Source organism: Actinomadura roseirufa (assembly GCF_900659635.1).
Classification (GTDB): domain Bacteria; phylum Actinomycetota; class Actinomycetes; order Streptosporangiales; family Streptosporangiaceae; genus Spirillospora; species Spirillospora roseirufa.
On the sequence record NZ_CAACVB010000041.1, the window covers coordinates 1 to 43203 of the forward strand.

The window sequence follows — 43203 nt, forward strand, 5'->3', positions numbered from 1 at the left end:
GGGTCGCCCAGCACGGCGCCGAGCGCGCCGAGCTCGCGCCGCGCCGCGTCCGGGCGCTTGACGACCAGCAGGAACAGCGCGTGCGCCAGCGACGCCCAGACGACCCGGGCGAGCGCGCGCGCCGCGGCGCCGAACGGCCGGTTGACCAGCAGGGTGTGGACGGCGTTGCGGCGGTCGAGGCGGTCGCGGTGCTCGGCGGTCAGGCCGAGCTCGCGCAGGCCGCGGCGGGACGCCTCGGCGTGGTAGACCACGGCGTCGGTCGCCACGACGACGCGGTGCCCGGCGGCGTGCGCCCGCCAGCAGAAGTCGACGTCGTCGCGGAACAGCCCGTACTCGACGTCGAAGCCGCCGAGCCGCCGCCACACGTCGCGGCGGACCAGCATCCCGGCGCTGCCGACCGCGAGCACGTCCCGGACGCCGTCGTGCTGGCCCTGGTCGAACTCGCGCCGCTCGACGCCGGTGACGCGGCGGCCCGCGCCGTCGATGGCGAGGCCCACCTCGCGCAGGACGCGCCGGTCGCCGAGGTCGCGGACCTTGGGCCCGACGACGGCGACGTTCGGGTCGGCGTCGGCGGTCCGGAGCAGGTGGGCGAGGGCGTCGTGGGCCGGGACGGAGTCGTCGTGCAGCAGCCACACCCACTCGGTGCGCGGACGGCCGAGGTCGTCGTCGGGGACGGGCGCGTCCGCGGCGTCCTGCCGGAGGGCCTCGGCGACGGCCTCGCCGTATCCGGTGGTCCGGGGCAGGGTGAGGACCCCGCCCGCGCCGATCACCTCGGCGAGCACGGCGGGCCCGCGGTCGCGGCTCCCGGTGTCGACGGCGAGGACGCGCTGCGCCGGCCGCGCCTGGGTCAGCAGCGCCTTGAGCGTCTCCGGCAGCCAGCGCACGCCGTCGTGGGCGACGAGGACGGCCGTGACGACGTGGCGATCGAGAGTGGGCGACACGGGTCCGCTCGATCTGTGCGACGACGGTTGTCAGCCGTGCCGGCCGGGCCGGCACGGCTGACAACTGTACGCGTGGCCGCGCGGGCACGCTCCGAATCCCCCCAGATCCGTCGCGCGTCCCTCGCCCGCGGCCGGCGGCCCGCCGGTGGACGCCGCCGTGCCGCTCCCCTACGGCGTCGGCGGTGCTCCCGGGCCGTCCTAGACGGCCTGGCGCTTCAGCTTGCGGCGTTCCCGTTCGGAGAGTCCTCCCCAAATACCGAAACGCTCATCGTGTTGCAGCGCGTACTCCAAGCACTCCGTTCGCACCTCGCATGCCCGGCACACCTTCTTGGCCTCGCGAGTGGAGCCGCCCTTCTCCGGAAAAAACGCCTCCGGGTCCGTCTGCGCGCACAGTGCGCGCTCCTGCCAGCCCAACTCTTCACCCTCTGTGCCGTGCGCCAGCGGGATGACTACCTCGCTCACAGCGCACCTCCCTGCCCGTGGAGCCCCCTGGTCAATGCCTTCCCTCGAGCTCCTTCCCCCGAGAAGGCATAGAAATCACACCGATGAAATTACACGCGTGTAGCGCCCGCTCCGTCAAGCGGAACGAGTTTGCGGGGCGACATAGCGGGTTATGTCAGGACGGATCCGATCGCCTTTGACTGAAGATCAGTTAATCCGGGGCCCGTCCGGGGCATCACGGCGGCATCACCGGCCGGTGGCCGGTCGATCGCCACGTGATCGACGCGCGCGGACGAGCCCGGCGATCAGCGAGCCGGCGGGCACGGCCGGGCCCGGCGCGAGGCCCATGAAGCCCGTGCCGGGTCACCGAAGGGTCCTGAAGGCGCGCCGAACCGGGGTCACCGAACCATGCTCACCCGATCGAATCCGGGTGGCGTCGGCCCCGCCTCAGTGCCGCCTCAGTGTCGCGTCACTGCGAGGGACGGTTGTCGCGGTACCAGTCCCCGCCGTCCTCGGGGCGCTGCTCGCCGCCCGGCTGAGTGCCCTGCGGGCCGCCCTGCTCGCCGCCGGTGCCGCCGTAGGCGCGCGTCCACTCGCCCTCCTCCTCGGCGGGCTGCTGTCCGGGCTGCTGCTGACCGGGCTGCTGCTGTCCCGGCTGGGCCGGCTGCTGGGCGGCCGGCTGGTAGCCGTACTGCTGGTAGTCCTGCTGCCCCGGCTGGGCCTGCTGCTGGTACTCCGGCTGCTGGCCGAACTGCTGCTGCCCGCCGTACTGCTGGTACTGCTGGTCGCCGTAGCCCGGCTGCTGCGCCTGCTGTCCGTCGGCGCCCGGCTGGCCGTACTGCTGGTACTGCTGGTACTGCTGCTGTCCGTAGCCCTGCGCGCCGTACTGCTGCTGGCCCTCCTGGTAGCCGAAGCCGGCGGCGTAGCCCTGCACCTGCTGCTGGCCCTGCGGACGCGGCGGCTGCATGCCCTGGAACACCGTGAACACGAACCAGGCGCCGACGCCGATCACGGCGAGCTTGCCGGCGCCGATGAGGAAGACGGCGAGCTTGGTGAGCGCGCCGCCGTAGTCGGAGGAGCCCAGCATCCCGCCGAGCCAGGCGATGACGCCGAACAGCGCCATCCCGCCGAAGACCCCGAGCGCCCCGGTCGTGATCGTGCGGGCCTGCGGGGTCGGCGGCCCCGCCGCGGTCACCAGGAGCACCGCCAGGACCAGCAGGGCGACGATGGCGAGCTGGGTGAACACCCCGTCCTGGGTCTCGCTCAGCAGGCGGTAGCCGTATCCGCCGCCGCCTCCGAAGAGCAGTAGGATGCCCGCCAGCAGATGGACGCCCGCCGCGGCGAGCAGTACCCAGGCGGCCGGTTCGCGCAGGCGCTGGACGGCTTCCTTGTTCACTGGGGCATCTCCAGACCGAGGCAATCGGATGTCTTTCAAAGCTTTGCACATCCGGCCCTCCGCCGTCTCCGTCGGCCGCCGCCCGCGAACGCCCTAGGCTGATCACATGAGGATCGTGGCGCTGGCGGGCGGCATCGGCGGAGCCCGCTTCCTGCGCGGGCTGCAGGCGGCGGCCCCCGCGGCGGACATCACCGTCATCGGCAACACCGGGGACGACATCTCGCTGTTCGGGCTGCGGGTCTGTCCCGACCTGGACACCGTGATGTACACGCTCGGCGGCGGGATCAACGAGGAGCAGGGCTGGGGACGCGCCGCCGAGACGTTCACGCTCAAGGAGGAGCTCGGCGCCTACGGCGTCGGGCCCGGCTGGTTCGGGCTCGGCGACCGGGACTTCGCCACCCACATCGTGCGGACGCAGATGCTCGCGGCGGGCTACCCGCTGTCGGCGGTGACCGAGGCGCTGTGCGACCGGTGGAAGCCGGGCGTGCGGCTGATCCCGATGAGCGACGACCAGGTCGAGACGCACGTGGTCGTCGACGACCCCGAGCAGGGACGGCGCGCGGTCCACTTCCAGGAGTGGTGGGTGCGCCTGCGCGCCTCGCTCCCGGCGCGGTCGATCGCGGCGGTCGGCGCCGACGACGCCGCGCCGGCGCCGGGGGTGCTCGCGGCGATCGCGGACGCCGACGTGGTGCTGTTCCCCCCGTCCAACCCCGTGGTGAGCGTCGGGACGATCCTGTCGGTGCCGGGCATCAGGGACGCCGTCGCGGCCAAGACCGTCGTCGGCGTCTCCCCGATCATCGGCGGCGCGCCGGTGCGCGGCATGGCCGACGCCTGCCTCACCGCGATCGGCGTGGAGACCTCGGCGCGGGCGGTGGCCGAGCATTACGGCAGCGACCTCCTGGACGGCTGGCTCGTCGACGAGGCGGATGAGGGCGTGCGGGCCGAGGGCGTCGAGGTGCGGTCCCGGCCGTTGCTGATGAGCGACCCGGAGGCCACGGCGGCGATCGCGCGCGCGGCGCTCGACCTGGCCCTGGAGCTGAGGGAACGACACGGCGCGGGAGCGGGCGTGGACGACACGGCGGGAGACGGGGCATGAACCTCCAGGTGTTCGGTGTCCCGGGCCTGCCGGAGATCACCGAGGGCGACGACATCGCCGCGCTCGTCCCGGCGGAGCTGATCCGGGACGGCGACGTGCTGGTCATCACGTCCAAGATCGTGAGCAAGGCGGAGGGGCGGGTCCTGGTCGCCGCGGACCGGGAGAAGGCGATCGACGCCGAGACCGTCCGGGTCGTGGCGCGCCGGACCTTCCCGGGCGGCGAGACCCGGATCGTCGAGACGCGGCACGGGCTGGTCATGGCCGCCGCGGGGGTGGACGCGTCCAACACCGCTCCCGGGACGGTGCTGCTGCTGCCGGAGGACTCCGACGCGTCCGCGCGGCGGATCAGGGCGGCGCTGCGCGAGCGCACCGGCGTGGACGTGGCGGTCATCGTGTCCGACACCCTCGGCCGGCCGTGGCGCAACGGGCTGACCGACGCGGCGATCGGCGTCGCGGGGCTCGTCCCGCTGAGCGACCTGCGCGGCCGGGAGGATGAGCACGGCAACCGGCTGGAGGCCACCATCACGGCGGTCGCCGACCAGGTCGCGGCGGCGGCCGAGCTGGTCAAGGGCAAGCTGGACGGGATACCGATCGCGGTGGTCCGCGGCATGTCCGCGCTGGTCACGCCGGAGGACGGGCCGGGCGCGCGGGCGCTGGTCCGCCCGCCCGCCGAGGACATGTTCCGGTTCGGCTCGGCGGAGGTGCTGTACGCGCGGCGCACGATCCGCGAGTTCGCCGCCGAGGAGGTCGACCCGGCGGCGGTGCGCCGCGCGGTCGCCGCCGCGATCACCGCTCCGGCGCCGCACCACACCACGCCGTGGCGGTTCGTGCTGCTGGAGTCGGCGGAGTCGCGGACGCGGCTGCTGGACGCGATGCGCGACGCGTGGGCGGCCGACCTGCGCCGCGACGGCTTCACCGAGGAGTCGGTGGCCCGGCGGCTGCGCCGCGGCGACGTGCTGCGCCGCGCCCCGTACCTGGTCGTGCCGTGCCTGGTCATGGACGGCTCGCACGACTACCCCGACGAGCGGCGGGCCCGCGCCGAGCGCGAGATGTTCGTCGTCGCGGCGGGCGCGGGGGTGGAGAACCTGCTGGTCGCGCTGGCGGTGGAGGGGCTCGGCTCGTGCTGGGTGTCGAGCACGATGTTCTGCCGCGACGTCGTCCGCGAGGCGCTGGACCTGCCGGACGCGTGGGACCCGATGGGCGCCGTGGGCGTCGGCCATGCCGCCGCGCCGCCGCGCGAGCGCCCGCCCCGCTCCCCGGACGCCTTCATCGAGGTGCGGTGACGGGAGGACCGTCCCGGCCGGGGTCATGAACTGTCATGACCCCGGCCTAGCGCTTGACGGTCCCTAGATAGAGGTCAGGGCACGAGAGGCAGGGCGAGCCTCTGACCCGGGACGACCTGGGCCTTGCGGTCGCCGAACGTACCGATGCCGTCCGTCCGGCGGGCGGCCTCGATGCGCTCCGCGGGCACTTCCCCATAGAGCGTGGTGCGCTGCTTGGCGGGACGGCCCGCGCGCGCTGCGATCGCCTCCAGTTCGCTGATGGGCTTGAAGGAACCGTTCTCCGAGCCCGCCATACGGCTGATGGTCTCTTCCATCAGGGTCCCGCCCAGGTCGTTGACGCCGCCCTGAAGGACGCGGGTGCACAGCTCGTCGCCCAGCTTCACCCAGGACGTCTGGATGTTCGCGATGGCGCCGTGCAGCAGGATCCTCGCGAGGGCGTGGACGGCGATGTTCTCCCGGACGGTGGGACCCGGACGGGCCAGGCCCGCCAGGTAGATGGGCGAGTTGTGGTGGACGAAGGGCAGCAGCACGAACTCGCTGAAGCCGCCCGTCCGCTCCTGGATCGAGCGGAGCAGCCGCAGGTGCCCCACCCAGTGCGACGGTGTGTCGACGTGCCCGTACATCATCGTCGAGGTCGTCGGCATGCCGAGGTCATGGGCTGTGGTGACGACCTCCACCCACTGGTCGGTGGGCAGCTTGCCCTTGGTCAGCACCCAGCGGACGTCGTCGTCGAGGATCTCGGCGGCGGTCCCCGGCAGCGAGTCGACCCCCGCTTCCTTCGCGGCCTGGAGCCACTCCCGGATCGACAGGTCGGTGCGGGACGCGCCGTTCACGACCTCCATCGGGCTGTAGGAGTGCAAGTGGATGCCGGGGGCGCGCCGCTTCACCTCGCGGGCGAGGTCGAAGTAGGCGGTGCCGGGCAGGTCGGGGTGGATGCCGCCCTGCATGCAGACCTCGGTGGCTCCGGCCGCCCACGCCTCGTCCACCCGGTCGCCGACCTGCTCCAGGGAGAGGGTGTAGGCGTCGGCGTCGGTGCGCCGCTGCGCGAACGCGCAGAACCGGCAGCCGGTGTAGCAGACGTTCGTGAAGTTGATGTTGCGGGTGACGACGTAGGTGACCTCGTCGCCGACGGTGTCGCGGCGCAGGCCGTCGGCCAGCGCGGCGAGCGCGTCCAGCTCCGGCCCGTCGGCGTGCAGCAGCGCGAGGGCCTCGTCGTCGGAGATCCCGGCGGGGTCGCGCTCGGCGCGGGCGAGGGCGGCCTTCACGTCGCTGTCGAAGCGCTGCGGCGCCGTCATGCGCTCCTTGAGCGCGTCCCAGTCGCCGTAGACCTCGTCGAAGTCCTCGCGCCGGTCGCCCGTGCGGCCGGTCGTGTCGATCTCGGTGTGCAGGTCGATGCGCCCGGACGACCGGAACCCGCCGTCCGGCTCCTGCCAGGGCCGCCCCTCGGGCACGGCGCCCTCGCGCGCCAGGCCGGTGGCCGGGTCGGCGAGCGCCGCGACGTGGCCGGTCAGCCGCGGGTCGAGCCACGGCTCGCCGCGGCGGACGTACTCGGGGTAGATCGTGAGCCGCTCGCGCAGCGCGAACCCGGACTCGGCGGTCCGCGCGGCCAGCTCGTCGATCTGGGGCCAGGGCCGCTCGGGGTTGACGTGGTCCGGAGTCAGCGGCGACACCCCGCCCCAGTCGTCGATCCCCGCGCGCAGCATCAGCGCGTACTGGTCGGCGACGAGGTTCGGCGGGGCCTGGATCCGCGCCTTCGGACCGAGGACGATCCGCGCCACCGCGATCGTCGCGGCGAGCTCGGCCAGCTCCGCGTCGGGGGTGTCGCGCATCTTGGTGTCCGGCTTGGCGCGGAAGTTCTGCACGATCACCTCCTGGATCGCGCCGTACTCGCGCATCGTCCGGCGGATCTCGAAGATCGCGTCGGCGCGCTCCTCGACGGTCTCGCCGATGCCGATGAGGATGCCGGTGGTGAACGGGACGTTGGTGCGCCCGGCGTCCTCCAGCACCCGCAGCCGGACGGCGGGGTCCTTGTCGGGGGAGCCGAAGTGGGGGCCGCCGCGCTCGCTGAACAGCCGCGTCGCCGTCGTCTCCAGCATCATGCCCATGGACGGCGCGACCGGCTTGAGCCGCTGGAAGTCGCGCCAGGTCAGCACGCCGGGGTTGAGGTGCGGCAGGAGGCCCGTCTCCTCCAGCACGCGGATCGCCATGGCGCGCACGTAGGAGAGCGTGTCGTCGTACCCGTGCGCGTCGAGCCACTCGCGAGCCGGCTTCCAGCGGTCCTCGGGACGATCCCCCAGCGTGAACAGCGCTTCCTTGCAGCCCATCGCGGCGCCCTGGCGGGCGATCTCCAGCACCTCGTCGGGGCTCAGGTAGGGGGAGTCGAGCCGGTGCGGGACGGTGGCGAAGGTGCAGTAGCCGCAGCGGTCCCGGCACAGGCGGGTGAGCGGGATGAAGACCTTGCGGCTGTAGGTGATGACGCCCGGGCGGCCCGCCGCCTCCAGCCCGGCGTCCCGCGTGCGGGCGGCGTAGGTGAGCAGGTCGTCGAGCCCGGGTCCGCGGGCCCGCAGCAGGGTCGCGGCCTCGGAGAGGTCGAGCGTCTTGCCGTCGCGCGCCCGGGCCAGGGCCCGGCGCAGGGAGTTGTCAGTGGCCTCCATACCGGGCACTCTATGCCAAGCGTCATATTTTTCGGTGGGTCGGGGGCCGTGAATCTCCGCTTGTTGGAGGAGCCCCCGGCGGGACCGATCTATTCCCGCCCGCCGGCCGCGCCGACCGGGACGCCGACCGGGACGCCGCGGGTCAGCGCTCTCCGCGCGTCAAACTGGGACGCTGCGCGACCAGCGCGTCGGCGGAGCGGCGCAGCTCGGCCAGGACCGCGCGGACCGACGGGCGCACGCCGGCGCCGCCGCGGGTCCACAGCACCATCCGGCGGTCCACCCTCGTCCCCGCGATGTCGCGCACGGCGATGCCCTCCTCCCGCTCCGCCAGCGCGAGGTCGGGCACCAGGCACGCGGCGCCGCCCCGCGCGACCATCGCGAACATGACCAGCAGGTCGTTGGAGCGGTAGCGGACGTCGGGACGGAAGCCGCCGAGCTCCACGCACGTCCGCTCCAGCAGGTCGGCGTGGTTGGTGCCGACGTGCCCGATCGCCCACGCCTGCCCGGCGAGGTCGGCCAGGGTGACCGGGCCCCCGGCGCGGACGAGCGGATGCTCCTGCGGAAGCGCGATCCGCATCCGCTCGGTCACCAGGACCTCCGACACCAGCTCGGCCTGGCGCGGGCGGGGCAGGTGCGAGTACTCGTCGGTGAGCACCACGTCGATCTCCTGGAGCACCAGGGCCCGCAGGACGCGGACGAACTCCTCGTCGACCACGTCCAGCACCAGATCGGGGTACATCTCGGCGAGCCGCGGCAGGGCCGGGGCGAGGATGTGCAGCAGCGCCGTCTGGAAGCCGACGAGCCGCACGACTCCCGCGACGCGCCCGCTCGCGGCGACCGCCGCCTCCTCGGCCCGCCGCGCGCCGGCCAGCAGCAGCTCGGCGTGCTCGGCGAGCACCTCGCCCGCCGGTGTCAGCCGCAGCCGCCGCCCGGCCCGCTCGACGACGGCGACGCCGACCTCCCGCTGCAGCTGGGCGAGCTGCTGGGACACCGCGGACGGGCTGTAGCCGAGCGCGTCGGCGACGGCGGCGACCGTGCCGCGCAGCTTCAGCTCGCGGAGCACGCGGAGCCGCCCGAGATCCATCATGGTGAAGAAATCCTTACACATTCCCTGCAGGAACAGTCGCTGGACCTGAACGATGGACCGGGTCAAACTAGTGATGCGACCGAGAAAGGCGGACATCCCGCCGATCCGCTCGCCCCGCGCGGGAACGTCCCGAGCCCCGGCCAGGGCTCATCGTGATCTCCCGGCCCCCGGGTCGGCCACGCAAAGGACAGTCCCATGGTGTTCGTGCTCGCCCTCATCGTCGTCCTCGCCGTCCTCGGTCCCCTCGCCGGCTCCGACAGCCGGGACGGGCTCGACTGGGCCCCGGGCCATTTCTGGTCCCGCCGCCGGACCGAGGCCCGGCGGCTCAGAAGGACCGGTAGTCCCGCACCGGCAGCCGCGGGCCGCGCCGCGGCGGACCGCTCCCGGACGATTCCAGCAGCCGGGTGACCCGGTGGCGGTGCCCCGCGTACGGGGCCAGCAGTTCCAGCATCCCGTCGTCGTCGACCTTCCGGCCGGCCAGCGCCCAGCCCACGATCCCGGGCAGGTGGTAGTCGCCGACGGAGACGGCGTCGGGATCGCCGGCCGCCCGCTGCCGGATCTCGGCGGCCGTCCAGACTCCGATGCCCGGCAGGGAGCGCAGCCGCGCCTCCGCCGGGTCCTCCTCCAGCCGCCCGGCCGCCCGCGCGGCGGTGATGATCGTGCGGGCCCGGACGGCCTCCAGCCCGGACCGGTGCCACTCCCACGACGGGATCCGGGCCCAGACCCCGGGCGGCGGCGGCACCCGCAGCCCCGGCGCGCCCGGCGCCGGCTCGCCGAACCGGCGCAGCAGGTACCCCCACGCCCGCCACGCCTCCTGCGACAGGACCTTCTGCTCCATCACGGCCGGGACCAGCGCCTCGAAGACGCGGCCGGTCCGGCCGATCCGCAGCCCGGGACGCCGTAGCGCCTGCTCGCCGACGATCGGGTGCCGCGGCGTGAACGTCTCCGGCTCGTCGTCGGCGCCGAGCAGGCCGGGGACCCCGTCCAGCAGCCATTCCGCGCCGGGCCCCCACGCCTCGGCCTCGATGACGTCGCCCGCCCGGCGGAGCCGGATCGTCCCCGCGCCGCAGGGGGTATGGGACGCGCGCCAGATCGTCCCGCCCGGATCGGCCTGGAAGGCGGGGTCGCGCGGACCTCGCTGATGCGGCGCGAGGACCGCGTGCAGGTCGAGCGGCCAGGGCGGACGCCAGTCCCGCCGTAGTCCGGGGGTCCGCTTCCCGGCGGCACCGGCCGGCGGCGCCGCGCGCCGCGCGGACGCCGCGACCACCTTCACTCCGCGCACCCCCTCAGGCGTCCGTGGAGAAACGGACGGCCGTCGGCGGCAGCTCGACGCCGGGCCAGACCCGCAGGCCGCCGCGCAGCTCGTTGCCGGGGCCGACCACGGCGCCGTCACCGAGGATCACGCGCTCCAGCACGGCGCCGGGACCGACCCGGGCGCCCCGGCTCAGCACCGAGTCGCGGACCGTGGCGCCCTCGGCGACGAACGCGTCGTCCAGCAGCACGCTGCCGAGGACGGTGGCGCCCGCCTCGACGACCGCGCCGCGGCCGACCGTGGTGCCGCCGCGCACCACCGCGCCGGGCGAGACGCTGGCGCCGGGGAGGGTGAGCCGGTCGCCGGGCTCGCCCGGCATGGCGGGCGAGGCCAGCTTCCCGAGCACGAGGTCGCAGGAGCCGCGGACGAACGCCTCCGGGGTGCCGACGTCCAGCCAGTACGCCGACTCCACGTGGCCCATGACGACGGCCCCCGACGAGATCAGCGCCGGGAACGTCTCCCGCTCGACCGAGACGACCTCGTCCTCGGGGATGGTGTCGATCGCCGAGCGGCGGAAGACGTAGCAGCCCGCGTTGATCTGGTTCGTGACGGGGCGCGCGGTCTTCTCCAGGAACGCGGTGACCCGGCCGTCGCCGTCGGTGGGGACGCAGCCGAACCGGGACGGGTCGTCCACCTCGGTGAGGTGCAGGGTGACGGCGGCGCCCGCCTTCTCGTGCAGCGCGACCTGCGCGCGCACGTCGTGCCCGGACAGGATGTCGCCGTTGAGGATCAGCACCGGGTCGTCCGGGCCGCAGGTCAGCGCGCGGGCCGCGTTGCGGATCGCGCCGCCGGTGCCGAGCGGCTCGCGCTCGCTGACGTAGCCGAGGTCGACGCCGTGCGCGCGGTCGCCGAAGGCCGCCTCGAACATCTCGGCGCGGTAGGAGGTGGCGAACACGATGCGCTCGACGCCCGCGGCGTGCGCGCGGGCCAGCTGGTGGGCGAGGAACGCGACGCCCGCGGTGGGCAGCAGCGGTTTCGGCGTGGAGATCGTCAACGGCCGCAGCCGCGTGCCCTGCCCGCCGACCAGCAGAATCGCTTCCACATCGCTCCCTGCAACCCATGGGACGCGCCGCTCCACGCGCCCGCGCAACAGCCAGAGCCTAGGCCCTGCCGACGAGTGTTGCCGGGCCGTCCCACGACCCCACGACCGACCGGCCCCCAGGTCCTGGCCCCCAGGGCCCAGCACCACTCCCCCACCACACGAGGGCAACGCCGAAGGCGAGCCCCAGAAACCCGACACGCAGCAACAAAGCGAGCCGTCGGCCAACCCGCGCACCGCCCCTGCGCAACGAGCCCAGCCGTCACGCGAGCGCGCTACCTGACCGGCGGGGCGATGCCGAAGGCGAGCCCCGCCGGGAAGATCGCGAAGCGATTCGCGCTCGCACAAGAACGGTCAGGTGCGAGCCGCCAGGCGAGCACCTGGGCCGGGCTTGCAATGAACACAGCCGCTAGGCGAGGTCTTTGGGCCGTGCTTGCAATGAAACGCTACGTCGTTCTGCCGCCTTGCGGTAGGAGGCCAGGTGTGCGTGGGCCGACGCGGTCCAGCTGAATCCCCCGGCCCGTTCCCACGCGGCCTCGCCGAGCCGGGCGCGGCGGGGCTCGTCGCCGAGCAGGTCGCCGAGGGCCGCGGCGATGCCGGACGAGTCGGGCTCGCTGTAGGCGACCGCGTCGCCGCCGACCTCCGGGAGGGCGCCGCGGCGGGTGGTGAGGACGGCGGCGCCGCACGCCATCGCCTCCAGGACGGGCAGCCCGAACCCTTCGCCGCGGCTCGGCAGCGCCACCACGAGCGCGCCGCCGTAGAAGCCGGGCAGTGACGGCCGGGCCAGGTAGCCGGGGCGCAGCACGCGCAGCCGCGGGGGCACCGCGGCGAGCGCGGCGTCGACCTCGTCGTCCCAGCCGCCGCCTCCGGCCAGGACCAGCGCCGGGGGTTCGTCGAGGGCGGCGCAGGCCCGTACCCATCCGCGGACGAGGTTGGGGATGTTCTTGCGCGGTTCCAGCGTGCCCAGGTAGGCGATGTAGGGGCGGCCGTGCAGTCCGAGCCGGTCGGAGATTCCGGCGACCTCCGCGTCGGTCGGGCGGTGGAACATCGTGTGGTCGACGCCGTGGCCCGCCACGTCGATGTGGCCGGGGTCGGCCGCCAGCAGCCGGACGAGCTCGTCGCGGGTGGCCCGGGACGGCACGATCAGCCGGGTGGCGCGGCGCGCCGCGGTGCGGGTCGCGGACTTGATGTAGGACGTGCGGTCGGGGTCGTGCGGCTCGGGTTCGGCGAACAGCGTCACGTCGTGGATCGTGACGACCGTCGGCAGGGTCACGCCGACCGGCATCGCGTAGGTCGGCACGTGCAGGACGTCGGCGGCGACCTGTTCGGCGACGTAGGGCAGCCCGGACTGCTCCCAGGCGAGCCGCGTGGCGCGGTGCGCGAGTCCCGGCGGCCCGGCGACGATCCGCGCCCCCGGCGCGAGCCGCCCGTACCGTTCCTGGTCGGCGCGCTGGCAGGCGACCGCGAGGTCGGCGCCGAGCGCGTCGAGCGCGGCCATCAGGCCGTCGACGTAGCGGCCCAGCCCGCCGCGGTCGGCCGGCACCGCGGTGGCGTCCAGCAGGATTCGAGGCGCCACGGTCCACTCCCCCATCCCGGCCCGCTCCAGCGAGACGGCGCCGCAGTGGCGTAGATCACTCTTGAGGTCGAGCCTACGCCCGTGAGCGGGGGATCGGTGTGACCCGGGGCCTCTTACACGCCCTCGCCGGTTTTTCCGCCCGCGCCCTCGGCCGTCTCCGGGCCGCCGCCGCGCTTGCGGGCGTGGACCAGGACGATGCTCCCGCGGTCGTTGGGGGCGCCGCGGTCGGCGAGCGCGACCAGCGGGGTGAGGGGCGCCGCCGCGTTGAAGCCGACCTTGCCGCCGTAGGTCGACAGCGACAGGTAGAGGCGTTCGGTGGCGGCCGTACGGAACTGGTAAGAGTGCCTGACCAGATCCAGGCCGCGCTCGTCCATCAGCTTGGCGAGGCTGCGGTGGGTATAGGTGTGCTGGACGTGGTACCTGGTCTTGTGCGCGTCGCGCAGCTTGGGCCAGGCGTCGGCGCGGCTCAGCACGTCCGCCGACATGAAGATCTCACCGCCCGGACGCAGGACGCGGGCCATCTCGTCCAGGGACCGGCCGCCGTCGTCGAAGTGCTCGATCGCGCAGACCGACAGGATCGCGTCGAAGGAGGCGTCACCGAACGGCAGCCGCAGCGCGTCGCACTCGATGAGCGCGGGCGCGTGGGCGAGCGTGCGCCCATAGACCATCTTGCCGCGGGCGAGGTCGATCGAGACCGCGTGCGCGCCGCGGCGGCGGGCCCGTCCGGCCCAGTAGCCGTCGCCCCCGGCGACGTCGAGGACGCGCCGGCCGCGCAGGTCCCGTCCCATCCAGTCGAGCAGCGTCCCCGCCTCGCGGTACCGGCACACGTGCACCTGGTGCCCCATGAAGGCGACCACATCCGAGAGTTTCATCGTCCCCAACTGTAGGGCCTGGCCCGGTGGGGACCGGCGTTTTCCCGGCCTGGGGCCGGATGCCGGTCGCCTACGCTGGGCGGGTGAAAACGAAGGTCGCCGCCATGCGGATCCTGCGGGTCCTGCTGGTGCTGCTCGCACTGGGGTTCTGCGCCTACAGCGTGGCCTCCCAGTGGGACGACACGACGAAGGCGTTCCGTGAGATGTCCTGGGCGACGCTCGCCGGTTCGCTCGCCGCGGGCCTGGCGGGGCTGTTCGCGTGGATGCTCGGCTGGCGGACCTTCCTCGGCGGGCTCGGCTCGCCGCTGCCGCTGCGGGTGGCGTTCCGGATCTCCGCGATCTCCCAGCTCGGCAAGTACGTGCCCGGCAAGGTGTGGGCGCTGGTCACCCAGATCGAGATGGCGCGCGAGCACGAGGTCCCGGCCGAGCGCAGCTTCGGCTCCACGCTGCTCGCGGTGGCGACGTCCACCGCGTGCGGCCTCGCGGTGGCCTCGGTGACGCTGCCGCTGACGTCGGCGGCGGCGCGCGAGCGGTACTGGTGGCTGTTCCCGCTGGCGCCGGTGATGCTGGCGGCCCTGCACCCCCGCGTCGTGACCTGGTGCCTGGGCACGCTGCTCAGGCTCGTCCGGAGGCCGCCGCTGGAGCACCCGGTGAGCCTCGGCGTGACGCTCCGGGCCGTCGGCTGGACGGTGCTGGGCTGGGCGCTGTTCGGTGTGCACACCTGGCTGCTGTGCGCGGCCGTGGGCGGGGACGGGGCGGGGCTGCCGTTCCTCGCCACCGGCGCGTACGCGCTCGCCTTCGTGGCGGGCTTCCTGGTGTTCATCGCGCCGGGCGGCATCGGGGCGCGGGAGGCCGCGCTGACGGTGGTGCTGACGCCGGTGCTGCCCGCGGGCGCGCCGGTCGTGGTCGCGATCGCCTCGCGCGTCCTGCTGACCGGCGCCGATCTGGCCGGTGCGGGCGCGGCGCTGCTGATGGCGCGGGGCCCGCGGGCCGCGAAGGCTGCGGCCGAGGGCGACACCACAGGCAATGACCGACATTCCGGGAATGAACGATCAGCCCGGACGCTTGTCAGGGGTACGCAGCCGACGAAGGAGAGACCGTGACGGCCCCCATCACCGTGACCGACGCCACGTTCGACGCCGAGGTCATCAAGAGCGAGACCCCCGTGCTGGTCGACTTCTGGGCCCAGTGGTGCGGACCCTGCCGGATGATCGCTCCCGTACTCGAGCAGATCGCGCGCGAGCACGAGGGCCGGCTCCGGATCGCCAAGCTCGACTACGACGCGAACCCGCAGACCCCGAACAAGTACGGCGTGATGGGCCTGCCGACCCTCCTGCTCTACAAGGACGGCGAGGTCGTCGAGCAGATCGTCGGCGCCAAGCCCAAGCGCGCCCTACTGAAGGTCATCGAGCCTCACCTGACCGCGCCCCCCGCGAGCGCGTCCAGGTAGGCGGTCCACATCGGGCCGTGGTCGACGGGCCGGACGCCGGAGCGCAGGCGCTCCGGCTCCCCCGGCGCGTAGAACCGCTCCAGGGCGCCGGTGAGCGCGGCCACGTCGTCCGGAGCGCAGATCACCCCGTCGACGCCGTCGCGGACCTGGCCCGCGAACCCGCCCACGTCCGTGGCGATCACGGGCACGCCGTGCTCGTGGGCCATCCAGACGTTCTGCGACGCGGTGGCCGACCGGTACGGCAGGACCAGCGCGTCCGCGGCGGCGAACAGCCCCGGGACGTCGGCCGCCGGGACGTACCCGGGACGCAGGTCCACCCGCCCCTCCAGGCCCAGCGTCCGCACGAGCTCCTCCGTCTCGTCCAGGCCGCCCCAGAACTCCCCCGCGACCGTCAGCGCGACGTCGCCGGGACCCGCCGCGAGCGCGCGCAGCAGGACGTCCAGGCCCTTGTAGGGGCGGACCATCCCGAAGAACAGCAACCGGCGGTGGACCTTGCCGTCGCCGTGCCCGGCGGGCCGCCCGGCGCCTTCGGCGTGGCCGCCCGGCAGATGCGCGGGCATCTCGGCGAACCGCACCGGACGGTCCGTGAGCCCCCGCGCCAGGTCGGCCTGCGCGGCGGAGTGGACGAGCACGCCGTCGGCGCGCCGCAGCAGCCGTTTCATCAGCGGCACGTCGTACGGCTTGCGCTCGTGCGGCAGGACGTTGTGGCACAGCGCCACCGCGGGCGTCCGGCGTCCCACCCCCGCGAGGATCCCCAGGTAGGCGGGGACCTGGACGGGGCTCAGCACCGCCAGGACGACCAGGTCGCAGGAGCGCAGCGAGCGCCCGGTGCGCCACCAGCCGTCCGGCCGCCGCCAGTCGAGCCTGTGCCGCGTCCCGGGGAAGGGCTCCCCCTCGGGCTCGGAGATCGTCTGCGTGCCCGGGTAGAGGAACCCCGGGTACTGGGCCCGCCAGGACTCCAGCACGACCTCGTGGCCCGCCGCCGCCAGCCGGTGCGCCAGCTCGGTGGTGTGGTGGGCGCCGCCGCCCTTGTACGGGAACGCCGGCCCGACGACCGCGATCCGCCCGCGCGTGGTCGCCATGGCGCTAGACGTCGCCGCGCGAGCGGACGATGAGGTCGGCCAGCAGCGCCAGCGACGCGATGATCAAACCCGTCACGAAGATCATGATGGTGTTGTTGGCGAAGTAGCCGAAGTGCACCACCATGTCGAACACGCCCTTGAGCAGGCCGATCACGATCAGCCACAGGGCGGGCGGCATCAGCACCTTGAGCGGGTTGAAGTACATCACCATCCGCAGCACCTGCAGGATGTAGCGGTAGGCGTCCTTGGTGAAGTGGAACTTCGACTTCCCGGCCCGCTTGGCGTAGTCGATCGGCACGTACCGCACCGGGTGCTGGTTCGACAGGAACGCGATCGTGATCGTGGTGACGCAGGAGAACCCGGGCGGCAGCAGCCGCAGGTAGGGCAGCGACACCTCGCGGCGGAACGCGCGCAGCCCCGAGTTCAGGTCGGGGATCTTCGTGTTGGTGAGCCGCTCGGCGATCTTGCGGATGAACCACTTGGCCGGGACGCGCAGCGCCTTGTGCGTGCCCTCCTCGGTGGTGCGCGCCCCGACGACCTGGTCCACGGCCGGGTCGGTGTCGAGGATGTCCACCAGGTCGGGGATCCGCTCGTTCGGATAGGACATGTCCGCGTCGGTCCACACCACGATCGAGCCGCGGGCCTGCTGGGAGCCGATGCGCCGGACGGTCCCGGAGCCGCTGTTGTGCTGGAACGCCAGGATCCGCATGTTCGGGAAGCGGGGGGCCGCCTCCTCCAGCCGGGCCAGCGTGGCGTCGGTCGAGCAGTCGTCGACGGCGAGCAGCTCGTAGGTCTTGCCGCTGTTGTCCATCGCCTTGCAGATGCGCTCGACCTCGTCGATCACGTGGTCCTGCTCGTTGTAACACGGCAGGACGACCGTGACGTGCGGGGCGGGCGCGGCCGGTTCCGCCTCCGGTTCCGGCCCGGGGGAGCCGGACGCCACGGGATCCGGCACGGCGGTGTTGGGCGCTGACGTGGCGGGCTGGGTACTCACGCAGGGCGAGAATACTCGCAACCGCGCACCCCGGTCCGCCTTACCGGCTGGGCGGCTCGGCGATCCACACGTCGACGGAGAGCCCCCAGGTGCTGCCGGGCGGCTCGTCCAGCGTCCGCCCGTCCTGCCGCGTCCGCAGCCGCATCACCTGCGCGGCGGGGCCGTACTGCGCCACCTGCCGCGATTCCGCGCCCATGATCACCGGACGGCGGCCGGCGGCGAACACCCGGCCGATGACCCGCCGGACGTCGGCGGGCCGCGCCCCGTCGGCCGCGCGGGCGGCGGGCAGCCCGCACATTCCGCGGACGACCTGGAGGAACCGGTCGGCGGTGGCGCGCTCGACGACGAGCACGGAGCGGCCGGGGCCGATCCTGGCGCACAGGGCGCGGACGGCGGCGAGCTCGTGCTGGTCCGTCCGCGACCGCATGGGCCCGGCGGACGTCAGCGCGATCGGTACCGCCATGAGCACCACGACGGCGACCGCGACCGGGCGGACGACGCGCGGCCCGTACCCGACGCGGCGGATCCGTCGGGTCGTCCACGCCGCGGCGAACACGGCGAACAGCAGCAGCCCGGGGACGACCAGGCCGAGCAGCCGCCGGGACGCCCACGGATGGTCGGGCGTGATGCCCGGCCGCAGCAGCACCTGCGCGGTCGTCCAGACGACCACCGCGTAGGGCAGCAGCCATTCCGGCGACCTGCCGCGCAGGAGACGCCGCACAAGTAGCGCGGCGCCGAACGCGGCCATCAGCAGCGCGGGGACGCCGATGTACCAGGCGACCCAGTGCAGGGACAGCTCGGAGTACTGGCGGGTCCCGTCCACCGGGAGGTGGTCGATCCGCTGCACCTGCTCGATGAAGTACGCGTTGAGCTTGTCGTCGGGGTTGTCCGGGACGCGCCGGACGGTCTGGACGAGCGGCCGCAGCGCGAAGGCCAGCGTCGCCAGCAGGGTCAGCACCGCGGCGGCGCCGGGCAGCCGCCCGCGCGCGACGGCGGCCGCCACGGCGCGCAGCCGGGGAGCGGTGCGGCGCCGGCGCAGCAGGACCACCATCGCGCCGGTCGCCGCGACGATCACCACGGTCAGCACCAGCAACGGGTCGAGGGACGCGTGCAGGTACTTCAGGTAGGGGCGGGAGAGGACGAACCCCTCGACCAGCCCCGCGCCCGCGCCGAGCGTCAGCCCGGCGGCCAGGGGGTAGCCGCCGCGCCGGCCGCGCGCGACGAGCAGCCCGGCGAACACGGCCACCGGCAGCACGTCCCGCAGGCCGTCGATGCGGACGAGCACGACCAGCCCGAGCGCCATGCCCCCCAGGAACGCCTTCGCCGCGGCCGACCGCGGCGCCTCGCCCCGGGCGTCGTGCACCAGCGCGAGCCCGCCGAGCAGCAGGACCAGCGCGGGCAGCTCGCTGAACGTCGAACGGGACGCCCACAGCATCGGCAGCGTCAGCGCCAGCAGCAGCGCCCCGGCGGGCGCCCACCGGGGCCCGACCAGCCGGCCGGCCAGCCCGGCGAAGGCCAGCACCGAGCAGGCGCCGAGCACCGGCGCCATCAGCAGCATCCCCTGGGTGCCGCCGATCCAGGCGCCCGGCGCGAGCACCAGCGGCAGCCCCGCCATGAACTGCGGGACGATCGCGCCGCCGTCCTGGTAGAAGGCGGGGCTCGCGTACTCCAGTGCCGGGTCGTCCCCGCCGAACGCCCACCGCGTCTGCGGGATCGGCAGGGAGCCGTGGTCGGCCAGCCACGTCGCGAACTGGACGTAGGAGGCGGGATCGCGGCGGACGATGATCTGCTCGGAGCACATCGCCACCTGGACGGCCAGGAACACGGCCGTCACCGCGAGCACCGCGGCGGCAGCCCACCACGGCGCCGCGCCCAGCCCGCCCGGCCTCCCCGCGGTGGTGCCGCGCGGTCCGCCCGCCCGGGTCGCGCCGCCCCCTCCGGACGTCCCGGAATCGCCCCCCGCCGGGCGGGTGCGCAGGCCGAGCCACAGCACGAGCCCCGCCAGCGGCAGGAAGAGCGCGAACGCCGGTCCCGGCCTGAACACCCCGGCCAGCAGCAGCGGCAGCGCGACCGCCAGCCACGACACGATGAGCAGTGCCGGGGCCACGGTGATCCGGGTGAGCAGACGGCCCGCGCCGGTGCCCATGGGGTGGTCATTCATCGGTGCGGAGCGTAGCGTTCCCGGCCGGGCGGTGACCCATGGCAGGCCCGGCGGGCTCTACGCTCACCCCATGAGCACACGCGCCAGCGACGGGAGCGGCCCCGCCGGGCTGCTCCGCCGGCGGGTGGCGGACGATCCGTCCCGCCCCCTCGTGACGTACTACGACGACGCGGCCGGCGAGCGGGTGGAGCTGTCCGCGCGGACGTTCGACAACTGGGTGTCCAAGACCGCCAACCTGCTCGTGGACGGCCTGGCCGCCGAGCCCGGCACGCCGGTCGTGCTCGCGCTGCCGCCGCACTGGCAGAGCGCGGTGTGGCTGATGGCCTGCTGGTCGGCGGGGCTCACGGCGACGCCGGCCGACCCGGCGGCGGTCCGCGCCGGGACCGTCGAACCCCCGGGGGACTCCGGTCCGTACCTCCTGGCGGCGGCCGAGGAGGTGCTGGACGAGGTGGTCACCGGCGAGCTGGGCGCGGCGGCGGCGGAGGAGATCGTCGGGCTGTCGCTGCACGCGCTGGGGGGCCCGCTCGCCCACTGCCCGCCGGGCGTCGTGGACTACGCCACCGAGGTGCGGACCCACGGCGACCGCTTCACCGCCCTCCCCGGAGCGGACCAACACCCCGCCCTGAGTGTGACAAAAGCCACATTCAGCGGTACGGAACTGGTGGACGCGGCGCGCGCGGCGGCCGAAAAATGGGAGATCGACGCACGAGACCGCGTGCTGGTTGACATGTCCTTCACCACACTGGACGGAGTACTGGCGGGCCTGCTCGCACCACTAGCCTCAGGTGCTTCGGTCATAATCCAACGAAACTTCGACAAAGCCGCCCTCGATCGACGCGTGAGCGTGGAACATGTGACGGCGGTGGCGGGGCTCACCGGATGGAATGACGCATCCGGCTCCCTGCGCCGGCTCACCTGACCTACGCTTCCCTTGCTCTCGCCCTGACCCCGCGACCGACATCCGACCCCGTGAAAGCGGGCCGCGTCCCCGGACCTCGGAGCCGATGAACAGCAACCCGATGTACATGGAGTACGTCGACGACGCCGATCCGCAACCGGCGGCGCCTCGACGTGGTTGGCGCATCCTCGGCTGGGTGTGCATCGGACTCTCAGCGGTCATGGTGGCCGGTTCGCTCACCGCCTACGGCCTGTACCGCAAGGCGTTCGGGAACATCTCGCACGAGGACGTCAACGCCCAGCTCGGCCCCAACCGGCCGAAGAAGCTGAACAGCGCGATGAACATCCTGCTGCTCGGGTCCGACACCCGCGCGGGCGCCAACGGGAGCTACGGCCGCGGGATGAAGGACGAGGCGCCCCGCTCGGACACGATGATCCTGTTGCACCTGTCACCCGGCGGCGGGCAGGCGATGGGCATCAGCTTCCCGCGCGACCTCATGGTCCAGATGCCGTCCTGCAAGACCAAGACCGGCGGGACCGTTCCGGCGCAGAGCCGCGCGCAGATCAACTCGGCGTTCACCAACGGCGGCGCCGGCTGCGTGATGAAGACGATCGAGAGCATCACCAACATCCGCATCGACCACTTCATGCAGGTCGACTTCACCGGGTTCAAGTCGATCACCAACGCGGTCGGCGGCGTCCCGGTGTGCCTGCCCGAGAACGTGGACGACCCGAAGTCCAAGCTCAAGCTGACCAAGGGCAAGCACGTCATCAAGGGTGAGACGGCCCTGGCCTACGTCCGCGTCCGGCACATCGGCGATGGCTCCGACACCGCCCGCATCAAGCGCCAGCAGAAGTTCATGGGCGCCCTGGCCAACCGCGCGATGAGCGCGGGCGTGCTGACCAACCCGGCGAAGCTGCTGTCGCTGATGAACGCGGCCACCAAGTCGCTCACCACCGACAAGGAGCTGACCCCGCAGGTCCTGATGCGCATCGGCGGGGGCATGCAGGGCATGACCTCCGGCAAGCTGCGCTTCGTCACCGCCCCCTCCGGGCCGGACCCGCTCGACAAGAACCGGGTGGCGCTCACCCCCGCCGCCCAGCCGTTCTTCGCCTCGATCCGCAACGACAAGTCGGTGCCGTCCGAGCCGAAGCACGGCACCGCCCCCAAGATCCAGCCGAGCCAGGTGCGGGTACGGGTGTTCAACTCCAGCGGCATCACCGGCAAGGCCAAGCGCGTCGCCGACGACCTCCAGGCCCAGGGCTTCCAGGTGAGCGTCGGCGGCAACGCCCCCACCTCCCAGGTCACCAAGGTCCAGTACGGCTCCGGCGCCGACCAGCAGTCCGGGGTGCTCACCGCGCTGATCCCGAGCAAGCCGCAGGCGACCCCCCGCACGACCGGGGCGCTCCCGGGCGTCGTCGACCTCTTCGTCGGCTCCGACTGGACGGCTCTGAAGAGCGCCAAGGTCGGAATCCCGAAGCAGGCCGGCGAGATCAAGGCCGACGACGACATCTGCAAGGACGCCTGACCCGCCCGTCATGGCCCACACCAGCCGGCCCTCCGCGCCCGAGGCGGTCCAGCACGGCCAGCCGTGGTCCACCGGCCCGGAGGCCGACCCCGGGACGTACGGCGATGACACGGGACACGGCGAGCGCGGGGACGAGCGGCCGGAGCGCGGGGACGCGGAGGACGGGCAGGGCTACGGGGAGCCGGGCCTCCCGGCCGGCCCCCGCGCCGCCGCCGTCCCGGCGCCGGCGCCCGCGCCCAAGCAGCGCGACCCGTTCTTCGACAACGCCAAGTACCTGGCGATCCTGCTGGTGGTGGCGGGCCACTCGCTGGCCAACCTGCAGAACGTGCCCGTCGCCAAGGCGCTGTACATCTTCGTCTACATGTTCCACATGCCGCTGTTCATCGTGATCACCGGCTACTTCTCGCGGAACTGGACGTTCTCCGGCGGCAAGGCCCGCAAGCTCATCACCAACGTGGGCGTGCCCTACGTGGTGTTCGAGTTCGCCTACTCCATCTACGACTGGCTGGCGGGCCGCAACGAGCTGGAGATCAGCCTGCTGAACCCGTACTACCTCACCTGGTTCCTGTGCGCGCTGTTCATGTGGCGGCTGTCCACCCCGGTCTGGCAGCAGATCCGGTGGCCGGTCGCGGTGGCGCTGGTGTTCGCGCTGCTGTCCTACATGAGCGACCTCGGCGGCACCTTCGACATCCACCGGGTGATCGGGCTCCTGCCGTTCTACGTGCTCGGCCTCGCGCTGCGGCCCGCGCACTTCGAGCTGCTCAAGCGGCCCGTCGCGCGGCCGCTCGGGGCGTGCGTGCTCGCCGCCGGGTTCGCCGTGTCCTACCTGGCCATGAACCACATGTCCAAGGACTGGATCTACTGGAAGGACCCGCACTTCCAGCTCGGCGTCGGCAACCTCGCCGGCACCGTGATGCGGCTCGGCATGTTCACCGGGGCGACGCTGCTGGTCGCCGGGTTCCTCGCCCTGGTCCCCCGCCGCCGGTACTGGTTCACCGGCCTCGGCGCCGCCACCCTGTACGCCTATCTGCTGCACGGGTTCGTCACCCGGCTGCTGAACTTCACCGGCTGGTGGGGCGCGGACTGGATGCACACCAACGCCGGCGTCGCCGGCGTGCTCGCCGGCGCGGTGGTCGTCGGCACCCTGCTGTGCACGCCGCCGGTCGTCCGCTGCATGAGCTGGGCCCTGGAACCCAAGATGACCTGGGTTTTCACCCCGCTGCGCCGCCCCGCCCGGCAGCGCTAGACCGTCCCGGGGCCGGCCCCCGCCACAGCCCGGGCCGCGGACGGGCCGCGGGACGCGCCGGGATCGCGTAGATCAGGAAGTATCGGGCATCCGGCCACGCGGGCTCCAGACGGGGACTAGAGTCGCCATGCCTCCACGTGAACGGTTGGCGCGCCCCAAATGAATCTTCGGAGACATGACCGAGACTCTCCCCCAGCCACGCCCTCCGGCGCCGGACCGGACCGACCCCGCGGCGGCCGCGCCCCCGCCGCGCCGGCGTGACGCCTTCTTCGACAACGCCAAGTTCTTCGCGGCCCTCCTCGTCGTCCTCGGCCACATCTGGGAGGTGTTCGGCGACGACAGCCGGGCGGCGCGCGCCGCCTACGTCGTCACCTATGGCTTCCACATGCCGGTGTTCATCTTCATCTCCGGCTACTTCTCCCGCGGATTCATGCGCTCGACCGACAAATTCCGGAGCGTTTTCCCGGCGCTGGTCGTCCCGTACGTCATTTTCATCGTTCCCTACCGTTTGCAGCCCGTCCTGCTGAACGACGTCGACTTCCGGCTGCACGAGCTCTTCCGCCCGCAATTCCTGATGTGGTTCCTGGTCGCGATGGTGTTCTGGCGGCTGAGCGCCCCCCTGTGGGGCCACCTGCGTCATCCGGTGGCGGTGTCGGTGGTGCTCAGCCTGGTCAGCGGGAGCTGGGCGTTCACGGCCGACTCGACGCTGTGCCGGGCGGCCGGGCTGCTGCCGTTCTTCGTGCTCGGGCTGACCGTGCGGCCCGAGCACGTCCAGGCGCTGCGGAGCCGCGCGTGGACGCGGTGGGCGGGCGGGGCGCTGCTGCTGGCGGCGCTGCCCGCCGCCTATCTGTGGGAGCGCGGCGACACGCTGCCGAAGATCGAGAACGGCGTCATCCTGTGGAACCGCGGCTACGAGCACATGGACTTCGCCGCCGTGGAGGGCATGGGGGTGCGCCTGCTCGCGCTCGCGCTGGCGCTCGTCCTCGGCGCCGCCTTCCTCGCCGTCGTGCCGCGCGGACACGCCTGGTACACCCGGATGGGCGCCCGCACGATGTACGTCTACCTGCTGCACGGCCTGGTCGTGAAGACGCTCGACTACACCGGCGTGTTCGACCGGGACTTCTGCCGGTCCCCGCTCGGGCTGGTCACGGTGACGCTCGGCGGCGTCGCGCTCGCCGTGCTGCTCGCGACCGTTCCCGTTCAGCGGGCGATGCGCTGGGCGGTGGAACCGCAGGCCCGATGGCTGCTCAAGCCCTCGCATGCCAGGACCTGAGCCGTCACTAGCATCTCCAGGTATAGTCCAGATTTTCACCGAGTAGTTGATTGGCCTTCGTGTGAGCAGTGGTAACGACATCTCGCTGAGCATCATCGTGCCCGTGCACAAAGTGCAGGGCTACATCCGGCAGTGCCTGGATTCGATCCTCGACCCCGACCTTCCGAACCTGGAAGTCATCGCGGTGGACGACGCCTCGCCGGACGCGTGCGGGGAGATTCTCGACGAGTTCGCCCAGCGCGACTCGCGGGTCCGCGTGCTGCACCTCACCGAGAACGTCGGGCTCGGCCACGCCCGCAACGCCGGCCTCGACGCCGCGACCGGCGACTACGTCTGGTTCTTCGACAGCGACGACTACGCGACCGAGGGCGCCGTCCGGGCGATCTGCGACCGGCTCGCCGAGACCCGCCCGGACGTGCTGCTGTTCGACTACGCGCGGTCCTACTGGAACGGCCGGGTCAAGCGCAGCATCATCAACGACCTGTTCCGCGTGCCGCCGGCACCGGACGTGTTCACCCTCGAGGAGCGCCCCAGCGTCCTGGAGATGATGATGACGGCGTGGAACCGGGCGATCCGCCGCCAGTTCCTGCTCGACCTCGGGCTGCGGTTCAGCGGCGGGTACTACGAGGACGTCAACGTCACCTACCCGATCCTCATGGCCGCCGAGCGGCTGAGCCTGCTGGACCGGGTCTGCTACATCTACCGCCAGCGCCGCCGCGGCGCGATCACCAAGACGGCCGGCGAGAAGCACTTCGACGCCTTCGCCCAGTACGACCGCATCTTCGCCTTCATGGACCAGATGGGGCCCAAGGTCGACCAGTTCCGCACGCTGATGTTCGACCGGACGATCTGGCACCTGCTCGTGATCATCGAGCGCGGCGACCGGGTGCACGAGTCGGAGAACGAGCGGTTCTTCGGCGAGATGTCCAAGACCTACAACCGGTACAGGCCGGCCGGGCACGTCCCGCCCGACACCAAGCCGCTGCTGGCCGACAAGCACCGGCTGATCGAGAAGAACGACTTCCGGGGCTTCCAGCGGCTCGGGCCCTCGTCCACGACGAAGAAGGTCAAGAAGCAGGGACGCAAGGCCAACAACCTCCGCAAGCGCGGCGTGCTCTACTCCAAGGAGGTGGCCAAGGACCGCTACTACCAGATGCAGCGGCGGCTGCCGATGGAGGAGGACCTCGCGGTGTTCGGCGCCTACTGGTACCGCGGGTACGCCTGCAACCCGGCGGCGATCTACGAGAAGATGCGGGAGCTGGCCCCGCACATCCGCGGCGTGTGGGTGGTGAAGCCCGCCGGCCGCAAGGCGATGCCGGAGGGCGTCGACTACGTGGTGGCGGGCGGCGCCGACTACTACCGGACGATCGCGCGGGCGAAGTACTTCGTGAACAACGTGAACTTCCCCGACCACTTCGTCAAGCGCCCCGGCCAGGTGCACGTGATGACCCAGCACGGCACGCCGCTGAAGAAGATGGGCCTCGACCAGATGGACTTCCCCGTCGGGGCGAAGGACATGGACTTCAAGGCGCTCATCACCCGGTCGGACCGCTGGGACTTCCTGGTGTCGTCGAACCCGCTGTCGTCGGAGGCGTGGGAGCGGGGGTTCCCCTGCAACTACGAGATGCTGGAGATCGGGTACCCGCGCAACGACCGGCTCGTGACGGCCACCGCCGAGGAGCGCGCCCGGCTGCGCGCCGAGCTCGGGATCCCCGAGGGCGCCACGGCCCTGCTGTACGCGCCGACGCACCGCGACTACCAGCGCCACTACTCCCCGATGTTCGACATCGGCCGGTTCGTGGAGCAGCTCGGCGACGATCACGTCCTGCTGCTGCGCGCGCACTACTTCTACAAGATCAAGAACATGGCGGCGGACCTGGGCTGGCCCGAGGGCCGGGTCATCGACGTGTCCAAGCACCCGTCGGTCGAGGAGCTCGGCATCGCCTCCGACGCCCTCATCACCGACTACTCGTCGGTGATGTTCGACTACGCCAACCTCGACAAGCCGATCGTGATCTACGCGAACGACTGGGAGACCTACAAGCTCACCCGCGGGGTCAACTTCGACCTCACCGCCACCCCGCCGGGCACCGTCGCGACGACGGAGAGCGAGCTGGTCGACGCGTTCGTCTCGCGGGCCGCGTGGAGCGACACCGCCACCAAGGCGCGCGAGGCGTTCCGCGCCCGGTTCTGCCCGTGGGACGACGGGCACGCGGCCGAGCGCGCCGTCCGGCGGGTGTTCCTCGGCGAGAAGGTCCCGAACCCGCCGATGTGACCGCCGGCCCGGCCCCGCCGCACGCGGGGCCGCCGGACGCGGGGCCGCCGCGCGCCGCACGCACAACGCCGTCTCATGGCCCGGCGCCGGTCGCCGGGTCCCTCAGTGCTCGAAGGAGTGGGTCGCTTGTCCTCCAGCCGGATCAGCGTCGTCGTCCTGTCGCACGGGGCCGGGGAGTCGCTGCCCGGCACCCTCGCCTCGCTGTCGGCCCAGTCGCACGGCGACCTGGAGGTGCTCGTCGTCGACGACGGCGCCGGCGCCGCCGCGGGGGTCGAACTCCCCGACGGGCGGTTCCGCCTGGTCCGGGAGGGCGCGCTCAGCCGGGGCGCGGCGCGTGCCCGCGGCGTCGCCGCGGCCTCGGGCGGGTTCCTGCTGTTCGTGGACGGCGGCGACGAGCTGCCGCCAGCGGCGCTGGAGCGGCTGGCGACCGCGCTCGAACGGTCCGGGTCGGACCTCGCGACGGGCGGCGAGGCCGCCCGGAAGCGGACCGGGCAGGTGTGGTCGTGGCAGCCGCTCAAGGCCGAGGTGCCGCCCGCGTCCCGGACGGACCTGGCCCGCTCGCCCGGCCTGCTCGCCGACCGCCAGGTCACCGGCAAGCTGTTCCGCCGCGCGTTCTGGGACGCGAGCGGGCTGGAGTTCCCCGACATCGGCCGCTACGACGACCTCGCCGTGACCGTCCAGGCGCTGCACCTGGCCAAGGCCATCGACGTGCTCCCGGACGTGGTGCTGCACCGGCGGCAGGAACGGTACACGCCGACGACGGAGGCCCAGGAGATCGCCGACGGGTTCGGCGCGGTGACGCTGGCGACCGCGTGGCTCGGCGAGCGCGGCGGCGCGAAGGACGCGCGGCCCCTCCAGCTCGCCGCCGTCACCACCGAGCTGCTGTTGTTCCTGGACGCGCTGCCCGACCTCTCCGAGCAGGAGCGGGCGCAGGTCGTGGCGCAGGCGGCGGCGTACGCGGCGGGCGTGCCCGCGAAGGTGTTCGGCGAGGCGCCGGCGCTGGTCCGGCTGAAATGGCACCTGGCGTCCGAGGGGCACACGACCCAGCTGGTCAAGGTGGTGCGGTACGAGCGGGGCAAGTCCTCGCCGTCGATCGTCCGCGACCCGCTGCGCCGCTACGTCGTCTACCCGTACTGGAAGGACAACGCGCTCGACATTCCCCGTGACGTCTACCGGGCGCGGGAGGAGGTCCGGCTCCGCGGCCGCGTGCACGCGGTGTCCTGGGAGGGCGACCGGCTGACGGTCACCGGCGAGGCGTACATCAACTCCGTCAGCTCCCGCCGCCGCTGGACGTCGCTGAAGACGATGACGCTGCGGTCCGGCCGCCGGAAGGTCACCGCGCACGCCCGGCAGACCCCCAAGCCGGGCAAGACGTCCGGCGGCTGGTCCGGTTTCGCCTTCTCCGTCGACGCGGGCCGGCTCCGCGACCACGGCCGCTGGGTCGAGGGCGACTGGGACGTCCAGGCGTCCGTGCTGAACTCCGGCGTGTTCCGCCAGGGCCCGCTGCGCGGCGGCGGGTCCGGCACCGGCGCGCACCCGCCCTACCACTACGTCGCCGACGACGTCCGGATCGTCCCGCTGATCGAGGACGGCGTCCTGATCGTCCGGGTGGAGCGGGTCCGGGTGAAGGCGGCCGCGCTGCGCTGGGACGGCGACACGCTGGTCATCGCGCTGGCCGCGCCGGGCGGCGCGCCCGCCGCGCTGACGCTGCGGCTCGGCGACACCGCCGTCGAGGTGCCCGTGCGCGCCGAGGACGGCGTCCCGGTGGCCCGGGTCGACCCGGCGGCGCTCGCGGACGTGCCGATCGACGACGACGCGATCGACGACACCCGCGACTGGACGGTGTCGGCGGGCGACCGGCCGCTGGTGCTCGCCGAGGGCGTGGACGACTCCGCCCGGCCGTTCGGCGCGCTGGAGGTCGGCGCGGGCCGCGGCCCGAGCGGTTACCTGCGGGTCCGGCTCACCACCACCCGGCTGATCGTCACCGGCTGCGCGTGGCGCCCGGACGGCTCCCTGGCCGTCGAGGCGACGCACGCCGCGCATCCCGGCGGGCAGCTCGTGGTGCGCGGCCGGTCGCGCCGCAAGGAGTACGCCTTCGACCTGCTCGGCGACGGGTCCGGCACGCTGCGCGGCGCGGTGCCCGCGGCGGCGATGCCCGGCGTCGCGGGGGTCCTGCCGCTGCGCCCCGGCCGCTGGGACGTGCTGTTCCGGCCCGCCGGGGGCCGCGCGCTGACCGTCCGGCTCACCGGCGCGGCCCAGAAGGCGCTGCCGGAGCCGGTGGAGGTCGCCCGGCGCGGCTACGACCTGGAGGTCACCGACGGGCGGCTGGTCATCGCGGTGACCGGCGACGTGTCGCGGGAGGAACGCTCCGAGGGACCGAGGATCCGCGAGGAGGCGCGGCGGCGGGTGGAGCGCGACGGGCTCCGCGACGCCGTGCTGTTCTCCTGCTTCAACGGGCGGCAGTACTCCGACAGCCCGAAGGCGATCCACCAGGAGCTGGTGCGCCGCGACTCCGGCCTGGAGCAGCTCTGGGTGGTCAACGACGCGCAGGTGGAGCTGCCGGACACGCTGCGGGCCGTCCGGCTGAACGGCGCGGAGTGGCAGGAGGCGGTGGCCACCGCCCGCTACATCGTGACGAACCACCGGCTCGGCGACTGGTTCCAGCGCCACCCCGACCAGGTCGTCCTGCAGACCTGGCACGGTACCCCGCTGAAGAAGATCGGCAAGGACATCAAGGAGGTCCACTTCGCCTACGCGCCCGGGATGAAGAAGGCGCTCCAGGCGAAGTCCACGGGCCCCGCCGTGCCCGAGTGGAGCCACCTGCTGTCCCCCAACCCCTTCAGCACGGAGATCTTCCGCCGCGCGTTCGCGTTCAAGGGCGAGATCATCGAGGCGGGGTACCCGCGCAACGACCTCATGCACAGCCCGGACGCGGAGCTGGTCGCCAAGCGGGTCCGGGCGCGGCTCGGCATTCCCGAGGGCAAGCGGGTCGTGCTGTACGCGCCGACCTGGCGCGACGACCAGTACTACAGCAAGGGCCGCTACAAGTTCGACATGCGGCTCGACCTCGACCGGGCCCGCGCCGCCCTCGGCGACGACCACGTGCTGCTCGTCCGGCTGCACACCAACGTCGTGGACGGCGTCACCGAGGACCCGGGCGGCTTCGTCCGCGACGTGTCCCTCTATCCCGACATCACCGAGCTCTACCTGATCGCCGACCTGATGATCAGCGACTACTCGTCGGTGATGTTCGACTACGCCAACACCGGCCGGCCCATGCTGTTCTTCACCTACGACCTGGCCGACTACCGCGACCGGCTCCGCGGCTTCTACTTCGACTTCGAGGCCGAGGCGCCGGGCCCGCTGGTCGAGACCTCCGACGACCTGATCGAGGCGATCCGCGACGTCGAGACCGCCACCGCCGGTCACCGGGACCGCTACCGCGCCTTCGCGGAGCGCTTCTGCCCGCTCGACGACGGGCACGCCGCGGCGCGTACCGTCGACAGGGTCTTCCCTTCACTCTCCTGAACGGTCGTACCGTATGACAGCACCCAAGGTCAGCGTCATCGTCCCCGTGTACAACTGCCGCCCGTCGGTGGAGGGGGCGCTGCGCTCGGTGTTCGAGCAGACGCTCGGCACCGGGCCGGTCGAGGTGATCGCGGTGGACGACGGGTCCACCGACGGGAGCGGCGCCGAACTGGACCGGCTCGCGGGCCTGCACCCGTCGCTCACCGTCGTCCACCAGCCCAACTCCGGCGGACCGGGCGGTCCCCGCAACACCGCGATCGAGGTCGCGCGCGGCGAGTTCCTGTTCTTCCTGGACGCCGACGACCGGCTCGGCCCGGAGGCGCTGGAGCGGATGTGCGCCGTCGCCGGCGAGCAGGGCACCGACATCGTCATCGGCAACTACGTGGGCGTCGGACGCGGCGTGGCGCGGTTCGACGCCGACGTCCCGCGCGTCACCGTGGACGACCCGGACTTCGACGTCTACGGCCGGTCGCTGACGGCGCACAAGCTGTTCCGCAGGGACCTGGTGCAGCGGCACGGGGTGCGGTTCCCCGAGGGGCTCCTGTCCGGCGAGGACAAGGTGTTCACCGCGCACGCGCTGCTGCACTCGGCGGGCGTGTCGATCGTCGCCGGATACGACTGCTACTACCTCGTCGAGCGCGACGACGGCACGAGCATCATGCAGTCGGGCGGGGCGCGGCCGGCGGAGTACTTCGCCAAGGCGGCCCGCCCGCTGCTGGAGAACGTCATGGCGCACACCAAGCCGGGCCCGGTGCGCGACCGGATGCTCGTCCGGCACTTCCAGCGCGACGTCCTGCACCGCTTCAACGGCACGTTCCTCGCGGGCTCCGCCGACGACCGGCGGACGACCCGCGACGCCGTCCGCAACCTGTGCGAGGACTTCCTCACCCCGGCGGTGCTGATGCGCATGCCGGCGCGGCACCGGCTGCTCGCGCACTGCGCGCGCAGCGGGCACCAGGAGCTGCTCAGCAAGATCATCGAGGCCGGGCGGGCGCCCGGTCCGATTCCGGTCATGGTCGACCGGCAACGCGCCTACGCGCTGTATCCGGGGTTCCGGGAGCCCGGCGCGGCCATCCCGGACGCCTACTTCGACGTCACGGACCGGCTCCGCGTCCGGCGGCGGCTCACGTCGCTCGGCTGGGACGGGGACCGGCTGCGCGTCGGCGGCACCGCCGTGCTCGACGGGATCGACCCCGCCACCGGGTCGGTGGCCCTGCTGCTGCGCGACAAGAAGTCGGGCGCCGAGCACCGGGTGCCCGCGCAGGGCGACGGCGAGGGCGGCTTCACCGCCGGCATCGACCCCGCGACCGCCGCGTCCGGGGCGCCTCTGCCCCCGGGCGCCTGGGACCTGCACGTGGAGGTCCGCGTCGGGGAACTGGCCTGGGAAGGACGGCTCGGCGCCGACCGCGACCCCGAGGTCGCCCTCCCGCCCGCCCGGCTGGCCGCCGCCGGGAACGGGGGCGCGGTCGTCAGCCCGTTCCTCACCCGCGAGTACGGCAACCTGACCGTGGGCGTCGCCTCCGGGGCCGGCGGCCTGGAGGGGCTGCTGCGCGTCGAGGAGATCGGCTGGGACGGCGGCGCGCGGCTGCGGCTGCGCGGCCACCTCTCCGCCTCGGCGGGCGCGGCCGGGGCCTTCGCCCTGACCCTCCGGGTGGAGCCGCGCCGCGGCGGCGCCGGGCGCACCGCCGCCGCCGAGTGCACACGGCGCGACGGCCGGGTCGACTTCAGCGCCGTCGCCGACCTGCGCGGGCTGCCCGCCGGGCGCTTCGACGTGCGGCTGGAGATCGGCACCGGTGGCGAGACCGCGCGGATCCGTGTACCACTGGCGCACGCCCCGAAGGACGCGGCGGTCCCGTGCGCGGCGCTCGGGCTGCGGCGGGCCGCCTACTACCGGACGGGCGGCGGGAACCTCGCCGTCCACGTCGTCCCCGGGCGGGTCGGCGCGCTGGCCCGGTCGGCGGGCCGCAGGCTCGGCCGGAAGGCCCGTTGATCCTCACCCGATGGACACGCTCATGAAACCCTCGGTGAGCATGGCCTGGTCAGCATGCCCGGTGAGCACCATCGACCGGCGTGACCCGATGACCACTATTGGTACATCGCGGAACGCGTATTGGTACTCTGACGTCCCTAGATGACCAATACCTGGGGGAAGGTCTGCTGCTGTGGCGACGGTGGCGAACCAAGTCAGGGTGGGCACCGACGACGCCCTGCTGATCGGCTGGCCCGCGCCGCTGCCGGACGGCGAGCGGGTCGTCCTGTGGCATGACGAGTCCGGCGCCGAGCTCCCCGTGGAACCCGCCGGGGACCGCCTCACCTGCACGACCGGCGTCGGGGACCTCGCCCCGGGGCGCTGGGAGTTAAGACTGGAGGCGGGCAGCCTGACCCGGCCGCTGCTGACCGACGACCCCGGCGGCTCCCTCGGCGGGATGCGCGGATACGCCGCCCGCGCCCGCGACCGCTCGGTCACCGTGACCCGCTCCCCCGGCGGGCACGCCGCGCTGGCCGTCCGGGACGTCGTCCCGCACGCCGAGGTCGAGGCCGTCCATCCACGCGACGGCGAGATCCTCATCACCGGCCTGCTCGCCTACACCGGCCCCCAGTACGGCGGCGCCCGGCTGGTGGCCGCCGGCCGCAGGAGCGCCGGGACGGTGACCCGGGCCGCCCGCGTCGACGGCGTCGAGTTCCGCGCCCGGCTGCCGATCGGCGCCCTGGCCGCCCGGCCGCCCGCGCTCTGGGACCTCTTCCTCGACGTCACCGCGGTGCACGCCCGCCTCGCGACCCGTCTCGACGACGCGCCGGGCAAGCGCGGCAAGCTGTCGTTCCCGATCCAGGTCACCGCCGCGCCCGGCGGCGGCGACCGGACGGTCCGGCCCTACTACACGGCCGCCGACGAGCTGTCGGTCGCCTGCCACGAGGCCGCCGCGGACGGACCCGCATGAAGATCACGTTCATGCTGCTGGACGCCTTCACCGTCGACGGGACCGTACGGAGCACGTTCACCCTCGCGGGCGAGCTGGCGCGCCGGCACGAGGTCGAGATCGTCAGCGTGCTGCGGGACGCCGAGCGTCCCGCGCTCCCGCTGTCGGCCCGGGTCCGGCTGCGCTCCCTGGTCGACCGCCGCGCCGGCGGGAGCGGGCGCGGGGCCCCCGGCTGGCCGTTCGGCGGCCGCGCCGCCCGGCTGCTGGACGAGCCCAGCGCGCTCGTCCCCGCGCGGGAGCGCTGCTACGACCGCTTCTCCGCCTGGACCGACGAGCGCATCACCCGCGCGCTGCGGCGGCTCCGCGCCGACGTGCTCGTCACGACCCGCGCAGGGCTCAACCTGCTCGCCGCCCGGCACGCCCCGCGCCGCGTCCTGCGGATCGGGCAGGAGCACCTGCGTCTCGGGCTGAACGACCCGGGCGTCCTCGCCGAGATCGAACGCGGGTACTCCGGCCTCGACGCCCTCACCACCTCGACCGCCGCCGACCGGCGGGACTACCTGCGGCGGCTACCCGGCGGCACCCCGGTCTACGCGATCGGCAACGGGCTCGCGGGCGGGCTCTACCCGCGCTCCCGCCAGGACAACAGGGTCGTGGTCGCCGCCGGGCGGCTCGTCCGGCTCAAGGGCCACGACCTGCTCCTGGAGGCGTTCACGAAGGTCGTGGAGAAGCATCCGGACTGGCGGCTGCGGATCTACGGCGCGGGCCCCCGCCGCGACGCGCTGCGGTCGCTGGCGACCCGGCTCGGGCTCTACAACAACGTCCTGCTCATGAACGCCACCGGCGACCTGGAGGGCGAGATCGCCAAGGCGTCGGTGCTCGCGCTGCCCTCCCGCGGCGAGGGGTTCGGCATGACGATCATCGAGGCGTTCGCCTGCGGCGTCCCCGTCGTCGCCTTCGACTGCCCGCTCGGCCCCCGCGAGCTGGTCACCGACGGCCACGACGGGTTCCTCGTCCCGCCGGAGGAGCCCGCGGCGCTGGCCGAGGCGCTCATCCGGCTGATCGACGACGAGGAGCTCCGGCTGCGGATGGCCGCGAACGCCCGGGAGTCGGCGTCCCGCCACGGCATCGCCGACATCGCCGACGCGTGGGAGTCCATGCTCGCCGAGGTGAGGCTGGCCCGCTCCAAGGGCGCCTAGGACGTCCCCTTCGCGACCTCGGTCCTCTCCTCGGAGGCGTCCTCGGCCCGCGCTTCGGCCTCCGGCCCGTCCTCGGTGCCACCGGCCGTGCGAGCGCTCGTGGCGCCCTCGGCCGGGGGCGGGTCCGCGGGGACGGCCGTGTCGTTCGACTCGTCCTCGACGGGCTCGGCCTTCCGCGGGGCGGTCTCCTCCTTGGAGCGGCGCGGAGACGGCAGCACCGCCAGGCCCAGCGCGACGCAGGCGAACGGGACCGCCGGCAGCACGTAGCGGTAGTCGAAGTCGGCGGTCGCCGCCGGGATCACCAGGAGCGCGAGGCTCATGCCCCAGGGCAGCAGCGCGCCGGTGCCGAAGTGCTGGACGGGCCCGAGCGCGCGCCACCGGCCCCTCCTGCGGACGTAAGGCAGCGCCCCGGCGAGCCCGCCGAGCAGCAGGAAGCCGAGGAACGTGCCCGGCATGGCGAACCGGTCCTGGTAGCGGAGCATCTGTCCCGCCCACGGGTCGGCGACCCTGGTCTCGGCGCCGTCCGGGTCGTAGCGCTCGGCGAGCAGAGCCTGCTCGTCCGACCACGCCTCGCCGCGCGGGAACTCGTACTGGAGCCACGTCCACGGCGACGGATACGGCTCGCGGTTCCACTCGAAGGACCGGAACGTGTCGCGGACGATGACGCGGGCGTAGTCGCCGGGCTGCGCCTCGATCGCGTCATAGGCGAACTCGGAGGCGAGCCTGTTGGCCTCGCTGCCGGTGATCCAGCCGGGGATCTCGCGGAACGCCGAGTCCTTCGTCCACATCGCGGCGAACCCCGGCGACATCCGCGGGTCGGTGTTCTTCGGGCACATGATCGCGAGCTCGGGACGCGGCTTGATGACGCGGCAGTCCGCGAAGTCGGCGGTGCGGCCGTAGAGCCAGATCCCGTTGGCCTTGGCCAGCGAGAACTGGCCGTACTCCGCCTTGAACCAGCCCATGTAGGCGATGATCGGCACGACGAACGCGACCATCGCCACGGCGACCGCGCGCCACCCGGCCCGGCGCAGCAGCATCCCGACCACGATCACCGCGATCAGCGGGAGCCCGGCGGAGCGGGTCAGCGCCGCGCACGCCGCCAGCAGCCCGGCCAGGCCGCCCAGCCACCAGGGGAGCCGCCGCCGCCACAGCGCCGCCGCCACCGACGCCAGCAGCAGGAAGGCGAACAGCGAGTCCGACATCAGCATGTGCTCCAGGGCGACCTGATGGACCGGGAGGAGCACCGGTACCGTCAGCGGCGCCGCGACCAGGCCGGGCGCCCAGGCGCGCCACGCCCACCGCCCGGCCGCGCCGCCGGGGCCGAGCGGCCAGGCCGCCCGCGCCGCGCGCCACACCAGCACGTACACGAGCACGCCGGTGAGGACGCCGACGGCGTGCTGCACGGCGACCGCGACGGTGAAGCTGTGGAACGGCTTGAGCAGCCACAGCAAGAACGAATAGCCGCTGGGACGGGTCTCGCCGGGTTTCAGGTCGATCGCCGCTTCCAGGTAGCCCGGCGAGTCGCCGAACCAGAGCGGCCCCGGGTAGCCCCGCACCGCGACCACCCGTATCCAGACCGCGACCGCGAGCACACCGGCGAAGGGAAGCTGGGCCACGGCGAGGCGGGACGCACGGCGGACTCTTTGCACCCGCAAAGAGTACCGACGGCGGCGGGCACCCGGCGATCAGCGCAACAGTTCGTAAAGGGCGGGTCGCCTCCCGGGCGTCCCGTGACCGCCGGGTTACGACTCGGCGACAATGAGGAGGACGGCGGCCGACCGGCCGATACCATCGGCATTTCGGCCGATAACGGCCATAGCCCGCGCGATGAAAGGACTCCTCTCGATGGCGAACTTCACGCTCGAGGACGTTCGGCAACGGACGTACAAGGCGCGTGACGCCTGGTGGACGGTGCTGCTCGTCGATCCGCTCGCCTCCCGGCTGGTCAAGATCACGGCCAACCGGACGCGGGTGACCCCGAACCAGCTCACCGTCGGAGCCCTCGTCCTCGGCCTGGCCGCGGGCGCGTGCTTCACCGTCGCCTCCTGGCCGTGGCTGCTGGCGGGCGCCCTGCTCTACCACCTGTCGTTCACGCTCGACTGCATGGACGGCAAGATCGCGCGGCTCAAGGGCACCGGCTCGGTCTTCGGCGCCTGGCTCGACTACATCTTCGACCGGGTCCGGGTGCTGGCCTGCGCGATCGCGCTGATGGGCGGGCAGTACGCGGCCACCCACAACGTCGCCTACGTCTGGACGGCCGTCGCGGTGGTCTTCCTGGACATGCTCCGTTACATGGACGCGCTGGAGATCTACAAGGTGCGCTCGCAGATGCGCGCCACGCTGACCGAGGCGCGCGAGGAGGCGGGGGCGCTGGAGCTGGCCGCGCGGCGCGCCGCCGGAGAGCGCCCCGGCGCCGTGCCCGGTACCGCCGAGGTCGGCGCGGACCTGCGCTCGGCCGAGGGCGCGCTCGGCGAGGACCCCGAGGCCGACATGGAGAACCGGGTCGTCGGCGACGACGCGGCGGCCAAGATGCTCCAGCAGGGCTTCGAGCAGCGGTTCGGCTGGTACGCCCGGATCCGCGACGTCCTCATGGCCGGGCGGATCCGCCCGCACCTGATCAGCGGCATCGAGTTCCAGATGGGCGTGTTCATCGTCGCCCCGCTGGTCGCCGCCGCCGTCCCGGGCGCGGTGATCCCGGTGGTGGTGCTGAGCGCGCTCGGCATGCTCGCCTTCGAACTCGTGATCATCTACAAGTTCTGGCTGGCCAGCCGCGACTACAGCCGCAGCCTCGCCAAGCTGAACACCACGATCGAGGAGTACCGCCGCCAACTCCCCGCGAGCGAGCGCAGGGCCACCGAGGCGCCCGTAGGCAGCGCAGGCTGATCCGTCTACGACCCTGACGAAGAAGTCCCCCGAGGAGCACCCTCCACGGGGGACTTCTTCTATATAGGTGCCGAACCCGCCCGGAGACCTCAGCCGTCACGCGAGCGCGCGCCCTGACCGGCGGGGGCGACGCCGAAGGCGAGCCCCCGCCGGGAAGATCGCGAAGCGATTCGCGCTCGCACGAAGAACGGTCACGAAGCGAGCGCCAGCGAGCGAAGTGGGCCGGGCTTCAAACAGATGCAGCCAGGAGGTCGGTCCACTGGCGGCAGACCTCGTCCAGGCCGTAGGCGGCGCGGACCTGCTCGCGGGCGAGCGTCCGGTCCTGTTCCCAGCGGCCGAGCGAGACGGTCGTGGAGATCGAGGCGGCCATCGCGGACGGGTCGGCGTGGATCCACCGGCCGTCGTAGATGGTGTCCGCGCCGGGCCAGCCGAGCAGCACCGGCACCGCGCCGGAGGCCATGCCCTCGGCGGGAGCGAGGTGGAAGCTCTCGTCGTCGCTGGTGGACAGCACGAACCCGATGCGGCGCAGCCACGACGCCACGTCGCGGCCGTAGGAGTCGAACACGACCCCGCCGGCCAGCAGCGGCGACCGGCGGATCCGCCGGAACACCTCCTCGTAGTGGGCCCGCTCGTCCTCCTTCTGCCAGATCCACCAGTACTCCCAGGGGAGCTTGGTCTTGACGAAGAGGGTGAAGCGCGGGTCGTCGCGGCGCAGTTCCTCCAGCGCGTCCAGGGCCAGGTCGAGCCGCTTGCGGGACGGCGCGATGCCGATCATCCCGAGGTGGTACTGGGCCCCGGGGAGTTTCGGCCGGTCGAGCTGGGTGTCGTCCACCCAGTTGGGCACGGTGACGACCTTCGCGGCGGGCCAGCCGGTGATCTCCCGGGTCAGCGCGTTGTAGTGCGGGCTGACGCAGATGATCTCGTCCACCGCCTCGATGTCCAGGTGCTTCGGCCAGCGCGCGTACAGCTCGAAGCGGTGCAGCCGGACGACGAGCCGCTGCCCGGGGCGCTTGCGCTGGGCGAACCAGATCGCGTTCGGCCCGCACCACTCGCAGACGATGACGTCGGCCCAGTCGACCAGTTCCTGGCTGCGCTCCTCGTCGTGGACCTTCAGCGCGGCCCAGTGGTCGACGCGGACCTCCATGTCGGGACGGGACTGGAGGTAGTCGAGCAGCCGGGTGAAGAACTTCAGGTCGTGTCCCGCGACGCCGATGCGCAGTTTGCGCCGCCCCTCGCCCGCCCCGACGGCCCGCGCGGCGCCCGACAGGGCGTCGTCCAGCCCGCCCATCCCGCCGCCCTCGGCGGCGGCGCGGTGGCGGGCGGCGACGCGCTCGTGCTCGGCGGCGGCGTCGAGGACGGCCGCCGACGGCTCGGGGAAGGTCTGCGTGAGCCAGCCGCGCAGCCGGCCGGCCGCCGCGTCCAGGGTGAACTCGGCGGCGGCCGCGCGGCACCGGTCGACGGCCAGCGTGAACACGTCGGGGTTCTTGCCGATGAGCGTCAGCGCGTCCAGCACGTCCGTCTCGGTGGCGGCGAACAGCGGGTAGTCGGCGCCGAACAGCCGCTCGTGCATCGGCGTCCGGTTGAGGACGACGGGCACGCCGAGCGTGCCGCACTCCAGCACCTTCGTGGACAGCTCCAGGCTCGCGTCCATCTCGGGGTGCCGCCACGACAGGCCCACGTCGCAGCCCGCGGTCAGCCGCATCGCCTCGGCGCGCGGGTGCCCGCCGTGCCAGACGACGCCCTGGCCGCCCTCCAGGGCGGTGCGCATCCGGGTCGAGAAGCCGGGGTCGTCCGGGTCGTCGTGGATCTTGTCGCCGACCATGTGCAGCTCGGCGTCCACGCCGCGCATGCCGAGCAGGCGCGGCAGCGAGGTCATCTCGTAGGTGTTCCAGCGCGGGGCGAACTTGCCGGTGTAGACCAGGCGCAGCGCGCGGCCGTCGGGGGCGCCCTCCGGCCGGGTCTCCAGACCCTCCGGGAGCACGACGACGGGCGGGAACAGGACGCTCTTGCCCGCGGTCGCGGGGACGGCGGCCTCCAGGAAGCCGCGCAGCTCCTCGGTCTGGCACAGCAGCACCCGCGAGGCGTCGGCGATGCGGCGCAGCTCGCCCTTGGCCGACCCACTGAACTCGCCCGCCGCCTGGGGGACGTCGGTGAGGTAGGTCCACATCCGTCCGGCGAGGGGGCCGGCGGAGAGCTTGCCCGCCAGCCGGCGGCCCCGGACGACGATCAGGTCGAACGGGTCCTCCTCGTCGACGCGGGCGAGGATCGCGGCGGCCAGCTTCGGCGGCATGCCGCCCTCGACGTTGACGAGCCGCTCCGCGTGCGGGCTGCGCACGGTGACGCCGGGCAGGGCGCGCAGCGGGTCCACCAGCCGGCCGGTCCGCACCGGCGCCTTGAGGAGCAGGGTCACCGCACAGCCGGCGCGGGCGAGCGCCTGGACCATGCCCTGGGCCCAGATCGCGGAGCCGTCGATCAGGTTGAGATCGACGTCACCGTAGACGAGGGCGCGTGGTCGCACAGGAGTTCCTTTCAACGGGCCGGGGCGAGCAGCTCGGCGAGCCGGCCGGGAGTGGTGGCGGTGGCGTCCCAGTGGAGCGTGGCGAGCGTGGCCGGTGGCGCCTCGCCCCACAGGACGAGCGGGAGCGAACGGGCGGCGGCGACCTCGCGGACGTCGCTGAGCACGCGGTCGCGGTCGTACATGCCGGGCACGCCGAGGTAGGCCCAGGGGCCGCCGGGCTCACCCGCCGCCGCGTCCACCACGACCATGTCGACGTCGGCGCCGTCGAGCACGACGGTGGCGTCGTGCGGGTACAGCGAGATGACCTTGGCGTGCTCGGCCAGCGTCGCCGCGGCGCGCCTGCCCAGCACCCCGGCGATGACGATGCCCTCGTAGGGCGCCGAGACGAGCAGCCGGTCCTCGGGGCGGTCGATGCGGTCGAGCTGGATCCGCTCGCCGTCGGACGAGCCGGACGCCGAGGTGGGCACGTTCCGCTTGCGCCAGAGCCGGTACAGCTCCTTCGGCAGCCGCACGCCGCGCCGCCGCGGGTTGCGCGCGGCGCCCGCGACGAGCCGGCCGAACTGGAGGGTCGTGGAGGTCTCCAGCGCGGCCAGCCGGCGCTCCAGCTCCTCGACGCGCGACTCGCGCTCGCGGAGCGTGGCCCGCAGCCGCGCGACCTGCCGGTTGGCCTTCGCGTTATTCACCCAGGAACTCCATGATCACTTCGGCGATGCGGGGACCGGCCTGCCCGTCCCACAGCGGCGGCTTGCGGTCCCCGTCCACGGCGCCGGCCTCCAGCACCTTGCGGACGCTCGGGACGAGCTCCTCGAAGGTGACCAGGCGGTTGGTGCCGTGGGTGATGGTGATGGGCCGTTCGGTGTTGGGCCGGACGGTCAGGCAGGGGATGCCCAGGATGGTGGTCTCCTCCTGGAGGCCGCCGGAGTCGGTGACGACGGCGGCGGCGCCGCGGACGGCGGCGATGAAGTCGATGTAGCCCAGGGGCTCCAGGACGTGCACGCCGGGGTGCTCGTCCAGCCCGGCGGCCAGCAGGTTGGCGCGGCCGCGGGGGTGGACGGGGATGACGACCTCGGCCTGGTCGGCGACGCCGTGCAGGTGGCCGACCAGGGCGGCGGCGGTGGCGGGGGCGTCGACGTTGGCGGGCCGGTGCATGGTCGCCAGCACGTACCGTTCGGGCAGGTCGTGGGCGGCGCGGACGCGTTCGGTGTCGAAGGAGTCCAGGTTGGCCAGCAGGGTGTCGATCATGGGGTTGCCGACCAGGTGCGCGCGGTCCGGGGAGATGCCCTCGGTGGCCAGGTGGCCGATGGCCTCGGGGCTGGTGACCAGGCACAGGTCCGACAGCTGGTCGGTGAGGCGGCGGTTGACCTCCTCGGGCATGGTCATGTCGAAGCTGCGCAGCCCGGCCTCCACATGGGCGACCGGGATGTGCAGCTTGGCCGCGACCAGTGCGGCGGCGATCGTCGAGTTCACGTCGCCGTACACGATGACGAGCGCGGGTGAACGGCTCGTGAACTCCTGCTCCAGCCCGATCATGAGCGCGGCCGTCTGCGCGGCGTGGCCTCCCGACCCGACGCCGAGGTTGACGTCGGGCTCCGGGAGCCCCAGCTCCACAAAGAAGATCTCCGACATCCGCTCGTCGTAGTGCTGCCCGGTGTGGATGACCGCCTGCTCGGCGCCGGCCGCGCCGAGGGCCCGGATCACCGGCGCCGCCTTCACGAAGTTCGGCCGCGCCCCGAGGACGTGCACGATGGGTGCCAACACAATTTCCCTTCTGTTCATCGGGGTTGCCTACGCTCGCCCGCCGTGCTCAAGAAACCCGTCTACCTGCTGGGACTCACCTGGCGCCAGCTCCGCGACGACCCCGGCCGGGCGCCCCGGCTGACCGTCCGGCTGCTGGCCAGGGTCGCCCCCGGCCCGCTCGGCGGCCGGCTGCGGCGCTCCCGCCTCGCGGTCCCGCGTCCCCGCGGCCTCCAGCGCGAGACCGCCGAGCTGCGCGCCCTGCTGGCCCGCCCGGCCCGGTCCCGTCCCGCGCACCCCGCCGCGTCCACCTCCGTGCCCGCCGGCGCACCGGCCGGGACCCGCGTCCTGCACCTGGTCACGAACGCCATGCCGCGCACCAACGCCGGGTACACCGTCCGGACGCACCGGATCGCCCTGGCGCAGCGGGAGCTCGGCTTCGACGCCCACGTGGCGACGCGCCTCGGCTACCCCCTCAGCCAGGGCATCGGCGACGCCCGCCCCCGGGTGGAGGTCGACGGCGTCACCTACCACCGGCTGATCCCCTGGTTGCCGCCGTCCAACCCCGTCCGCGCGGTGGACAAGGGCGCCGACCTCGCGGGACGCCTGGTCAAGGAGCTGCGGCCGACGGTCCTGCACGCGGTCAGCAACCACCTGAACGCCGCCGTCGCGCTGGAGCTCGGCCGCCGGCACGACCTGCCGGTCGTCTACGAGGTGCGCGGCTTCCTGGAGGATTCTTGGCTGTCGCGTGACCCCTCGCACAGCGAGAACGACGACTTCTACCGGCTCACCCGCGAGCTGGAGACGCGGCGCATGACCGAGGCGGACGCCGTCGTCACGCTCGGCGAGGCGATGCGGGAGGAGATCGCCTCCCGCGGCGTGCCGGCCGAGAAGATCTTCACGGTGCCGAACGGCGTCGACGAGGCGTTCCTGCAGCCGCTGCCGGACGCCGCGGACCTGCGGGTCGAGCTCGGCCTGCCCGCGGACGTGCCGGTCGTCGGGCTGACGTCCTCGTTCTACGGCTACGAGGGCATCGACACGCTCATCGACGCGGCGGCGCTGCTGCGCGAGCGGGGAACGCCCGTCACGCTGCTGCTGGTCGGCGACGGCCCCGAGCGCGGCGCCCTCGAACGGCGCGCGGCCGGGCACGGCGTTCACGCCGTGTTCACCGGGCGCGTGCCGATGGGATCCGTACGTCGCTACCACGCGCTCCTCGATGTCTTCGCGGTGCCCCGACGGGCGGACCGGGTCTGTCAACTGGTCACGCCCCTCAAGCCGATCGAGGCGATGGCCGGGGGGATCCCAGTAATAGCAAGTGATGTCAAGGCTCTGCGCGAAATCGTAGAACCGGGCGTAACGGGCACGTTAACACTTCCGGAAGAGCCGGAAGCTTGGGCGAATTCGCTGGACGAGCTGATTTACGCTCCGGAAAGACGCCAAAAAATCGGACGCGCCGCCCGTGAGTGGGTGAGGGCGGAACGCACCTGGCGCGCCGTCGCCGCCGGGTACCGCGCGGCGTACGCAATCGAATGAACTCGCAGACCTGAACTCGTGAAGGGGGCCTCCGGCGTGGATCTGGTGGTCATCGGACTCGGCTACGTGGGACTGCCGCTCGTGCGGGAGGCCTGCCGGGCCGGCCTGCGGGTCGGCGGCTTCGACCGGGACGCGCGTGTGGTGGCCGGCCTGAAGGCCGGCCTGTCGCACATCGACGACGTGTCTCCGGCGGAGGTCGAGGAGATGGTGGGGGCCGGGTTCACGCCGAGCCTGGACGAGGACGTCCTGGACGGTGCCCGGACGGTGGTGATCTGTGTGCCCACTC

The 43203-nt window shown here is 73.3% G+C and carries 32 protein-coding genes; 16 read left to right on the forward strand and 16 right to left on the reverse strand.

Annotated elements, in window-relative coordinates:
* The 3 genes from E1291_RS11975 to E1291_RS43220 form a co-directional block, all read right to left on the reverse strand.
* On the reverse strand, positions 1-941 hold a 941-nt coding region (locus E1291_RS11975; protein WP_131737836.1), incomplete at its 3' end, for a glycosyltransferase.
* 198 nt (positions 942-1139) lie between these two features.
* Positions 1140-1403: a WhiB family transcriptional regulator gene (locus tag E1291_RS11980; RefSeq protein ID WP_131737837.1), complete on the reverse strand. Its 264-nt coding sequence runs from the start codon at positions 1401-1403 to the stop codon at positions 1140-1142.
* A gap of 448 nt (positions 1404-1851) precedes the next feature.
* Positions 1852-2778, reverse strand: coding sequence for a hypothetical protein (locus E1291_RS43220; protein WP_207400694.1), 927 nt, complete (start codon positions 2776-2778; stop codon positions 1852-1854).
* Between the two features lie 106 nt (positions 2779-2884).
* Here E1291_RS43220 and cofD point away from each other — a divergent pair, with 106 nt between their 5' ends.
* Positions 2885-3874 carry a 2-phospho-L-lactate transferase gene (cofD, locus tag E1291_RS11990; RefSeq protein WP_131737838.1) on the forward strand — a complete coding sequence of 330 codons (990 nt, stop codon included), beginning with the start codon at positions 2885-2887 and terminating at the stop codon, positions 3872-3874.
* Positions 3871-5157 (forward strand): coenzyme F420-0:L-glutamate ligase, encoded by a 1287-nt coding sequence (locus E1291_RS11995; protein WP_131737839.1) that lies wholly within the window; start codon positions 3871-3873, stop codon positions 5155-5157. The genes cofD and E1291_RS11995 overlap by 4 nt, the downstream gene beginning before the upstream one ends.
* A 74-nt stretch (positions 5158-5231) precedes the next feature.
* Here the strand turns inward: E1291_RS11995 and E1291_RS12000 are convergent, their stop codons facing one another.
* From E1291_RS12000 to E1291_RS12025, 6 genes are all read right to left on the reverse strand, one after another.
* Positions 5232-7811, reverse strand: a complete 2580-nt coding sequence (locus E1291_RS12000) for a bifunctional FO biosynthesis protein CofGH (RefSeq protein ID WP_131737840.1) — start codon at positions 7809-7811, stop codon at positions 5232-5234.
* A gap of 142 nt (positions 7812-7953) precedes the next feature.
* On the reverse strand, positions 7954-8898 hold the full coding sequence (locus E1291_RS12005; protein WP_131737841.1) for a LysR family transcriptional regulator: 945 nt from the start codon (positions 8896-8898) through the stop codon (positions 7954-7956).
* 325 nt (positions 8899-9223) lie between these two features.
* Complete coding sequence (locus E1291_RS12010) at positions 9224-10171, reverse strand: DNA-3-methyladenine glycosylase family protein (RefSeq protein ID WP_306434458.1); 948 nt, start codon at positions 10169-10171, stop codon at positions 9224-9226.
* A 13-nt stretch (positions 10172-10184) separates the two neighbouring features.
* On the reverse strand, positions 10185-11252 hold the full coding sequence (manB, locus tag E1291_RS12015) for a mannose-1-phosphate guanylyltransferase (protein WP_131737842.1): 1068 nt from the start codon (positions 11250-11252) through the stop codon (positions 10185-10187).
* Between the two features lie 406 nt (positions 11253-11658).
* On the reverse strand, positions 11659-12825 hold the full coding sequence (locus E1291_RS12020; RefSeq protein WP_131737843.1) for a glycosyltransferase family 4 protein: 1167 nt from the start codon (positions 12823-12825) through the stop codon (positions 11659-11661).
* Positions 12826-12938: 113 nt separating this feature from the next.
* Positions 12939-13697 (reverse strand): class I SAM-dependent methyltransferase, encoded by a 759-nt coding sequence (locus E1291_RS12025; RefSeq protein ID WP_131737844.1) that lies wholly within the window; start codon positions 13695-13697, stop codon positions 12939-12941.
* A gap of 83 nt (positions 13698-13780) precedes the next feature.
* On the opposite strand from E1291_RS12025, the gene E1291_RS12030 reads away from it, so the two are divergent.
* Together E1291_RS12030 and trxA are read left to right on the forward strand one after the other, a co-directional pair.
* The gene (locus E1291_RS12030; protein ID WP_242614097.1) at positions 13781-14800 is read left to right on the forward strand and encodes a lysylphosphatidylglycerol synthase transmembrane domain-containing protein; all 1020 of its coding nucleotides are present in this window, start codon (positions 13781-13783) and stop codon (positions 14798-14800) included.
* On the forward strand, positions 14797-15147 hold the full coding sequence (trxA, locus tag E1291_RS12035) for a thioredoxin (protein WP_131737845.1): 351 nt from the start codon (positions 14797-14799) through the stop codon (positions 15145-15147). The genes E1291_RS12030 and trxA overlap by 4 nt, the downstream gene beginning before the upstream one ends.
* Here trxA and E1291_RS12040 read toward each other — a convergent pair.
* The 3 genes from E1291_RS12040 to E1291_RS12050 form a co-directional block, all read right to left on the reverse strand.
* Entirely contained in the window at positions 15111-16229 is a 1119-nt protein-coding gene (locus E1291_RS12040) for a glycosyltransferase family 4 protein (RefSeq protein ID WP_131737846.1), read from the reverse strand. The two genes, trxA and E1291_RS12040, sit on opposite strands and share 37 nt — an antisense overlap.
* Positions 16230-16233: 4 nt before the next feature.
* Positions 16234-17172, reverse strand: coding sequence for a glycosyltransferase family 2 protein (locus tag E1291_RS12045; protein WP_242614101.1), 939 nt, complete (start codon positions 17170-17172; stop codon positions 16234-16236).
* A gap of 91 nt (positions 17173-17263) precedes the next feature.
* Positions 17264-19384 (reverse strand): hypothetical protein, encoded by a 2121-nt coding sequence (locus E1291_RS12050; protein ID WP_242614098.1) that lies wholly within the window; start codon positions 19382-19384, stop codon positions 17264-17266.
* A 70-nt stretch (positions 19385-19454) separates the two neighbouring features.
* Here E1291_RS12050 and E1291_RS12055 point away from each other — a divergent pair, with 70 nt between their 5' ends.
* The 9 genes from E1291_RS12055 to E1291_RS12095 all read left to right on the forward strand — a co-directional run bounded on the left by E1291_RS12055 (position 19455) and on the right by E1291_RS12095 (position 34249).
* Complete coding sequence (locus E1291_RS12055) at positions 19455-20303, forward strand: TIGR03089 family protein (protein ID WP_131737848.1); 849 nt, start codon at positions 19455-19457, stop codon at positions 20301-20303.
* Between the two features lie 85 nt (positions 20304-20388).
* Positions 20389-21810, forward strand: a complete 1422-nt coding sequence (locus E1291_RS12060) for an LCP family protein (RefSeq protein WP_131737849.1) — start codon at positions 20389-20391, stop codon at positions 21808-21810.
* A 10-nt stretch (positions 21811-21820) separates the two neighbouring features.
* Positions 21821-23056 (forward strand): acyltransferase family protein, encoded by a 1236-nt coding sequence (locus tag E1291_RS12065; protein ID WP_131737850.1) that lies wholly within the window; start codon positions 21821-21823, stop codon positions 23054-23056.
* A 175-nt stretch (positions 23057-23231) separates the two neighbouring features.
* Positions 23232-24329 (forward strand): acyltransferase family protein, encoded by a 1098-nt coding sequence (locus E1291_RS12070; protein ID WP_131737851.1) that lies wholly within the window; start codon positions 23232-23234, stop codon positions 24327-24329.
* Between the two features lie 61 nt (positions 24330-24390).
* Complete coding sequence (locus tag E1291_RS12075) at positions 24391-26604, forward strand: bifunctional glycosyltransferase/CDP-glycerol:glycerophosphate glycerophosphotransferase (protein ID WP_207400695.1); 2214 nt, start codon at positions 24391-24393, stop codon at positions 26602-26604.
* A gap of 126 nt (positions 26605-26730) precedes the next feature.
* Positions 26731-30132, forward strand: coding sequence for a bifunctional glycosyltransferase/CDP-glycerol:glycerophosphate glycerophosphotransferase (locus tag E1291_RS12080; RefSeq protein WP_165495082.1), 3402 nt, complete (start codon positions 26731-26733; stop codon positions 30130-30132).
* A 13-nt stretch (positions 30133-30145) separates the two neighbouring features.
* Positions 30146-32122 carry a glycosyltransferase family 2 protein gene (locus E1291_RS12085; protein WP_131737853.1) on the forward strand — a complete coding sequence of 659 codons (1977 nt, stop codon included), beginning with the start codon at positions 30146-30148 and terminating at the stop codon, positions 32120-32122.
* 181 nt (positions 32123-32303) lie between these two features.
* A complete protein-coding gene (locus E1291_RS12090) occupies positions 32304-33071 on the forward strand; it encodes a hypothetical protein (protein WP_131737854.1) in 768 nt (255 codons plus the stop codon).
* The gene (locus E1291_RS12095; protein ID WP_131737855.1) at positions 33068-34249 is read left to right on the forward strand and encodes a glycosyltransferase family 4 protein; all 1182 of its coding nucleotides are present in this window, start codon (positions 33068-33070) and stop codon (positions 34247-34249) included. The genes E1291_RS12090 and E1291_RS12095 overlap by 4 nt, the downstream gene beginning before the upstream one ends.
* Here E1291_RS12095 and E1291_RS12100 read toward each other — a convergent pair.
* On the reverse strand, positions 34246-35898 hold the full coding sequence (locus E1291_RS12100) for a hypothetical protein (protein ID WP_131737856.1): 1653 nt from the start codon (positions 35896-35898) through the stop codon (positions 34246-34248). The two genes, E1291_RS12095 and E1291_RS12100, sit on opposite strands and share 4 nt — an antisense overlap.
* A gap of 196 nt (positions 35899-36094) precedes the next feature.
* Between E1291_RS12100 and E1291_RS12105 the strand changes: the two genes are divergently transcribed.
* The gene (locus tag E1291_RS12105; protein ID WP_131737857.1) at positions 36095-37132 is read left to right on the forward strand and encodes a CDP-alcohol phosphatidyltransferase family protein; all 1038 of its coding nucleotides are present in this window, start codon (positions 36095-36097) and stop codon (positions 37130-37132) included.
* Positions 37133-37361: 229 nt separating this feature from the next.
* Here the strand turns inward: E1291_RS12105 and E1291_RS12110 are convergent, their stop codons facing one another.
* The 3 genes from E1291_RS12110 to wecB all read right to left on the reverse strand — a co-directional run bounded on the left by E1291_RS12110 (position 37362) and on the right by wecB (position 41426).
* On the reverse strand, positions 37362-39575 hold the full coding sequence (locus tag E1291_RS12110) for a glycosyltransferase (RefSeq protein WP_242614102.1): 2214 nt from the start codon (positions 39573-39575) through the stop codon (positions 37362-37364).
* Positions 39576-39661: 86 nt separating this feature from the next.
* A complete protein-coding gene (locus E1291_RS12115) occupies positions 39662-40333 on the reverse strand; it encodes a hypothetical protein (RefSeq protein WP_131737859.1) in 672 nt (223 codons plus the stop codon).
* Entirely contained in the window at positions 40326-41426 is a 1101-nt protein-coding gene (gene wecB, locus E1291_RS12120; protein ID WP_131737860.1) for a non-hydrolyzing UDP-N-acetylglucosamine 2-epimerase, read from the reverse strand. Before wecB ends, E1291_RS12115 begins: the two co-directional genes overlap by 8 nt.
* A gap of 24 nt (positions 41427-41450) precedes the next feature.
* On the opposite strand from wecB, the gene E1291_RS12125 reads away from it, so the two are divergent.
* Both E1291_RS12125 and E1291_RS12130 read left to right on the forward strand, forming a co-directional pair.
* The gene (locus E1291_RS12125; RefSeq protein WP_242614099.1) at positions 41451-42917 is read left to right on the forward strand and encodes a glycosyltransferase family 4 protein; all 1467 of its coding nucleotides are present in this window, start codon (positions 41451-41453) and stop codon (positions 42915-42917) included.
* Between the two features lie 36 nt (positions 42918-42953).
* Positions 42954-43203: NAD(P)-binding domain-containing protein (locus E1291_RS12130; protein ID WP_370770979.1), on the forward strand; the 250-nt coding region annotated here is incomplete at its 3' end.

What these genes read in the sequence shown, in the direction of transcription:
- E1291_RS12000 (WP_131737840.1), bottom strand. Translation starts at nt 7,811, where the DNA reads ATGGAGGCCACTGACAACTCCCTGCGCCGGGCCCTGGCCCGGGCGCGC.
- E1291_RS12110 (WP_242614102.1), bottom strand. Translation starts at nt 39,575, where the DNA reads ATGGTCCAGGCGCTCGCCCGCGCCGGCTGTGCGGTGACCCTGCTCCTC.
- cofD (WP_131737838.1), top strand. Translation starts at nt 2,885, where the DNA reads ATGAGGATCGTGGCGCTGGCGGGCGGCATCGGCGGAGCCCGCTTCCTG.
- E1291_RS12055 (WP_131737848.1), top strand. Translation starts at nt 19,455, where the DNA reads ATGAGCACACGCGCCAGCGACGGGAGCGGCCCCGCCGGGCTGCTCCGC.
- E1291_RS11995 (WP_131737839.1), top strand. Translation starts at nt 3,871, where the DNA reads ATGAACCTCCAGGTGTTCGGTGTCCCGGGCCTGCCGGAGATCACCGAG.
- E1291_RS12040 (WP_131737846.1), bottom strand. Translation starts at nt 16,229, where the DNA reads ATGGCGACCACGCGCGGGCGGATCGCGGTCGTCGGGCCGGCGTTCCCG.
- E1291_RS12060 (WP_131737849.1), top strand. Translation starts at nt 20,389, where the DNA reads ATGAACAGCAACCCGATGTACATGGAGTACGTCGACGACGCCGATCCG.
- E1291_RS12095 (WP_131737855.1), top strand. Translation starts at nt 33,068, where the DNA reads ATGAAGATCACGTTCATGCTGCTGGACGCCTTCACCGTCGACGGGACC.
- E1291_RS12025 (WP_131737844.1), bottom strand. Translation starts at nt 13,697, where the DNA reads ATGAAACTCTCGGATGTGGTCGCCTTCATGGGGCACCAGGTGCACGTG.
- E1291_RS12085 (WP_131737853.1), top strand. Translation starts at nt 30,146, where the DNA reads ATGACAGCACCCAAGGTCAGCGTCATCGTCCCCGTGTACAACTGCCGC.
- E1291_RS12065 (WP_131737850.1), top strand. Translation starts at nt 21,821, where the DNA reads ATGGCCCACACCAGCCGGCCCTCCGCGCCCGAGGCGGTCCAGCACGGC.
- E1291_RS12105 (WP_131737857.1), top strand. Translation starts at nt 36,095, where the DNA reads ATGGCGAACTTCACGCTCGAGGACGTTCGGCAACGGACGTACAAGGCG.
- E1291_RS12050 (WP_242614098.1), bottom strand. Translation starts at nt 19,384, where the DNA reads ATGAATGACCACCCCATGGGCACCGGCGCGGGCCGTCTGCTCACCCGG.
- E1291_RS12070 (WP_131737851.1), top strand. Translation starts at nt 23,232, where the DNA reads ATGACCGAGACTCTCCCCCAGCCACGCCCTCCGGCGCCGGACCGGACC.
- E1291_RS12005 (WP_131737841.1), bottom strand. Translation starts at nt 8,898, where the DNA reads ATGATGGATCTCGGGCGGCTCCGCGTGCTCCGCGAGCTGAAGCTGCGC.
- wecB (WP_131737860.1), bottom strand. Translation starts at nt 41,426, where the DNA reads ATGAACAGAAGGGAAATTGTGTTGGCACCCATCGTGCACGTCCTCGGG.